Source organism: Serratia sp. 22278 (genome assembly GCF_052045405.1).
GTDB lineage: Bacteria > Pseudomonadota > Gammaproteobacteria > Enterobacterales > Enterobacteriaceae > Serratia > Serratia marcescens.
The window spans coordinates 112,798-153,246 of sequence record NZ_JBQEOW010000011.1; the positions used below are offsets into that span (position 1 = coordinate 112,798).

The following is a 40,449-nucleotide window of genomic DNA, read 5'->3' on the forward strand; positions in this document are numbered from 1 at the left end:
GGCACCTACATCACGCCGGAAACCAGCGCGCCCGAGCAAGCGGTGTCCGATCTGGCGTGGAAAAACCACCAGATGCCGGCCTATCACCTGATCTCGCGCACCGGCCAGGGCATCACGCTGATCAACATCGGCGTCGGCCCGTCCAACGCCAAAACCATCTGCGATCACCTGGCGGTGCTGCGCCCGAGCGCCTGGCTGATGATCGGCCACTGCGGCGGCCTGCGTGAAAGCCAGAAGATCGGCGATTACGTGCTGGCCCATGCCTATCTGCGCGACGATCACGTGCTGGATGCGGTGCTGCCGCCGGATATCCCGATCCCGAGCATCGCCGAGGTGCAGCGCGCCCTGTACGACGCCACCAAGATGGTCAGCGGCATGCCCGGCGAAGAGGTTAAACAGCGTTTGCGCACCGGCACCGTGGTCACCACCGACGACCGCAACTGGGAGCTGCGCTACTCCGCTTCGGCGCGCCGCTTCAATCTCAGCCGCGCGGTGGCGGTCGACATGGAGAGCGCCACCATCGCCGCTCAGGGTTATCGCTTCCGGGTGCCGTACGGCACGCTGCTGTGCGTCTCCGACAAACCGCTGCACGGCGAGATCAAACTGCCGGGCCAGGCCAACCGCTTCTACGAAGGGGCGATCTCCGAACACCTGCAGATCGGCATCTGCGCCATCGATTTGTTGCGCGCCGAGGGCGATCGTCTGCACTCGCGCAAGCTGCGCACCTTCAACGAACCGCCGTTCCGGTAACGGTGCTCAGGCCCGCTGCGGCGGGCCGTTTTTTCCTCAACGCACCAGCGCCAACGCGCGCTTCTCCTGGCTGCGGCCGCCGGCGATCGACAGCAACAGGTCTTTCACCAGCAGAGCCGGGGCGGACAGCGCCTGTTGGCTCGACATGCACAGTGACAGCGGCACCGACATCGTCGGCGCATTGATGCGCGCCATCCAGGCCTTGGCCGGGCCGATCATCGCGCGCGCTACCGATTCCGGCAGCACGGTCGCCCCTAACCCGCTGGCGATCGCGGCGCTCAGCGCGCCCGAGGATTCGATCTCCCCCACCACGTTGGCAGCCAGCTTGCGCAGCGCCATCGCCTCCTCCAGCTGGTTGCGCACCGCATCGCCCTCGCGCGGCAGGAACAGGTTCAGCCGCGCCACGTCCAGCAGCTCGACGCTGTTGCCGGGATGCGGCACCGCGCGCGTCGCCACCAGATAAAGATCTTCCCGCATCAATGCGATGGCGTGCAGCCCGGCGGGCATTTTGGCGCCGTAGACCATCGCCATGTCCAGCGTCTGGTTAGCCACCTGCCCGGCCAACGCCGCGCCGCCGTTTTCATGCAGGCTGAGCAGGATGCCCGGCTGCTGATCGCGCAGGGTCTGCAACAGCGGCAGCGCCAGCTGCGCCGCGGTGCTGCCCGACGCCAGCCCGAGCGACACCTGACCGCTCATCGCCTGTCCGGCGCTGTTGACCGCGCTCTGCGCCTGCTCGCACTGGCGCAGAATGGTCTGCGCGTGGGCATACAGAATGTTGCCGGCCTCGGTCGGCTGCACCCCGCGCTTGGTGCGGATCAGCAGCTGTTGCTTCAGCTCTCCTTCCAGCGTCGCCAACTGCTGGCTGAGCGCCGGTTGGGCGATGTGCAACACCTCCGCCGCCTGGGTCAGGCTGCCGATATCGACGATTTTCACGAAGTACTTCAGACGTCTGAAATTCATAGTGCCTCCAGCGAGCCGCTAAATTGAGAATGCCGAAATCCGGTCATGCAATCACAGCAAGATCCAGGCCAGAGTCGGTAAACGGCCGTGGAAGCGGGGTACAAGGCGGTAAATGGCCGTTCGCCGGGCGGCGCGCGCCACCGCGCAGGGCAACCGTTGCACCATCGGCAGGCAACGGCGCCGATCAACGGGCAATTCGGCGACGCTGCGCGCGGGATAAGCGACAAAAGCGAGAAAAAGCAGCAGGTTGGGCAATCTTGCAGCAAACGAACGCATCGGACGTCTTCACGCTTTACAAGCCGCAACCGCCCCGCTATTATTCGCCCCGTTCACACGATTCCTCTGTAGTTCAGTCGGTAGAACGGCGGACTGTTAATCCGTATGTCACTGGTTCGAGTCCAGTCAGAGGAGCCATATTTAGAGAAGCCCGCTCAGGGAAACCCGAGCGGGCTTTTTGCTATTCGGCACGGCGCGAGTCAGATATTTTCGGCGTTGCCGCCGTGCAAGTGGTGCCGAGTGCAGAACCCCAGGGCAAAGCAGAGAATAAAGACCAAAAAATACAGCACATCCGCCATAACCAGCGCCGCATGTACGCCTAAGTGGTCACAAATGGCCCGGTGACCACAAAGGTCAACATGGTGCCGACTGTTCCACAGGTCAGAATGAAATTCACCAGCTTGGGTGAGGAAACCCTCGTTTCGCACTGGGATATCACTCCCCGAGAGAATACCGGCGCCTGCGGGCATTGTTAACTTAAGATACAAAAGCTGTTTGGAGATAGCGGGTCAAGATCACCTTCTGTATTAATGCCCAGAGCGAGGAATACGGCTCTGTTAATCACGCTGCCAGCCTGACGAACCCTCACCACGATACAGCCAAGATAAACCATGAGATACAGTGCTTCAAGAGGCCCGTTTTACCACTTTGTCACCTGTTCTTTAACTGCATCGGTGACTTTAGATATCAGCGTGGGAGACACGTCCGTATCGTACATTTCCTTGAACGTGGCGACGATTTCGCGGGTGGTCATGCCTTTGGCATAGAGGGACCAAATCTGGATGTCCATCTGCTTAATACGCGTCTGGTGACTGAGGTTCAAAGGTATTTTCACAGTCACGCGGGGTGTTCAACTCGCTCTCGCCGTCATCACTCAGCAGCGTTTTTAACGAGTAGCCATTGCGGGTATTTGAGCTTTTTGGGGCGCGTTTTTCTCGTGTCCGAGGTGCTCGCTCAGTTCTGCATTGAGCGCCGTTTCGACGGTAAGCTTCGTCAGCATCCGGAAAAACTGGTTGAGGTCGGCTTCGGTTTTAAGGCCTTTGGCCAGTTCAGCAGCCAGTGCTTTGAGTTTATTTTCATCCATAATTTGCCTGTCTCCGTTGTGGGAATGAACATATCAAAAACAGGTAGATACACAATTTAAATTACAGCCTCTATTCGTACGACTTTGGCCGAGAAATTCTACGGCGACCGAGTGGCATTATATTTCACCCTCTTGCCTCACGCTTATATCCATATAGTTTACATGGTTATATTATCGTATAGCACATATAAACCTCCTCCCTTTAATACTATATCCTTTAAGCATTCAAATATAGCCAATAAATGGATGAACTCGCTTTTGTCTGACGGGATGAACATAGCTTAAATATGAATTACCCGGTGTAGCCTCCACCGTTAAAGATGTACATAACCCTTTAACTGTCTCAAGCGTAATTTGCCATAGAAATATTGATCTCATATTAGATATCCGAGTAATTTCCATTGATGCAACGACAAAGGGGTCTTTCGATTTTTTTTGGTATGTAGACACCCAGCGATTAAGCCTTGTGTTTTTCAACTCGTCACTCAAAAGATCGTAGTCGAACGTAACATAGTATTCAGTTGGATAAGCATCCGAAAGCCCGTCACACATAAACATCTGAACAATATTATATGCATAGCCATTGATCCGACTCGTTGCGTGTTTTCTCCATATTGGAATTTGCCTGCTAAGACTCCAGTCTTTTTCAATAAAACTAGCTAAATAAATAATCTTATTAGCAGACTGGAAATCAAGAATACCTTTATTGTTGTTCGTGATCCACGACTTAAGGCCATAAGGTCGTGGATAGGGGCAGCCGTTTTCCTGTAAAAATTCGTGACCTGATTCAGGGTGTAAAAGAGGTGGAATTGGTGATTGCCACATTGAGCGCCAGAGCAGCGTAGAAAAATTCAGAGGTGTCAGCTCAGCACGAGCAATGACTCTGCCAGCAACAGCACGGAGATGTTGTGCACTATATACTGCTAGAAGTTGATAACGTGGGTCAGATGTCAGCATAGCATAAATATCCATCACTACAGTCGTATAGTTAGATAATAGTACATGCTCTAAAATTACAATACCATAGTATATATTGTGTAACGTAACGACAGGCACAGATTTATAAACGCTCTGGCCTGTTTTCCGTTATCTTTGCAAAAACAGATGGCCTGTTGGCCAGGCTGACAAAAGTTGCGACATATGGCAATACGTAGATATAATCATACCACATCAATGTGCTATGACATGGAGTGTTCACTTTGAAAAAGTCAATGTTGTTCTGTTTGCCACTTATTTATTCATGCAATGTATATGCAAATAAAAACCTCTGCTCTGAAAAAACCTCAGCCAACAACGCCTTTAACAATGCCATCTTGGCTCAAGAGTGGTCAGCTAAGAAAACGCCTAAAAAAATCAGCATGCGTATAACCAGCAAGGATGACTATATCTCGGCTGATTCCCAGTTAGAATTTGATGACTGCGGTACCCTGCTGCATTCACGCGCTAAAAAAACCGTCAGGTCACAAATTAACAAGAGTACTTTAGTGATCCAGTTCAGCAGCACGCTTGATAAAAACCATAACAACTGGGATTACAGCTCAACATTTAACATGTTTATGATTGAGAATGGCAATGCCCGCCATGAGCTGATGGCGCAAGAAATCAGCGGCACCGTGCTCACCGATGAAGGTGGCCGAATCGTCCGATCGGAAGAGGCATCCGACCTGCTTATCAAGCAAAAGCACCAGTCAAGCAAGGCGGTAACAATATTTTTAGCCGATGACGCCGGGAGGTTGTCCGAGGCAAAACGCATTAGTACGCTGGGCAATGACAGTGGCAACACCGTTTATAGTCATGACGCTAAAAACCGTTTAATAAGAACACTATCAGGTACAACCACCGGAGATTTTACTTATGATAACGACGATAGAGAGTTAACCAGCAAAGAAGTGATGAAGTCCTTCACCACAGAAACGACCACAACTACCTGTAAAAGCTGGGATAAGTTTGGAAGATGCATTAATGCTCAGCAAAACATTTCAATTTTAATTAAAGACATGAAGAAAAACCGGGATAACGTCTACAACCACGTTGCAGAAATAAAGTATGACTATGTTTACTAGATTGTTATAGGGGGAATAGTTTCCCCCTATAACATGCGGCGTAGCTCAAGACGCAGAAACTTACCGGCGATAGAAAGCCGTTCCCTCAAAAGCTGCGTTTCGCCACCAGATAGGCGCCCGCCACCAGCAGCAGAGCGCCGAACAGCGCCGGCAGATTCTCGCGCAGCGCCGCCGGGCCGGCGCGGTAGACGTCCGCCAACAGCCCCATGCACAGCTGGCTGGCGACCAGGATCGAGATGGTGGCCGCCGCGCCCAGTTTTTGGTAGCCCAGGATGCCGGCGAACACGAACAGCGATCCCAGCAGCCCCGGCAACAGCATCCACCACCTGGCGGCGCCGGTCACTTCCGCCACCGCGCCGAGGCCGTTTTTGGCCAGCAGCAACCCCACCAGCAACAACAAACCGACGCTGGAGTTGATCACCAGCGTAATGAGGATGGTCGAAACGCTTTCGGTAATGCGCACCATCAGCAGATTCTGCACCACCAGCCCCATCCCGGCCGCGATCAGCAGTAACAGCATATTCATCGCCCTGTCTCCCGGGATCAGCGCGCGGGCGGCGTCGCCCGTTCGTCGAGTGTCAGCTGCAGGAACGTCAGATCCAGCCATTGGCCGAATTTGGCGCCCACCTGTTCCATGCGCCCCACCTCGCGGAACCCCAGCGCCAGATGCAGCTCAATCGAGGCCTGATTGCCGGATTCGATGCCGGCCACCATCACGTGCTTGCCGATTTCCCGCGCCCGTGCGATCAGCGCCAGCAGCAACGTCTTGCCAATCCCTGCGCCGCGATGCGCCTGATGAACATACACCGAATGTTCCACGGTATGGCGATAGCCATCCCAGGCGCGCCAGTCGCCGAACGACGCATAGCCGATCGCCTCGTCCGCGGCGTTCACCGCCACCAGCACCGGGTAGCCCGCCGCCTGGCGTTCGCCGATCCACGCCGCACGGTTGGCCGTATCCACGGTTTGTTCATTCCAGATGGCGGTGCTGTTCAACACCGCGTCGTTATAGATAGCGGCAATCGCCGCGCTATCGTTGAGCGTCGCATTTCGTATAATCATGGTTTACCCCGGCCAATTGTCCACTATAATACTACGATATGAATATTAAATTAGACAATCTAAATCAGCTGATCGGCGCGCGCATTCGCATTGAACGCGAGGCACGCCACTGGTCGCTGTCCGATCTGGCCGAACGGGCGGGCGTCTCACGGGCGATGGTGCATAAGATCGAGCGCGGCGAGAGCAGCCCGACGGCGATGCTGTTGGGCAGACTGGCGGGGGCGTTCGGCCTCAGCATGTCCAAACTGATCGCCCGGGCGGAAACGCAAGAAGGCCGGCTGCTGCGCCGGGAAGATCAACCGGTGTGGGTCGATCCTGAGAGCGGCTACGTGCGGCGCCACGTGTCGCCGCGCACCGATCTGCCGCTCGATCTGGTGCGCATCGAACTGCCGGCCGGCGCAGCGATCCCAATGCCGGCGTCGGTGTATGCCTTCAAGCGTCAGCTGATCTGGGTTTTATCCGGCGAACTGGTCTTTCTTGAGGGCGACGCGCGCCATGAAATGGCCGAAGGAGACTGCCTGGAGCTCGGCCCACCGGCGGACTGCCGCTTTGAAAACCAAAGCGATGAGGCATGCGTGTATATGGTGGCGGTGCTGAGCGCCGCCTGACGGCTCACCGGCGCTACCCCTGCGTCGGCTGGTTATAGCCGGCGTGGAAAAACTTCTCCGCCAACCGGCTGTCGCCGCCGGAGAAGAACTCGCTCATCGGCTCGCTGCCGAGGCCATAGGCGCGGCTGAGCTGCCCGGCCTCGAACGCCGCCCGGTTCTCGTCGCCGCAGCGCTGCGCCAAATGGTGGGCATAGCCGAGCACGAAACCGCGCTTGTAGTCGGAGCAAAAACGCGACAGCTCCGCCTCCGGCTTCAGGTTCTCCGCCTTTAACCCCGCCAACAGCCCTTTGCCAAAATGATCTCCCACGGGTTCCTCCTCACCACGCAATCGCTATATAACAAAATATATATCGAATGAGCGAACGAGAACATACTCCCTAAGTTTTACTCGCCGCATAAAAAAGGCCCGCCAAGCGGGCCTGCGAGAAAGCGGGCAATCACAGCGTGAAATTCAGCCCTTCGCTGACGGTCTTGCCGAGCGGCAGACGGCCCGACGGCGCTTCTTTCTCCTGCAGGAAATCCGGCAGGCGGGCTTTGTCGCCCGGTTTGCCGATCGCCACCATAGCGTGCACCGCATAGTCGTCCGGCAGCTGCAACGCCGCTTTGATCTTGTCGTGGTGAATGCCGCTCATGCAGTGGGTCAGCCAGCCTTTCAGATGCGCCTGATGCGCCAGGTTGGCCCAGGCCGCGCCGGTGTCGAACGCATGGGTCGGGTTGTCCACCAGCCGCTCGCCGTTCAGGCTGGTGGTTTTGGAGACGATCACCACCAGCGCCGAGGCGTGTTGCGCCCAGCCGCGGTTGAAGTCGATCAGGAACTCCAGGTAGTTCTCCCAGCTGTCGGAGCCGTGCTTGCTGTAGGCAAAGCGCCACGGCTGAATGTTGTAGGCCGAAGGCGACCAGCGCGCTGCTTCAAAGAAGCTCAGCAGCGTTTGATCGTCGATGGCGTCGTTGGTCATCGCGCGCGGCGACCAACGCTCGATAAATTGCGCGTCAATCGGGTAATCGGAGATTCTTGGCTGGCTCATGATAGGTTCTCGCAGTGAAGTAAAAACAAAAGTTCGCTGATATTCCCACAGCTTAGGACGGTAAAACTTTTATTTCGTGCCATTGTCCTGCGGCAATTCCTGCCGCAGCCAGGCCAGAAACGCCCTGACCGGCGGATGCCGCTCGCGCCCCGGGGCGCACAGCACGCTGTATGCGGCGCCCGGTACGCGCACCTCCGGCCGGTACGCCACCAACAGACCGTTGTCCACCATCTCGGACACCATCACCGAGCTGGCGAGCACCCATCCCTGCCCGGCCACCGCCGCCTGCAGGGCGTAATGCTCCTCGTGATAGCTGCGCATCGCCGCATGGCGCTGCCACCAGTCCACGCCGGCGGCCCGGCACCAGTCATGCCAGCCGCTGTCGTACAGCGCCGAATCCCCCCACTTGACGGTGATCAGCACCGGGTTTTCCGGTTCGGCGGCGGCCAGCCCCGGCGCGGCGTAGACGCCAAAGCTTTCCTCCAGCCGCGCCGCCTGATGCAGCGCGGGATAATGCGCGCGGCTGTAGCGCACCGCCACATCCACGCTGGCGTCCTGCTGCAGGTCGATCACCTCGGCGCAGGCCTCCAGGCGCACCAGATAGTGCGGATGCGCCTGGTAGAAACGCCCCAGGCGCGGCACCAGCCACAGCGCCGCGAACGAGTGCGTGACCGAGACGCACAGCGAGCCGCTGCTGGGCTGCGGCCGCAGACCCTCAAGCGTGGCGGCGACGTCCAGCAGCGCGCCATGCACTCCGGTAAACAGCGTTTCGCCCTTCGCCGTCAGCCGCACGCCGCGCGGCACCCGCTCGAACAGCGCAAAACCCAGCTGCTGTTCCAGCGCCTTGATCTGGTGCGAAATCGCCGTCGGCGTCACCGCCAGCTCGGCCGCCGCCAGCTTGAAGCTGCGCAGGCGAGCGGCGGATTCAAAGGTGCGTAACGCGTTGACGGGCAGCGTGGCGAACATGGCGAAGCCTCTTGGGATGAGTTGAGTTCATCCTGGCAGAAAAACCGTCATTTGTCGCCTGCGGACGCTTGCCTCTAAATTAAGGCTGAGTTCACTTCACACCAAGGAACATGACATGAATACAACTCATCAATCCAAACGCCTGGTGGTGCTGGTCGGCAGCCCGCGCCGCGACGGCAACAGCGCCACGCTGGCGCAGGCGATCATGGCGGGCGCCGCCGAAGCCGGCACTTCCGCCAGCCTGCATTTTCTCGACGATTACCTGAGCGGTTTCCTGAGCGATGAACGCCATACGCCGCCGCCGACCGATCGCTACGCCGAGCTGTTCCTGGAGCACTTCCTGCCGGCCGACGGCGCGGTATTTTGCACGCCGATTTACTGGTACGGCATGTCGGCACAAACCAAGGCCTTTTTCGATCGCTCGTTCAGCTTTTATTCCAACGTCTACCCTCAGGCGGAACAGGTGCACCAACGCATGAGCGGCAAACGCATCGGGCTGGCGGTGGCGTCGGAAGAAACTTATCCCGGCGCGGCGCTGGGCATCGTGCATCAGATCCAGGAGTTCAGCCGCTACACCCATTCCGCCTTCGTCGGGCTGGTGCACGGCGCCGGCAACCAGCGCGGCGAGATCGCCCGCGATCCGCGCAACCCGCTGCGGGCCGCCCGCGAGTTGGGGCGCGAGTTCTTCACCCGCCCCTACTCGGATTATCAGATGGACAGCCCGCGCAGCACGCAGGTTTGGACGGAATAGCCTCGGCCTCAACCGCCACTGCCGATTTGCCAGATAAAGGTCGGCGTATGGCGGTTAATTTCCCAGTCACCGATATTGCGCGCCTTGTAGATCACCGGATTATGTGAAGAGAGCGTGCGCGCATTGCGCCAGTGGCGATCCAACGCCTTGCCGGTACGGGTATCTGAAGCGCCGAGCGCATTGAACAATTCACCGGCGGCGCGCTGCACCCACTCCCCGGCGATGACCTGCGCCCTGGCGGCGTCCAGCTCCGCCGTCACGTTAAGCGCCTGCAGCAGCGCTTCATCGCCGGATCGATGCGCCTCGTAAGCCTGCTGCAGCGAGGAAGTCGCTTTTAGCACCGTCGCCTCAACCGCATAGGCCCAGGCGCTGATTTGCCCCACCACCTGCTGGATCTGCACGTCGTCCTTCACCCAACCGGCGTTGCCGTGGCTATAGATCCTTTTACGTTGCCTCACGCCCTCGCCGACGTCTCGCAGCACCGCGCGGCCGATCCCCGCCAGCGTCGCCAGCAACACATGCTGATAGAACGCAGTTTGGTAGCGGAAGCGCTCGGCAAAATCATAGACGTGCGCCTGCTCGACCCGCGCATCAATAAAACGCGTGGTGCCGCTGCCGGTAGTGCGTTGGCCAAATCCGTCCCAGTCGTCGTCACGCTCTACGCCCGGCTGGGCGACGTTCACCAAAGCGATCACCGGGCCGCCGCTGTCGCTGCGCTCGGCATACACGTCGATCCAATCGGCAAACAGACTGCCGGTGCTGTAAAATTTCTCGCCGTTGAGCGACCAGCCGTCGGCCTGCGGCGTTATCCGGGTATTGACCTGCCCCAGCTTCACGCCGCCGATCTCGGTCCAACCGCTGCCGACCAGCTCGCCGTCGAGAAAGCGTTCGAACCAGCGATCGCGCTCCGGGCCGTCCGGCGCGTTCAGCCGATCTTCCACGAAGGCGAAATGCGCCCGCAGCGCCTGCGGCAGGTTAGAGTCCGCCTCCGCCAGTTCGGCCAGCAGTTCGAACAGCTGCGGCAACGAAGCGCCGTCGCCGCCCTTTTCACGCGGGAGGCGCACCCTGCCGAACCCCGCCTCTTTCAGCCAACGGATCGGTTCATGCGGCAGCGTGCGCGACAGCTCGCGCTCCACCGCCCCGGCGGCGATTTCGGCGAAGATCGGCCGAAAACGCGCGGCCAGCTGTGCGTAGTCTGCTCCGGTGGATAACAGGTGTTGCGTCATGTCAGTGTCCTCTGTGGTTAAGCGCGATCGGCCAGATCGTCGATATCGCGCGCCGTCGGTTCAAAGCGAATGATCAGCAGGAAGACGATGGGGATCGCCGCCGCCAGTGAAACAATCCAAAACATGTCGGTGCCGAAGCGCGCCTGCAAAATCGGCAGAATAAACAGCGCCAGCGCGCTGCCGATACCGGACAGCGAACGGCCGAAACCGACGCCGGTGGCGCGGATCGGCGTCGGGTAAGAGAGCGCCGGGTAAATCATCATCTGCGCGCCGGGGCCGAATCCTTCGGCGAACAGCCATAGGCCCAACATCAGGATCGCCAGCCCAACGCCGAACGCCGCCTGCGGATGTCCGATCAACGCCAGGGCAATCAGCGCGATAAACTGCAGCGCGAATCCGGCGATCGCCACGTGGCGCGACGGATACTTCCATGCCAGACGCATGCCGAGCAGGCCACCGGTAAAAGCGAACAGCACGTTCAGCCCAAGCGAAGCGGAGATAGTTTCAAACACCCCGGCGCCGAGAAACTGCGCCAGAATCGACGGCAGAAAGAAGGCGATGGCGGTGTATTCAAAGGAAATGCAAACGTTCATCACGCTGGCGACCAGAGTGCGCTCGCGGTACGGCTTGCGGAACAGCACGCGGAAGCTGACCTTCGGCGGCGCCGCCGGTTGGGCGGCGTCAGGTTCCGCCTCATGGGCGGCAATGCCGTATGACTCGCGCAGGATGCGCGCCGCCTCTTTCAGATCGCCCTGGTTAGCGGCCCACAGCGGCGACTCGTTCATAAACTTGCTGCGCACCATGATGATCAGCAACGCCGGCACGGCGCCGAAAATCAACGAGGCGCGCCACAGCCAGTTCGCATATTCGGCCGGCAATAGAAAATAGAGCGCAAAGATGATCAGAAAACACACCGACGAAGCGGCGTACCACATCGGGCACCAGGCCGCCAGGCGCGACGCCTTGTTGGCCTTGCCGGTGAATTTGGAGAATTCGGCCAGATAGGCCATCGCCACCGGCAAATCAATGCCGACGCCGATACCCATCAAAAAGCGCGCGCCGATCAGCACCCAGACGTTGGGCGCCAGCCCGGCGGCGATGGCGGAAACCACAAAAAACAGCATATCGGCCATAAACACCTGATAGCGGCCGTACTTATCGGTCAACCAGCCGCCGACCAGGTTGCCGAGAATGGTCCCAACCATGATCGAAGAAGTTACCACCCCGGTCAGCAGCGGGCTGAGGCTGAATTCACGCACCACGTCATCGATGCCGTAAGACAGCGTGGTCAGGTCATAGGCATCGAGAAAAACACCGCCCAGCGCCAACAGCACGATCATGCGCGCATGGGTATTTTTCTCGCTGCGCTGGTTAATCAAACGCGCCACATCGCTGGCCGAGCCGATGGGCGCAGATAACGGCGGCGCGGTATCGATATTTAAGGTACTCATAGCTTCCTCGTTGTAATTGGCAGGTGACACCTCGTTTATAGGGTGAAAAAATTACGCCGACAAACAACAATTTCTTCTATAAATATCATTAATATCAATAAATTAAACACCGTTACGGCGTAACAAAAACGCCGGATTAACGCGCGTTAATCCGGTCTTTATCACGGTCATTTCGGGCGGGGATTATTCTGCCGAGACCGGCACCAGCACGCCTTTCACCCGCGGGTCGTCGGTGCTTTTCAGCCACGCCTGCAACCTGGGATCGGCAAACGCCCGCTGCAGCTTGCGAATATTTTCGTCCTGCAGATAGGGCGTGCCAATCACCAGCTGCGAAGCGAAGGTTTTCGGCGCCGGTGGGAACAAGATGCCCTTCTCACGCGGCACCTTGCCGGCGTCGAACTGCGACACATAGCCAATGGCCGCATCTACCGAATTCAGCGCGCGCGGCATGGTCAGCAAATCCAACTCCGTGAAGTTAAAATGGCGCTTGTTCTCGCGAATGTCTTTCAGCCTGGCGGTGCGCGCCTCGATCGCCGGATCCAGCCCGATCAGTCCAATGCGCTGCAGCAGCCACAACGCCTGCCCCTGATTGGCGCCGTCGTTGGGCACCACGATCTCCGCGCCGTCCGGCAACTCGGCGATCGACGTATAGCGGTCGGAATAAATGCCAAACGCCCACTGAAACACCGGCAGCGTCGGGGTCAGCTTAAAACCGTTGGCATCCACCACCTGCTTTAGCCACCACTGGTGCTGGTAGATCGTGGCGGCGTACTGCCCCTGCGCCACCGCACGATCGGCCTGCACCGGATCCTGCAGGCCAACCGCCTCCAGCCTGAGGCCGTAATCCGGCGCGATATGTTCGCCGACGTACTCGATCACCCGCTGCTCTCCGGCCATCGCCGGCTCAAAGTGCACTTTCAGCGTGCTGCCGAACTGCACCGTCTGCTGCTGGCGGGCGCTGAAGTGCCAAACCGCGGCGGCGATAATCGCCACCGCCGCGATACCCACCGGCCACGGCCAGCGTTTCTTCTTCACTATCTCAAAATCGTGATTAGGCATGATTAAAAGGTTTCCTGATGATGACGCAACGCGGCGACCAAGCGGTCACCAATAAACTGAATCAGTTGAATCGTGGCGATCAGCACCACAATGGTGGCGATCATGATGTGATTGTCGAAACGCTGGTAGCCGTACACCACCGCCAGATAGCCGATGCCGCCCGCGCCAATGGTGCCGGCGATGGCCGAATACTCGATCATCGAGATGACGTTCAGCGTGATGGCGGCGACGATCGCCGGCAGCGCCTCGCTGAGCTGCGCGCGGGTGACTATCTGCCAGATCGAACCGCCGGACACCAGCCCCACCGCCGTCACCTCCGGCGGCAGTTCACGCAGCGCGTTCTCCACCAGCCGGCCGAAGAACGGAATGCCGGCGACGATCATCGGGATCACCGCCGCCGGAATGCCGATGGTGGTGCCGGTCAACCAGAAGGTGAACGGAATAATCGCCGCCATCAGCACCAGAAACGGCAGCGAACGGCCCATATTCACCAACCAGCTCAGCGCGCGATTCAGCGCCGGGCGCGGAAACAAGCCGCGCGATGAGGTGTTGAACAACACCACGCCGACGGCGCCGCCGATCGCCACCACAAACAGCATCACGATGCCGACCATCAGCCAGGTTTCGCCGTAGGCCGGCAGCATCAACCGATGGATCTCGCGCCAGGGTGTGTCCTGGCTCATCACGCTGTCAGACAGATTTTTCATACCGCCTCCCGCAAGGCCGCCGGCTGTTCCAGCACCTCGGCAAGAATGCCCAACCGCCGCAGCTCGCCCTGCAGTTCAGCCGCCGAACGCGAAACGCCGCCAAAACGCACCGCAATCTCCAACCGCCCGGCCAGGCTGCCGCCCACCACTTCAACGTGGCCGCCCAGCAGATCGATCTGCAGGTCGAGTTGGCGGCTGATGCGGCTGATCCAGTCGGAGGCCGCCGGCTGACGGGCGGAATAGGTTACCTGCAGCCGCAGCGCGGCGTCGGACGCCAGCGTCTTCAGCGGGAACAACCGGCGGCCCAGCGAGGAATCGGGCGCCGCCAACAGCTCGCGCACCGGCCCTTGCTGCACAATCACGCCGTCGCGGATCTCGGCCACCGCGTCGGCGGCGTCGCGCACCGCATCCATCTCGTGGGTGATCAGGATGATCGACAGGCCATACCGATCGCGCAGCTGTTTAAGCAGGCTGAGAATGGCCCCGGTGGCGTCCGGATCCAGCCCGGAGGTGGCCTCATCCGCCAGCAGCACCGACGGATTCAGCGCCAGCGCGCGGGCGATGCCGACCCTTTGGCGCTGGCCGCCGGACAGCTGCGCCGGGTAAAACGCCGCCTTGTCCGCCAACCCCACCGCCGCCAGCAGGCTCTTTACCCGCTTGTCGATATCGCGCGGCACCACGCCCAGATAGGTCAACGGCAGCGCCACATTCTGCCAGGCGGTTTTGCGCTGCAGCAGCGCGGAAGACTGGAACACCGTGCCTATCGCCCGCCGCTCCCTGCGCAGCGCCTCGCCCGCAAGCCGCGACAAGTCCTGGCCGTTCACCCGGATACTGCCGCTGCTCGGCCGTTCCAGCAGGCTGATGCATTTCGCCAGCGTCGATTTGCCCGCCCCGCTGGGGCCGACCACGGCGGTAATCGATCCGGCCGGCACCTGCAGCGAAACGCCCTTCAGCACCTCAATCCGTCGCCCATCCGGCGCGCGGTAAGCCTTGTGCAATCCTTCAATCTCTATCATCGCATCCTCACTTGACGCTCAGTGCATCGGCCAAGGGCGCGCCGGCCGGCCAGCGGTAGCCCACCGCCGGGTGCGGCTCCGCCAGGCGCGGCCCCTGATTGAACAATTTTTCTCGCAGAGTGCCCGCCGTGTAGTCGCGCTTGTACGCTCCGCGTTTTTGCAGCTCGGGGACAAGCAGTTCCACCACGTCGGTGAAGGTTTCATGGGTAACGGCGTAGGCCAAATTGAAACCGTCAACATCCGTTTCCTCCACCCACGCCTGCAGTTCGTCGGCCACGGTTTGCGGGCCGCCCACCAACAGCGGGCCGAAACCGCCGATGCCGACCCATTCGGCGATGCCCTGTACGGTCCATTCACGGCTGGGATCGGCGCTGGAGAAAGTTTCCACCGCCGACTGAATGGCATTGGTGTGCAGATGCTTCAGCACCTGATCCGGCTGATACTGACCGAAATCGATGCCGGTCCAGCCAGACACCAGCGCCAGCGCGCCTTCGTAGCTGGTATAGGATTTGTATTCCCGCCATTTTTCCTGCGCCTGTCGGTCAGTTTCACCGACGATCACCGTCTGCAGGTTGAAGATCAGAATGCTGCGCGGGTCGCGCCCGGCCTCGGCGGCGCGGCGGCGGATATCGGCCACGGTTTTTTTCAGCAATGTTTTCGAAGGAGAAGCGACAAACACGCATTCGGCGTGCTCCGCGGCAAACTGCTTGCCGCGGCTGGAAGCGCCGGCCTGATACAGCACCGGCGTGCGCTGCGGCGAAGGCTCGCTCAGGTGAATGCCCGGCACCTGGAAGAACTCGCCTTTGTGGTTGATCGGATGAATTTTCGCCGGATCGCTGAAGATGCGCCGCTGACGATCGCGCAAAATCGCGCCGTCTTCCCAACTGCCCTCCAGCAGCTTGTAAACCACCTGCAGGTATTCATCGGCGTAGTCGTAGCGCGCATCGTGATCGGTCTGCGCCCGGTGGCCAATATTGCGCGCGCCGCTCTCCAGGTAAGAGGTGACGATATTCCAACCGATGCGCCCCTTGGTCAGGTGATCAAGCGTCGACAATCTGCGGGCGAAAGGATAAGGGTGCTCGAATGACAGCGAGGCGGTCAGCCCGAAGCCGAGATGTTCGGTAACCAGCGCCATCGGCGTCACCAGCGCCAGCGGATCGTTAACCGGCACCTGCGTCGCCTGGCGGATCGCCGCGTCGCCGCTGCCGTTAAGCACGTCGTAAATCCCCAGCACGTCGGCGATAAACAATCCATCGAACTTGCCGCGTTCCAGCAGGCGCGCCAGATCGGTCCAATATTCGAGATCCTTATACTGCCAGGAACGGTCGCGCGGGTGCGCCCACAGCCCCGGCGACTGATGGCCGACGCAGTTCATATCAAAAGCGTTAAGACGAATTTCACGTTGCGATGACATAGCGAGCTCCACAATTATCTGCCGGCCGCGGGCGAAGCCGGGCCGGATGGGGGGTCTTAGGGTGTTAAAAACGGGAATGGACGATCAGTTTGCAGCCGGACATCGCGCCAACAGGTATTGCGCGACGCTTTGGGCGTGTTCCGCCACCTGCGGCAGCCCCATCAGTTCGCCGAAGCGGCCGCGCGCCGCCGGGCCGGCCACCAGCAGGCGCGGGTTGGCAAGGCCGTCGCCGCCGATCGCCTGGCTGTCGGCATTGACCCACAGCCCCAATCCCAGCGGATCGGCGCGCAGCGCCCCCTGCTCAGCCAGCGAGCTGAGCAACGGGCTGGCGGCGATCAGGCCGGCATGAGCCGGACCCGTAGCGATCAGCAGCCGCTGCGCCTGCAGCGCCCGCTCTGCGCCCTGGCGCGGCAGAATCGTCAAGCGCACGCCCTGCGGCGAGGGTTCCGCCCGCCGCAGACGAGCGGCCAATACCTGCAGCGTGCCCGCCGCCTGTTGCTCCGTCAGCAGCGTGCTCACCTGCGGCGCAATGCGATAGCGGTGCACGTCCCAATAGGCGCGCAGATGCCGCAGAAAGCGCTGCTGTTCGGTCAGCGTCAATGCTTGCCACAGATGCTGCCCCTGGGCGCGCACCCCGTCCAACACCGCCTGCCACGGCACCCGTTGCCCAGCGGCGCGCGCCACCTCAAGGCGCACCTGCCGCACCCCGTCACGCAGTCCGGATGGCGGGGTAAACGACCACGTCGGGTACTCCCCTTCGGCATTGGCACGCGGCAACAGGCCGTGACGAGAGAACGCGGTAATCGGCCCGCGATGCCCGCGGCGGTGCAACGCCGCCACCGCATCGGCCATCGTCAGCCCGCTGCCGACGATCGCCAACGATTCATCGGGTTCAATCTCATCCAGCGCCCCCTCCGCCCAGGGATTGGCGATCAAACGCGCGTCACGCGTCAGTTCCGGGGCAATCTGCCGCGGCAGCGCGGGCGGCGGATGGCTGGTCGCCAACACCACATAGTCGCCCCACAGCCGTTCGCCGCCGGCGGTGATGACGGATGCGCCCTGCGCCTGCGGCTGCAGGTGCTGCGCCCGATCGCGCAGGTGCCGCAAGCGGGCCTGGCCCGACTGCGCCGCCTGATGAAAACGTTCCTCGACATAGCGGCCGAAGGCGCCGCGCTGCGGATAGGCTTTACCGTCGCGCCACAACGCCTGCGGATCGGCCGCCAGCCCGCCGCCCTCGCGGAACCAGCGGTCAAAATCCCCCGCCGGTTCATCCGCCAGCTGCATCCTATCGGCCGGGACGTTGATGCGGTGAGTCGGCTCGGTGGTCGAATACGCCACGCCATAGCCCGGCGCGGCGCGCGGTTCGATCACCGTGATATCCACCGCTCCGCGCGCCAGCTGGATCGCCAGCGCCGCGCCGGTGAAACCGCCGCCGATAACGATAATATGGGCACGCTTCGCCATCAGCCCTCCCGCTGCGCCGGGGCGGGACGACGATCGCCGCCGATGGTTTCGCCAAACGGGCCGGTATTGATCGTGCGAGCCGTCTGATGAGCCGACTGCGCCAGCGGCAGCAGCGGCATCACCAGCTCGGCGAAGCGGTGAGCCTCTTCCAGATGCGGATAGCCGGAAAGGATGAAATTGTCGATGCCCAGCGCCTGATACTCGCGTATGCGCGCCGCCACCTGCTGCGGGTTGCCCACCAATGCGGTGCCGGCGCCGCCGCGCACCAGGCCGACGCCGGCCCACAGGTTGGGGCCGATGCGCAGACTCTCGCGCGAGCCGCCGTGCAGCTCGCTCATGCGGCGCTGGCCGGTGGAGTCCATGCGAGCAAAGATCTGCTGCGCCGCCGCGATGGTGTCGTCATCCAGATGCGCGATCAGTCGCTCGGCCGCCGCCCAGGCTTCGTCTTCAGTTTCGCGCACGATAACGTGCAGGCGAATGCCATAGCTGAGTTTACGCCCCTGCCGCTCGGCGCGCTGGCGCACCGCCGCCAGCTTTTCCGCCACCTGAGCCAGCGGCTCACCCCAGGTCAGGTAGGTGTCGATCTGCCCGGCGGCGATATCGATCGCTTCCGGCGATGAGCCGCCGAAATAGAGCGGCGGGCCGTTTTCCTGCACCGGCGGGAACAGCAATTCGGCGCCTTCGACGCGAATATGCTTACCGCTGAAGTCCACCTTCTCTCCTTTCAACAGCCGTTGATACACCGTGAGAAATTCCTGAGTCACCTCGTAGCGTTCGGCATGGCTGAGGAAGATGCCATCCCCTTTGTTTTCCACCGGATCGCCGCCGGTTACCACATTGATCAGCAGCCGTCCGTCCGACAGCCGATCCAGCGTCGCCGCCATGCGCGCCGCCAGGCTCGGCGGCTGCAGACCGGGGCGCACCGCCACCAGGTAGCGCAACCGGCGGGTGATCGGCGCCAGCGCCGCCGCCACCAGCCAGGAATCCTCGCAGCTTTTACCGGTTGGGATCAGCACGCCGTAATAGCCGAGGTTGTCGGCGGCCAGCGCTACCTGCTGCAAATAAGGCAGGTCCACCGGGCGCCCGCCCTGCGCCGTGCCCAGATAGCGGCCGTCGCCGTGGGTCGGCAGAAACCAGAAAACGTTGATGCGATCTTTCACTGACTCAGTCATTTATGCCTTTCCTATATAACTATTTTCAGTATTTATCGATAGAAAAACTTTGCTTGGTTATAAAAAGAAAAGCAGGATGCATGCCACATTGCAGATTTTAAAAAACCAATACATATCAATAGATTGATGAGATATCGACGTAAAAACACTGCTGCATTGGCAGCAGGCGGCGGCGGAAGGCTGTTGCCAATGCAGCACCGTGCGCCTTTTATCCTCTCGCGGCTGCTCATTGGCTGGGATAAGATTTTTTCCCCATCGTCGTCAGACAGGAGACGCCCATGTACGATCCTCAACCGTTCGCCGCCGACAAGCCGGTGCTGATCGATCCGGCGTCGCTCGCTCTGCAAAGCGTGCTCGATCGGCTGGCTCCCACCGACGCCACCGTGCTGATCGTCGGTGAAACCGGCACCGGCAAAGAAGTGGTGGCGCGCTATCTGCACCACCACAGCGCGCGCCGCCATCAACCTTTCCTGGCGGTCAACTGCGGCGCGCTGACGGAAAGCCTGGCGGAAGCCGAACTGTTCGGCCATGAGAAAGGCGCCTTCACCGGTGCCGTCGGCACTCATCAGGGCTGGTTCGAAGCGGCGGAAGGCGGCACCCTGCTGCTGGACGAGATCGGCGAGCTGAACCCGTCGCTGCAGGTCAAGCTGCTGCGCGTGCTGCAGGAGCGGGAGATCACCCGCGTCGGTTCGCGCAAACCGCTGAAGATCGATGTGCGGGTCATCGCCGCCACCCACGTCGATCTGGCCGGCGCGATTCGCCAACGGCGGTTCCGTGAAGATCTCTATTACCGCCTGAACGTGGCGGCGGTGACGTTACCGCCCTTGCGCCAGCGGCCGGACGATATCCCGGTGCTGGCCAGACATTTTCTTGCGCTGTACGCCCACCGTCTGGAACGGCCACTGCCGCGGTTGACGGAGGAAGCGCAGCAGGCGCTGCTGGACTACCCTTGGCCTGGCAACGTGCGCGAGCTGGAGAACACGCTGCATAATGCGGTCTTGCTGAGCCAGGAGGGGGCGATCGCACCGCAGCAACTGCAGCTCACCCATCGCCTGACGGATAACGACGGCGGCGACGACGCCATCGACCGCTTTGTGCAGCGGCAGTTGCAAGGCGACAGCGCACAGCTTTACCAACGGGTGCTGGATGCGCTGGTGCGCAACGCCTTCGAACGCAGCGGCGGCAACCAGTTGCAAGCGGCGTCGTTGCTCGGCGTCAGCCGCAATACCCTGCGCACCCATTTGGCACATCTTGGTCTGATCAAACCGCGCCGTCGCAGCGCCGGCGCACCCGCACATTCACCGGCCATCGCCGCAGCGTCTCTGCCCGAACGCGAACTGCGCATCGGCTATCAAAAGTTCGGCAACCTCGGGGTGCTCAAGGCGCGGCAAAGCCTGGAACAGCTCTTCGCCACACAGCGCATCAGCGTGTTGTGGAGCGAGTTTCCCGCCGGGCCGCAGCTGCTGCACGCGCTCGACGGCGATGAGATAGACTTCGGCACCACCGGCGAAGTGCCGCCGATCTTCGCCCAGGCACAGGGCAATGCGCTGGTGTACGTCGGTTTTGAGCCGCCGGCGCCGCAGAGCGTGGCGATGGTGGTGCCGCAAGACAGCCCGATACGCAGCGCCGCCGATCTGCGCGGCAAACGCATCGCGCTTAACAAAGGCTCCAACGTGCACTATTTATTGCTGCAGATGCTGGACGAACAGGGATTGACGTTGAACGACGTGCGTATCGTCTACGCGCCGCCGAAGTATCCGCTGTCGGCGACCGACCTGCAGGCGGTGGACGCCTGGATGATGTGGGATCCGCTGCTCAGCGACGCGCAGCGCAACGGGGAACTGCGCGTGATCGCCGACGGCACCCAGCGGGTGCTCAATCAGCAATTCTACCTGGCGCGCCGCGGCTTCGCCGAGCGTTCGGACGATCTGTTGCGGCCGCTGATGCAGGCGCTGCAGCACACCGGCCGTTACATCGCCGCGCAGCCGAGAGAAGCCGCTCGTCACCTTTCCAACGAACTGGGGCTGGCGAGCGCCTCACTGGAACTCGCGCTGTCGCGCCGCAGCCATGATGTTCGCGCCATGGATTTACAGGTGATCCGTCAGCAGCAAAGCATCGCCGACCGCTTCTACGCCCTCGGGCTGCTGCCCAGAGCGATCGCCGTGCGCGAGGCGGTCTGGCCGCGGGGATCTTAGCCTGGCTTCGAGGGGGAGCAGCATCGGTCGCCCTTTCGCCTCTCCACGCAACCCCATACCGCCGCCGGAACCGAGCGGTAAGGCCAATGCCGCAAAGACATTTTTAGGTAAAATATACCGCCGATGTCAGTGCTAGGATTAATTCGCTATCATTTTATGTGCACTTTCAATTAACGTTACCCTGTTATTTTCGCATTCGCCGGTCGTCATGACCGGCTTTTTTATTTCTCCGTCTCACCGGCCAAAAAATATCGCTTTTTGGTAAAAAAAAACGCGCCAGGTAGGGTTACATAGGAACTGCATGACCTTATTTCCCGTATAGGGGTCGTGCATCTCAGAGAGATTGTCGATGTTTCATTGGCCGGCGTTAATCGCCGGCTTTTTTTATCTTCATTTTATGACGCCCGCGTTGCGCAGGCCCCCCGTCTTATTGCCAGAGAGGATGCGCGCACGCCGGGTCTATTGTTCCGTGAGATAACACTTTTCGGTAAATAACCCCCCCCAACGCGCGCTATTATTTAATTGTAGTGTTGTCATACCTATTGAATACCCCATGCTTACCGACCCTCGCGGTCGGTTTTTTTTCTTCCTCGCCAACCGTTCCGTTGGTTGAAGCAGGCTTATGGGGCGTTGACAGGTGGACGCCATCAAAATATCGATGACATAACCAAAGCTTTCCGTTGTAATCAGGCAACCCTCTGCCGCGTGCGATAAAAAAAGCTCATTTTATCGGGATGAAATACCACATGCTGACGTTTTCCTTTTCACCTGGACAGTGATCGTGGATTTTAAAGATTACGCTTTGCGTGATGAAGATATCCAGAGAAGCCAACACCCCCTCATAGAGCGATAGGATGAACTCGTTTTCACTCATCTTTTTTTCTTTGCGCCTGATCGCAATGTACTTTGCCGATGCGTTGTACAGGCTACAGGTTATTGGATTCTTTACGTTTACCTTCATCTGCCCCCGGCTGATTACTGGCGAAAGCAGTTGCACGATCCTTTTTTTCTCGTAATACTCATGCAAATTCAAGTACACGATGCTGCTGGGGAAAGGCTCTTTATCGAAGCCAATAATCGGTTGGTAATTGAGAAAAGGCCAATCGCGCAGGGTTCTGAATGTTCTCGGCGGGCAACCGAACTGATTTGAAAACGCACGGCTAAATGATTGCTGAGAACTAAATCCAGAGAGCAACGCGATTTCATAGATCTTCATATCGGTACATTTCAGCAATAACGTCGAGCGGCTTAGTCTGCGCTTTCTGATATAGGTCCCTATCTTCATCCCTTCATACAAATAGAACATCCGTTGTAAATGCCCGATGGAATACCCTGACTTAATGGATAACGCCCTTATTGATACATGGCTTTGTGTATCAATGGCTTTTTCAATGATAGCGATTATCTCATCTAAAATATTGCGTCTGAACTTGTTAGAACAATCCATAGTAAAGCCTGTCATCTTGCTATTTTTATTATTGAATGCATCCCTCTTCTTGCAGAACCAAAATCTGCCCGACTTGCTTTCTTTCGAAGAATGGCATTCCCATACCCGTTCAAATATATCCACGTATCACGTTGCACAAAAATCATTTCCAGGGTGAAAGATGCCGATTCACCTCTCGCACAAGATGAGATTCGCAAAGAAGTCGTGTGGAAAAACGCTGATAAACCACGAGCGCCAAGACAGAAAAACGCAGGCCACAGCCAGAAGATAAATAGCAATCACTATTTTTCGCGAAAATACCCCCCCATATTCCTCCCTGAATGTCATTAGCCTTGATGCCCCCTTGAATTAACCATTATTTAATTTCACAATCCCCTGCCGGGCCTATTTTCCGCTTCCCCCTACTCTTAAACATAGAATAGTTAATTATTTCGATTCGAAAAGATGTTACTGTCAATAAATTGGCAGCCATATAGTGTTTTTATCTATCAATGAGCAAAAATTGTGCTCCCATCAGCTTGGTTCATTCATATAAATTAATAAAAATCAACAAATTAATATACTTAAAATGTATCCATACACTTTCTACTTCTTCGCCATACGCTGCTATTTGATAAATGACACTTTTAAGTACATTTTTTTTAATTTACCGCGTTAATATTGCACGCGTTCTATACTCAGGATATTGCCTAAAAGATCGGATGAATTGGGGCTTATCGCTGAATACCGATATCGCGTTATTTTCCCCAACGCAACCATTAGGCAGATAACTAAAAGGGAGCTCCTGCATGTTTATAACCAAAGTCATTGAGGAGCTGCTCGCCTGGGTGGAAGAAAGTGGGTTCAATGAGAAGCTTACCGTTGAGATGCTGTCAGAAAAAAGCGGATATTCACGCGGGCATATCCAAAAAGCGTTTAAAGATGAAACAGGGATGACTTTCGGAAGCTATGTGAGGGGCAGAAAACTCATTCGCGCCGCATTTATGTTGAAAGCGACGAACCTCTCTATTTCCGATATCGTTAAAGCGCTGAACTTTCAGTCATATCAATCCTTTGAACGGGCCTTTCGCAAGCAATTCAGAACCTCGCCGATGCAGTATCGAAAAAGTAAATCGTGGGACGTGTCCTCCGCCATCCCATTGCTGTTTCTCGACGGCATTCCCGAGCATCGCTATGTGCACCTGCCAAAATTTTTCGACGATTCAGGGGATGGCGTTGATGCAGAGATATATCACTTCCATCCTGCGGTTTCCGCGCTGCGATTGGCGGCAATTGATAACATGAAAAAAACGGATAGCGGCGTGATTAATTTTTTCAATTTTGGCGCGAGCATCAGGAAAGAGAATTACGTCAGCATCTATTTGAAGACCCTCTATATTTCTGAAGAAGACTGTCTTGGCAACGTGCTTGCCTCCCTGGCCGACGCCCAGGGAAAAAAAGACATGCAACTTTTTGCAGAGTTCAGTTTTGATGGCGCAAGCGATGAGGCGCAAAAATTCACGCAAAGCATCTACACCAAATCATTCCCGATAAATAAAGTTGGCATGATCGATCGCTTTCTCATTGAAATTATCACCCCCAAAGGCGGCGATAGAATAGAGATGAAGACCTATATCCCCATTGTCTTCCCGATCAAACACAGAGAGAAAGAGGTAGCGCCAGGGCCAGAGCGGTAACCCTGTCACGATCGGCGTTGCTATTTATTAAAAATGGTAATGATTTATAATTATGATGAGTTTAGGCTCAAAACCACGCATTATCCACTCGCCAAAAAGCACCAACTTTAAGACTTATCTAATTGGAAAACACATTAACATCTCCCTGAAAATCGCGCCAAGATGGGATCTTCTCGCCCCCACAAGGAATAGCCGCTTATCCGTCAAGCGTTCTCTCCGATATGACTTACGTACCAAAACCTTAAATATCAATACGTTACCCATATTTACTTTTTGTGCGGTCGATTGGATAACCTATTGTTTTTATTTCATTTTTTCTAAATATCTCGCCTGAGCGCAGCCGACATTTTTCGCTTTATCCCGCCCGCACGCTTGTAGACATCCCCAGATAGTGACGATATTTTATTTCCACGAGACTTATTTTTACGGGTGCTATCAATATGCCTTAAACAAGAATAAACCGCGTCAGGAAAATAGAGTTATGAGTATTCAATTATGGTCTAAAAACCTAAAAAAACACTATCCTAATGTTAATGTTGAAAAAGTCACCGTCGGCGAACGCGGGAAAGGTTATATTGTCTATGTCGATGGAGAAAGAATGGCATTAAATCATTTTTTTCGCCGCTTCTACCGACACCGGCTTGATAAAGAATGACGATTCACTCTGAACTCAACGCAGGGTAAACCTCTACGCAACCTCGTGATTAAAAGCGATTCCGCATTCATCATCACTCTAAATAATTAGTCCAGAGAGGCTCTTTCATTCAATGCGTTTATCACTGCAATAGAATATCGGATTGCCCAGCACACCCAAAACCGTATCTCTGCGAAACGGTTACAACCCGGTATTAAATAAAAACATTGATGGTTATTTTTATCGCGCGCGTTCTGTCATCGCCCAATAAAATCCCCTTATCTTGGTCCGGCGACTGATCCAAACCGCAATGGCCACTGTTGAAATGGATATCAAAACGACAACTCAATGCCCCTAAAGCGTTAAAGAATAAAAAGTCTCAAGGCGGGAAATGCCTTGCCTTTCGCGCCGGCATTTTCACGCGTTGGCAGCGATGGGATGGTGATCCAATGTGGATTAAAAAGTCAAAGGAAAACATATGATTAGAACATCGTTTGGTAAGAGAGCCGCAATAATCACGTTCTTTTGCTTGCTGGTTTTTTCTGGCGTCGCGTTAACCGTGGGGGGAGTTTGGCTTATCGCCCTCGGCGGATCGTTCTACTATGCCATTACCGGGATAGGCTACATCGCCGCCGCAGTGCTGGTCCTCAAGCGCAGCAAATCAGCTTGTTACTTAACCGGCCTGCTGTTTTTGATGACGGTGCCGTGGGCGCTTTGGGAGTCGGGGCTTAACTACTGGGCATTGTTCCCTCGCCTGCTGGTGCCCGCCGGCCTCTCTATTATCGCCGCGTTTTTACTTCCCTCGTACCTGCACAGCGCCAAGAGTCAAAAGCAGGCTTACATCGCCGGTTCGGTATTATCCGTGGCATTTGTCGCTTTCTTTATCGGCGCCTTCTTTCCCCATGGCGAAATTACCCCTTCTGGCGACGTGACGTTTATCGAGAGCAAAACCGACAATGCGCCAGCCGATTGGAGCGCCTATGGCCGCACGACGGAAGGAACGCGCTACGCGCCGTTCAATCAGGTGAACCGTTCAACCGTCAAAGACCTGAAACTCGCCTGGGTTTATCGCACCGGCGATTTCCGGCCGGGCGTGGACCAAAATACCCCGCTCGCGATCGATGATTTGGTGTATAGCTGTACGCCCAACGGTCTTATCACCGCTATCGATGCCGATACGGGTAAAGCGCGCTGGAAATTTGACTCGCATTCCACCTCCCCCGTTTGGCAACGCTGCCGCGGGCTTGGCTACTACAAAAATGAGGATGTTGCGCCAGGCGCTCTGTGCGAGAAAGCGATCGTTCACACCACGATCGATGCCCGCCTCATTGCGCTGGATGCCAAAACGGGCCAGAAATGCCCCGCCTTCGGTCAAAACGGTGAGGTGAATCTCGGTCAGCATATGGGGGAAGTGAAACCGGGCTATTACTTCCAAACCTCGGCGCCGACCATCGCCAGAGGGAAGATTATCGTCGGTGGCTGGGTTATCGATAACGTGATGAAAGGCGAGCCTTCCGGCGTCATCAGGGCGTTCGACGCCAAAACCGGCGAGTTGGACTGGGCGTGGGACTTAGGCAACCCGGGCATCACCAAGGCTCCGCCGGCCGGAAGCACCTATACGCGCGGTACGCCGAATATGTGGACCACCGCCGCCTATGACGACAAATTAGGCTTGTTGTATGCGCCGCTTGGCAATGCAACGCCCGACTATTACGGCATGAATCGCCCGGAAAATTCGGATGAGTACAACTCTGCCCTGGTCGCCATTGATATTGAAACAGGCCGTGAGCGCTGGAAGTTCCAAACCACGCATCACGACATTTGGGATTATGACCTCGCATCCCAACCCGCGCTGGTGGACGGTTTTGATGAGCAACATCGCCCGGTGCCCGCCCTTTTGCTCGGCACCAAACGCGGGCAGATTTTCTACCTGAACCGGGAGACCGGCAAACCGCTGGCGCAGGTTGAAGAGAAAGCCGTGCCGACCCAAGGCGCCGCAGAGGAAGAGCGCCTCTCGCCAACCCAGCCGTTCTCCGTCGGCATGCCGACCATTGGCGCCGAACGCCTGACCGAAGAAAAAATGTGGGGCACCACCCTGTTTGACCAGATGGCCTGCCGCATCCTGTTCAAACAGATGAATTACCAGGGCGACATGACCCCGATCGGCACCCGCCCAACGCTCGAGCAGCCCGGCAATTTAGGCGGACTCAACTGGGGGAGCATGTCGATTGATCCTGTGAACCATATGGCTTACATGAACGATGTGCGCATTCCGAACGTGTTTTGGTTAGTGGCGCGCGACAGCTATGAACGCGTCGCGAAACAGTACCCGCAAAAAGTGATCGATGGCCACGGGCCTTCCCCCATGATCGGCACGCCATACGGCATGATCACGTTGATGTGGATGTCGCCGCTCGAAGTGCCTTGCAACCAACCCCCTTACGGCACGATCACCGCCGTCGATTACAAAAACAAAAAGATCGCCTGGCAGATACCGGCCGGCACCGCCGAAAAAATGGGGCCGCTGGGCATCAGATCGCACCTGCCGATGCCGGTTGGCATGCCCACCTACGCGGGCACTATGACGACCGCCGGCGGCCTGGTCTTCTTCGCCGGCTTCCAGGACTATTATCTGCGCGCCTACGACAGCAGCACCGGCAAAGAAGTCTGGAAATATGCGCTGCCGGTCGGCGCGAGCGCGACGCCAATGAGCTACATTTCGCCTAAAACCGGCAAGCAATACATCGTTATTGTGGTCGGCGGCGCCGCGCATTCGACAGAAACCGGCGATTACGTGATGGCGTTTGCGCTGCCTTAACCCGTTGCCCCGTTTGACTGCGCCATCCCACAGGCAAACGGGGCGAAGACCGGCCTTGCTCAACTGCGCTTTCTTTATCGACAGCGGCCGCCGTGGCCGCTGTTCAGCCTTGGCCGACGAGCCCGCCTGAGGGGCGGCATGCAGAAAAACCGTTTGATAACGGCGAGAAAAATTAAATCCACAAAAGGTTCACGATGGAAACATTCTTCACCATATTGATCTTATTGCTCACCGTCTCGTTGTCCGGCGTCGTGACGCGCATCTTGCCCTTCCAGATCCCGCTTCCGCTGATGCAAATCATCGTTGGCGCCGTGTTGGCCTGGCCGCAGTTTGGGTTGCATATCGACTTCAATCCCGAGCTTTTCTTGATGCTGTTTATTCCCCCGCTGCTGTTCGCCGACGGTTGGAAAACGCCGGCGCAAGAGTTCATCCATTACGGCAGAGAAATCCTTTGTCTGGCCCTGGTGCTGGTGATCATCACGGTCGTCGGGGTGGGTTATCTGATTCACTTCCTGCTCCCGTCAATCCCCCTCGCCGCCGCGTTCGCCCTGGCCGCCGTTCTGTCGCCAACGGACGCCGTGGCGCTGTCCGGCATCGTCGGTAAAGGACGCATGCCCAAACCCGTGATGAGCGTGATCGAAGGGGAGGCGTTGATGAACGACGCCTCCGGGTTGGTTTCCCTCAACTTCTCCATCGCTGTCGCGCTCGGCGCGATGGCGTTTACCCTGGAGAGTGCCTTTCTGACCTTTCTGCAGGTATCGATTGGTGGGGTGCTGTGCGGCATCATTATTGTTTTTCTCTATAATCAAATGGTTAAGTTCATCCATAAATGGATGTATAACGATTCCGCCACTCAGATTATTTTCTCGCTGTTACTGCCCTTTTCCTGCTATCTGATTGCGGAAAGAATCGGCGTATCCGGCATCCTGGCCGCCGTCAGCGCCGGCATGATGATTGGCCAATCCAAAGTGAATCGCAGCATGCCGCTGGTGCGTTTACGCACCAATAATATTTGGGAAATGCTCGAGTTCGTGTTTAACGGCATGGTGTTTATTCTGCTTGGGCTGCAGCTGCCGGGCATCTTGAACTTCACCGTGGCGCAAACCGGTATCGATCATTCCATCAGCCTGGAGACGCTGCTGGCTTACGTGGTGATCATCTATTTTAGTTTGATCGCCGTGCGTTTGATTTGGCTGTGGCTGATGAAGGTCGGCAGCGCGACCCTGATGCGCAAAGATCCGTTGTTATTTTCGAAATTCAGCACGCGCGATCTGTTCGTCGCCGCCTTTGCCGGGGTGCGAGGGGCGGTGACCCTGGCGGGCGTGCTGTCAATTCCGCTGTTTTTATTGGATGGTTCGCCATTCCCGGGCCGGTATCAACTGGTGTTTATCGCCTCGGGGGTCATCCTGCTGTCGATCGTCGTCGGCATCGTCACGCTGCCCTTCCTGTTGCGCGGCAATCTGCCGCCGGAAGAAGATCAGGAAGAGGCTTTCTCCGTTTCAGAAGCCTTGGCGAGCGCGGCGACCAAGGCCGTCAACGAAACCAAAGAAAAGCTGCTCGTCGCCCCGCCGGACGACGCCACGCCGGAGCTGATTGAAGAAACGACGCGGCGGATGCTGGACGTGCTGCAACGTAAAATTCTGACCAAAGAAGACGTTAAGAATATCGTGGCGCTGAAGCGGCTGGAAAAGCAGCTGTACTTAGCCTCGTTGCACGCGGAAAGAGAAGAGCTGTACCGGCTGCGCCGCATGAAGAAAATCAGCCATGAGAAACAGAGAAAGCTGCTGCATCGCATTGATATCACTGAGGTGCTGATCGCTGAAGACAGCGTTTAAACAAGGAGATGAAGGCGGTTCGCCCCCCGCCTTCGGCTATCTGTGGTACCACGCCTTGAAATACTTCAAAAAGCTGTAGGACACCGCGTAAACGCCGGTCACGGCCCCGACCCGGCCCGCTTTCCAGGCGCCGCTGAAAATGTACCACTTGAAAAATGCGCCGATGGCGCTAATCACCCCTCGGAGAATCGATGGCCTTATCGCCTTGTATTTCACCACGCGCGCCGTATAGCTGTTCAGCTTGGCAAACACTTCCTCGATTGAGAAAAAAGTGTCGTGTTTAACGTGCCCGGCCAGTATCAAGGTGGATGCGCCCCCTTCCGCCGCATCATCTACCGGCGCATCATTGAACTTCACCACCTGGCGATGAAAAAAGCGAATGGGGTAATCCGGTGACGAGACGGGATAAAGCGTTCTGACCGCCTGTCCCAACACAAACCAATCGCGACGAATGCGATAGGCGTTGTTTTTGTCAGGGCCTGGGGTGCGCTTGAAAAGCCGCATCGCGTCGACCGCTTCATCATCCATGATCTCATCGCTGTCCAGGCACAAAACCCAGTCATGCCGCGCGCAGGATATGGCGTAATTCATTTGCCGGCCATGGGTTTCAAACGGGTGATAAAGAGGCTTGATATTGAAGTCGTCGCAAATGGCCAACGTGCCGTCAGTACTGCCCGAATCCACCACGATGATTTCATCGGCGAACGCCGCCACAGGTTGCAACACGTCACGCAGCAAGCGCGATGAATTAAACGTCAATAAACACACGGAAATCCGGTTACAAAAATCCATTTTACATTCCACGACACTGAAAAAATGCAGTCCATGCCAAAACGGCGGGCGCGCCGTGCAAAAGCGCGATCCCAAAGCGCTTCTCCTGCCCCGAGCGCCTCTTCGATTAAGTATTTAGAATATTGGCTGCCCTGTCATGCCCCGGATGATGGCATCTGACTATTTCATCAATTTCAATGAAATCAAATAGAAAGGCGGATTAAACGCGGGCGTTCACCGCACCGGCTCACGCGCTGGCGGGCGCCGAGCGCGAGCGCGGCGCTTGGCGGCGCCTTGGTTTTGTTATAACGTATCAAAAAACAAGTAAAGGGAAGACGACGATGAAAATCCAGCTGTCGCTGTTGTTTCTCAGCCTGCTGGCCGGCAAGGCCGCAGCGTTTCAGTCGAAAGTGCCCGAACCGCGCCCGGAGCAGGCGCGGGCGGCGGAACAAAACATCGAGAATCTGTTTTACGGCTTTCACGCCATGGACGCCCAGCCGGTGAGCATCGGCAGTTGCGCGGCGGTGCCGGTAGCGGGATGCCAATGCGCGTTCTGCACCCAGCTGCGGCAGGCCGGGCGCTGAGCCGCCCCCTTATTCAACCCAGCTCATATTGCACGTTCAATTGCCCTTTCTTCATCTTTAGGCCGGTAATCGCGATCGCGCCCACCTCGCCCAGCGCGGCGACATGGGTGCCGCCACAGCCGTAGGCGGGCAGCTCGCCGAAGCCGACCTGGCGCAGGCCGTCCACCGCCTGCTGGCGGCGCGGCAGATCGGCGGCGATCAAACGCATCAGCTCCTCCTGCAAAAAGTCCGCTTCTATCGTCTGCGCATCCGGTCCCGGCGCGAAAGTGATGCGCCCTTCCCCCGGCCAATGATGCGCCTTGACCGGCCGCCAGCCCCGGGTTTCGCCCAACCAACCGATCAGATGCCCAGCGGAGTGCCAGCGGGCGTGCAGCCGGCGCTGCGCTTCATCGATTTGCATCGTAACCGGCCCGTTCGGCAGCGGCGCGGCGGTAAAGTGCACCACGGTATCCCCCTGCTGCTGCACCCGCAGCACGGTGACGCCGCCTAACGACCCCACATCGGACGGCTGGCCGCCGCCCTGCGGGTGGAACAGCGTGGCATCCAGCTCCACGGCGTAAGCGCCCGCCTCGGCCGGCGCACAGCTCAACACCTGCGCCTGGCCCTGTAAATCGTCGCTGTAGTAATAACGTCGTTCGGTCATCATTTTTCTCCTCGGTTCGAAGAGCCATTATATTCATGTCATAATCGGAGCATAATCCGCCGCCATCACAATGGACCTTTGCGTCATGAGCACAAATCTTTCTTACGCGCTGTTGGCCGAAATGGCCGTTTTCGTTCAGGTGGTAGAGAGCGGCAGTTTTTCCGCCGCCGCCCGCAAGCTGGGCGCTTCGCCTTCCGCCGTCAGCCGCAGCGTGGCGAAGCTCGAGCAGGCGCTGGCGCTGCAGCTGCTGCACCGCACCACCCGCAAACTGCGGCTGAGCGAAAGCGGCGAAGAGGCGTTTGCGCACTGCCGCACCCTGCTGGCGGCGGCCGACGCGGTCATGGCGATCGGCGGGCGCGGCGCCGCGGAGCCCGAAGGGCTGGTCAGCGTCAGCGTACCCAAAGCGGTGGGCCGCTTCGTGCTGCATCCGCACATGCCGGAGTTCCTGCGCCGCTACCCGAAGGTGGACGTGAGGCTGCGGCTGGAAGATCGTTACATGGATTTGATCGACGATCGGGTCGATCTGGCGCTGCGCATTACCGATCGCCCGTCGCCCGGGTTGGTCGGCCGCCAGTTGATGAGAATAGACCATCTGCTGTGCGCCACGCCGCACTACCTGGCGCAACACGGCACGCCGCTGCACCCGCACGATCTGGCGGCGCACAGCTGCATCTATCTGGGAGAAACGCCGAGCGACGCGCAATGGAAATTCCGCCGCAGCGGCAAAACGGTGACGGTCAGCGTGCGCGGCCGCTACGCCGCCAACCACACCGGCGTGCGGCTGGACGCGGTGAAACGGCATATCGGCATCGGCAGCCTGCCGTACTTTACCGCCCGCCAAGCGCTCGACGAGGGCGAGATCGTGCAGGTGTTGCCGGAATGGGATTTCCTCAGCAGCTATCACGGCGGCCTGTGGCTGCTCTATGCGCCCAACCAGTATCTGCCGCCCAAACTGCGGGTGTTTATCGACTATCTCGTCGCCTGCCTGGCGCAGGAGCCGCAGTTAAAGCGCCTTGCGTAGCGTGATGTTGATGCGGTGCGGCCCCACCAGCGAGTGGTAGCCTTCCTTGACCGGCAGGATGCCGTGAAAACAGAGCCGCGATGGGCCGCCCCACACCACCACATCGCCGTGCGCCAGCGGAATGCGCCGCGCCCGGTCGCTGCGTTGCAGGCCGCCGAACTGAAACACCGCCGGCAGCCCGAGCGACACCGAGACGATCGGCGCGCCGAAGTCGTGTTCGTCTTTATCCTGATGCAGCGACAGCTTGCTGCCCGGATCGTAACGGTTCATCAGACAGGAATCCGGCACGAAGGGGCCGAAGCCCGCCTGCTGCGCAGCTTCGTCCGCCAGCGCCATCAGGATCGGCGGAATGGCCGGCCAGCGTTTGCCGCTGCGCGCGTCGCGTTCCGAATAGCGGTAGCCCCGGCTGTCGCTGGTCCAGCCGTTGCCGCACCAGCTCATCGCCACCGACATCACGTGCCCGCCGGGGGTGGTCAAATGCCGCCACGGCACCTGGGCCACCACGCCCTGCACCGCCGCCAGCAGTGCCGGCCCGTGATCGCGCACAAAGCCGTGCATCACCACCGCGCCGGGGGCGATCTCTTCGCGCCACGGCGGCGGCAGCGCGTCTTCAAAAAGATCGATTGTCATCGCCAAAGCCTGTATGAATACACAGTATCCATTGTAACCCGCTGCCGCCGATTGTCCAGCGCCCGGCGGCGCCATTGTCGTTGGCGGCAAATTTCTCTACAGTAGCCGCCATAAAATCAATCACTCACCAGGAATGCGTGTGATTAAGGGCATCACTCTTTCGGTCGTCGCCTCCATCTTGTTCGGCGCGATGTATTACTTCACCTCTACCCTCACCCCGCTGAACGGCGAACAGGTCTACGGCTGGCGCACGCTGCTGACGCTGCCGTTCCTGACTCTGTTCATGGCGCTGTCCGGCGATTGGCGCAAGGTGAGCGACACGCTGGTCGGGATCGGCCAACGGCCGCGGCGCCTGCTGGGCCTGCTGCTCACCTCGGCGCTGCTGGGGGTGCAGCTGTGGCTGTTCCTGTGGGCGCCGCTGCACGGCAAGGCGCTCGACGTATCGCTCGGTTATTTTCTGCTGCCGCTGACCATGGTGCTGGCGGGCCGTTTGATCTACCGCGATCGGCTGTCGCTGCTGCAAAAACTGGCGGTGGCGTGCGCCGTGGCGGGGGTGGGCAATGAGCTGTATCAGGCGGGCGGCGTATCGTGGCCGACGCTGGTGGTAGCGCTGGGGTATCCGCTCTACTTTATTTTGCGGCGGCGTTTCGGCACCGACAATCTCGGCGGGCTGTGGTGCGAGCTGGCGCTGATGCTGCCGGCGGCGGCCTGGTTCGCCTTCGGCGACGGCGGCGCGGCGGCGCTGCCGATCAATGCCGAGCTGTATTGGCGCATTCCGCTGCTCGGCGTCATCAGCGCCGTGGCATTGGTGTGTTACATCCTCGCCAGCCGCCTGCTGCCGTTCAGCCTGTTCGGCCTGCTGAGCTATGTGGAACCGGTGCTGCTGGTGATCGTCGCGCTGCTGCTCGGCGAAAGCATCGGCCAAAGCGAATGGCCGACCTATCTGGCGATCTGGCTGGCGGTGCTGCTGCTGGCGGCGGAAGGCGCGCGGCACCTGCTGCGCCACCAGCGGGTCTGACTCAGGCGGCCAGCGTCGCGCCGCCGTCGATCACGATGTCCTGCATGGTGATGTGGCTGGCCAAGTCGGAGGCCAGGAACAACACCGCGTTGGCGATCTCGTCCGGGCGAGCGATTTTGCCCAGCGGGATCCCCAACTTGAACATCTCGGGGAAGCCGGCGATGGTGCGTTGCTGCGCATCATCGGTCTGCCACATGCCGCGCTGCATCGGCGTGTCGGTCGAGCCCGGCGACACCAGATTGCACCGCACGCCGAACGGCGCCATCTCCAACCCCACGCAGTGGTTCAGGCTGGTCAGCGCCGCCTTGGAGGCGCAGTAGGCCGCCATCTGCGCGCGCGGTACGTGCGCGGCGTTGGAACCGATGCTGACGATCGCCCCGCTGCGCTGCGCCTTGAAGTGCGGCAGCACGGCGCGGAACAGGTAAAACGCCCCCGAGGCGTTGACGTTGATGCACTGGTGCCAGTCATCCACGCTCAGATCTTCGGTATTGCCCATGCGCAGAATGCCGGCGGCGTTGACCAACACGTCCAGTTGCGGGTTTTCCGCCAGCTGTTGGCGGCACACCGCCTCCACCTGCTCCGGCCGGCTGATGTCCAGCGTCACGCAAGGGTAAGGCAAATCCGGGTTGGCGAACTCGCGGTCAAACCCCACCACCTCGGCGCCCTGCGTCAAAAAATGCCGGGCGATCTGCTCGCCGATGCCGCGCGCCGCGCCGGTCACCCACACGCGTTTGCCAGTGAAATCCATCTGAATGCTCATGCGCGCACCGCCATCCGGGCGCACAGCCGGGTCATGTTGTTGTTCATCGTTGTCTCCTGCGAAAAGGATAGGATGCGGCGCGCGCTGCGCCGCAAAGTGGCCCTACAGCGCACCGCTGTTCAGGCCGAAAGCATTGAGCATGGTGCCCAGTTTGGCGGCGGTTTCCAGCCACTCGGACTGCGGCGTCGAGGCGGCGACGATCCCCGCGCCGGCGAACAGCCGCACCCGGTTGCCGCGCAGCAGGCCGCTGCGGATGACGATCGCCCACTCGCCGTCGCCGTTGGCGTCGCACCAGCCGACGATGCCGCTGAACAGGCCGCGATCGTGCGGCTCCAGATCGGCGATCAGCTGGCGGGCGCTCTCGGTCGGGAAACCGCACAGCGCCGGCGTCGGATGCAGCAGGCAGGCCAGCTGCATCACGTTGAGATTCGGGTTCAGCAGCTCGCCGCGAATGCGGGTGGACAAATGCCACATGGTGCCGGTACTGAGCAGCGACGGGCCGCTGGGCACGCTCAGGCTGGCGCACAGCGGCGCCAGGTGCCGACGGATGTCGTCGATCACCAGCTTGTGTTCGTATTTGTCTTTGGTCGAGCGCATCAGGCGCTCGCTGCCGAGGCGATCCTGCTGCGGATCGTCCTGACGGCGCGCCGAGCCCGCCAGCGGGTTGGTGTGGATCTCGCCGCCCTGCTTGCGGATCAGCAGTTCCGGGCTGGCGCCGATCAACACGCCGCCATCGGCCAGCGGCAGGGAAAAGTGGTAACCGGTCGGATTTTGCACCATCAGGTTATTGAGGATCTGGTGGCCCGCCACCGGCTGCTCCAGCTCGATGTCGAGGATGCGCGACAGCACCGCCTTGTCCAGCTTGCCTTGTTTAAAGCGGCTGACCGCTTCCGCCACCGCGTGCTTGAAGCGCGGCTCGTCCGGAATGCTGGTGCAGGCGGCCAGGCGATGCGGCTGTTGCAGCATCGGGCGCGCGGCGCGGGTAAAGCTGTCGTTGGCGACAAACTCGTAACTTTCAGGCACATACAGGCAGGAAGGCCGGCGCGTGTCGAACGGAATGGCGCCCACCACCACCGGCGTCTCCTGGCCGGCGGCGTTGGCTCGCGCCAGCGCCTGGCGAATATGCTGCGCCAGCGCGCTGCCTTCCTGCTCGCCGCCGAACGCCGGCGTCTCAATCCGTTCGAACACGCCGCTGGCGGAGAGGGAACGGAATTCGGACCGGTACAAAAAGGTCGATTGTTCGGCGTACGCAAACCCGGGGAAGGTTTGGTTTTCTGTCGTCAGTGTCGCCACAGACCACTCCTTTGTTGCGCCTCACCAATGATAATGTTTATGCGAATAATTATCATTAGCTGTAAAAGGAGGATAAATTACACCGATTCCCCACCGAGGGTCAATCTCCGATGAATGAATCTTTCCGCTCGCTGCGGCAAATCCACGTTACGGCGCAGCAAGAAATAACACACTGTTATTATTGTGTTTTAGCAAAAAATAAAGGTCGTGACGTCGTCACCTTCACGCCAAAAATGCCCGCTGAACCGGCGGCCGGCGGGGCAATTTGGCGTCAAGGTCTTAAGCAACGCTAATACGAACGTCTGCCGCTGCGTATCCACGGCGACCATGCGCGCATCGAGAAAATCGAAGTAACAACGCACCTGCGGATAAAGCGCCTTGAACAGGCTCTCTTTGGCGGAAAACGTCAGCGTCAGCAGCTCGTTGAACGGCAGCGTTTCGCGCAGCAACGCCTCGCGCTCCCCCGCCGAAACGATCGCCCCCCACAGCTCCTCCGCCCGCACGTCGGAGAGCAGCGTCTCCACATCCAACCCAACGCCGCCCAGCCCGCTCTCGCGGTGTACGGCGCACAGCGCGGTATCCGAATTATGGCTCAGCGCCCCGGCGATGCCCGGCGGCCACTGCGGCGCGCGATCTTCGCCGCGCGCCAGGGTGAAGTCGGCGAAACCGAGCGGCGCCAGCAGCTGTCGCGCCAGCACACGCCCGGCCAGATACTCCGCACGGCGTTTCGGTACCGCGCGCGCTAGGTGGTCCGGCAGCGCAAAGCCCGCCTCGGGAAAACTCTCGTCGCGATACTCTGCCAGCGCAAAATGGCAGCGCGCCACCTGGCCCGGATAGCCGTCCGGCGTGAAAAATTCGATATTGCGGATAAAAGTGGGCAACGGCGGTATCCATGATAAGCAGGCAGGCTGATGATGTTAGCCCCCGAAACCGCCTGCAACAATGACCTTGGGCAAAATAAATGACGTTAAGGCTCGTACGGCGGCACGTTAGCCGGGATGGGGAGAGGCCTCTCCCCCGCGGTCGGGAGAGAGGCTGGGCATTACAAGATGCCTTTCATGGTCTTTTCGAAATCGCTCCAGGCGCAGAAACCGTCTTTGTCGATCGGGCAACCTTTCAGCGCCAGCGTCACGCGCTGCGGCGGGGTTTGCAGCGTCAGCGGCGTCGCCTTGCGCAGCTGTTCGGTGGACTGATAGACGTACTCAATCTTCAGCAATTCACGGCTGTTCTGCGCGTCGCGCCAGCGCTGGAACACCAGTTTGCCGCCTATCGGCGTTTTCTCGTACTGCTGCGGCAGCTGATACGGCTGGAACTGCATGGCCGACAGCAGCGAGGCGATATTGGAGTCGTGGCCGACCAGCACCGTCAGCTTCGGCGCGTCCGGTTTGCGCTCGCCGAGCAGCGCGTTGTTGATGTAGGTCAGCAGCGGTTTGGCGACGTTCTGCGCCACCACCGGCGAGGTGAACAGCGAATCCTGATAGCCGTCTTTCAACTGCGCCAGCTGCTTCCACTGCTGCGGGGTGACGATTTTGCCCCAGGCCACCTCTTTCATCGGGAAACCTTCGTAATACTGCAGCATAAAGGCGTCCACCAGCGAGTTGCCCACCCGCAGCGGGCCGGAGACGCCCGGCTCTTTGCCCGGCACCGCGCTCATCACGCTGGCTTCTTTGGTCAGGTCGCAGTGTTTGTCGGTCTTGCAGGCGGCGGAATCCTTGTAGTCGATGATCTTCGCCAGCTGTTGGTAAGAGGCGTCCAGCTTCAGCGAGCCCAGCGCGGCGTTCATCGCCGCCAGCGCCTGCTGGTTGAAGGCTTCGCTGGTGTCGGTGATGATCGGGTTGAAAGTCGGATCCATCTCGCCCATCTTGTCCTGATGGTGCACGCTGACGTCGCAGCCCGGGAACGCGCCGTTGCTGAAGAACTGCGCGGTGGCCACCGTGCGCTGCAGGCTGTTGGCGTAGACGTACACGCTGCCGGCGGTCGGGCAGCCCTCTTGCGGCAACAGGCCGGTCTGCTTCAGCCAGGCGTTGAAATAGTGCCCCATATACACTTCCAGCACCCCGCCCTTGGTGGTCAGCTGGCCGCCCGGCGTTTCCCAGGCCGGCCAGGCCTTCGGCGTGGACTGCGCCAGCACGCTGCCGTTGTTGGCCAGCGGCGCGCGCAGGTTATGGCGGCTCATCACCAGCACCTGTTCCAGTTGATAACCGCCGGCGTCCGCCAGCGCGTTCCCGGTGAATAACAAGGGCAGGCACAGCAATAACGTTTTTTTTCTCATCCGCAGAGGCTCCCGGAAAATGATTATTTTTAAGGTGTTAGCGTTTGCCTGCGTATGATGGCGGGGTTAGTGTGACAAGTGTGTGACAGGGTTCACGGGAAAAGATCGTACCAGCGGCCACCGAGCGGCGGCCGCTGTGCGTCAACTCAGTACCACAGGCTCATGATCGGCCAGCCGATCAGCAGCAGCGCGGCGATGTACACCACGCCGAGAATGCCGCCCAGGCGCCAGTAGTCTTTCGATTTCACATAGCCGCAGCCGTAGATGATCACCCCCGGCCCGGTGGCGTACGGCGTCAGCACGCCCATGATGCCGATCGACAGCACCAGCAGCATCGACAGCTGTTCCATCGGCACGCCCGGCAACCCTTTGCCAACCGCCAGGATCACCGGCAGCATGGTGGCGGTGTGCGCCGACAGGCTGGCGAACAGGTAGTGGGCGAAGTAGAACACCAGCACCAGCGCCACCACCGTCATGTTCGGCGAGAAGCCGTCCAGGTGGGTGCTCATGGTCTGGGCGAACCAGTCGATAAAGCCGGAGCGCGTCAGGCCGTTGGCCATCACCACCAGCGTCGCCAGGTTAACCAGCGTATTCCAGGCGCTGGAGTATTTGGTGATCTCTTTCCACGACACCACGTGCAGCGCCAGCATCAGCGACACCGCCAACAGGCACACCGCGGTGGCGTCCAGCACCTTGCCGCCGAACACCCACAGGCACAGGCTGAGCAGCACCAGGCCGATCAGGGTGTACTCCTTGCGCGTCAGCTTGCCCATTTCCCCCAGCGCGGTATTCGCCCAGGCGGCCACTTCGCTGCTGTGGGTCACGCCCGGTTTGTACAGATAGTAGGAGATCAGCGGCGCGATGATCAGCAGCAGCAGGCCGACCGGCAGGAACGCCAGGAACCACTGCATCCAGCTGATGTGCACCCCGGCTATCTTGCCGACGAACTCGATGCCCAGCACGTTCGGCGCGGCGCCGGTGACGAACATCGAGGAGCTGATGCTGGTGCCGACCACCATCATCCACATCAGGTAGCCGCCGATGCGGCGCGAAGAGGGATCGTTAGGGAAGGAATCGAACAGCGGCGGCAGGTTTTTCACCACCGGGAACACCGTGCCGCCGGTGCGCGCGGTGTTGGACGGCGTGAATGGCGCCAGCAGAATATCGATGATCACCACCGCATAGCCCAGCGTCAGCGTGCGCTTGCCCATGAACTTCACCAGGAACAGCGCGATGCGCCGCCCCAGCCCGGTGGCCTCGTAGCCCAGCGCGAAGATAAAGGCGCCGAACACCAGCCAGACGGTGGTGCTGGAGAAGCCCGCCAGCCCCCATTTCAGCGCCTCTTTACCGGCCTTGAAGCCCGGCTCCGCCAGTTCCTGCGCGCCGAACAGCACCCAGTTGGCGCTGAGCACGCTGACGGTCACCGCGATAAAGCTGATGGCGGTGGCCGGGATCGGCTCCAGAATCATGCCGACGATCATCGCCACGAAGATGGCGAAATAGTGCCACGCCTGCGGCGGCATGCCGTCGGGCACCGGTATCAATAACAGGATCGCGAGCACCGCCAGCGGCGCTATCGCTTTCCAGATCTTTTCCTGGGTTTGGGACATAGGGACTCTCCTGAAGGCTTGGTTATTATTCTTGGGCACCCAGCTGCGCCAGCAGCCAGGTCACTATCAACAAGTCGGCGCTGCCGCCGGGGCTGAGGTTGCGGGCAATGCAGTCGGCATCGAAGCGCCGCAGGCGCGCCAGGCCCGTTTCCCCCGCCGAGCCGCCCTGCGCCAGCAGCCAGGCCGCC

38 protein-coding genes, 1 tRNA gene and 2 pseudogenes (1 of these 41 only partly in view) are annotated in these 40,449 nt (G+C 59.3%); 13 read left to right on the forward strand and 28 right to left on the reverse strand.

All coding sequences use genetic code 11. The annotated features are described in order from the left end of the window. Positions 1 to 750, forward strand: partial view of an AMP nucleosidase gene (locus ACTJJ6_RS18855; protein ID WP_015378406.1) — the 3' portion only. 714 nt of this gene lie to the left of the window's left edge; only the last 750 of its 1,464 coding nucleotides appear in the window; its start codon lies off the left edge, out of view; its stop codon occupies positions 748 to 750. Between the two features lie 36 nt (positions 751 to 786). On the opposite strand, the gene nac is transcribed toward ACTJJ6_RS18855, so the two are convergent. After that, a complete protein-coding gene (gene nac, locus ACTJJ6_RS18860) occupies positions 787 to 1,710 on the reverse strand; it encodes a nitrogen assimilation transcriptional regulator NAC (RefSeq protein ID WP_016927119.1) in 924 nt (307 codons plus the stop codon). A gap of 51 nt (positions 1,711 to 1,761) precedes the next feature. Beyond that, a complete protein-coding gene (locus tag ACTJJ6_RS18865; RefSeq protein ID WP_126186879.1) occupies positions 1,762 to 1,986 on the reverse strand; it encodes a hypothetical protein in 225 nt (74 codons plus the stop codon). A gap of 62 nt (positions 1,987 to 2,048) precedes the next feature. Between ACTJJ6_RS18865 and ACTJJ6_RS18870 the strand changes: the two genes are divergently transcribed. After that, a tRNA-Asn gene (locus ACTJJ6_RS18870) sits at positions 2,049 to 2,124 on the forward strand. Between the two features lie 62 nt (positions 2,125 to 2,186). Here ACTJJ6_RS18870 and ACTJJ6_RS18875 read toward each other — a convergent pair. The 3 genes and pseudogenes from ACTJJ6_RS18875 to ACTJJ6_RS18885 all read right to left on the reverse strand — a co-directional run. Beyond that, positions 2,187 to 2,407, reverse strand: a pseudogene (locus ACTJJ6_RS18875) (MFS transporter TsgA); the annotation flags it as partial. 81 nt (positions 2,408 to 2,488) lie between these two features. Next, positions 2,489 to 3,070 (reverse strand): annotated as a pseudogene (locus ACTJJ6_RS18880) (transposase); the annotation flags it as partial. A 225-nt stretch (positions 3,071 to 3,295) separates the two neighbouring features. Beyond that, the gene (locus ACTJJ6_RS18885; protein ID WP_143778281.1) at positions 3,296 to 4,027 is read right to left on the reverse strand and encodes a hypothetical protein; all 732 of its coding nucleotides are present in this window, start codon (positions 4,025 to 4,027) and stop codon (positions 3,296 to 3,298) included. 242 nt (positions 4,028 to 4,269) lie between these two features. Between ACTJJ6_RS18885 and ACTJJ6_RS18890 the strand changes: the two genes are divergently transcribed. Then, the gene (locus tag ACTJJ6_RS18890) at positions 4,270 to 5,133 is read left to right on the forward strand and encodes a hypothetical protein (protein ID WP_228009718.1); all 864 of its coding nucleotides are present in this window, start codon (positions 4,270 to 4,272) and stop codon (positions 5,131 to 5,133) included. Positions 5,134 to 5,218: 85 nt separating this feature from the next. Here ACTJJ6_RS18890 and ACTJJ6_RS18895 read toward each other — a convergent pair whose 3' ends face one another. Together ACTJJ6_RS18895 and ACTJJ6_RS18900 are read right to left on the reverse strand one after the other, a co-directional pair. After that, positions 5,219 to 5,659, reverse strand: coding sequence for a DMT family transporter (locus ACTJJ6_RS18895; protein ID WP_044030891.1), 441 nt, complete (start codon positions 5,657 to 5,659; stop codon positions 5,219 to 5,221). 17 nt (positions 5,660 to 5,676) lie between these two features. After that, positions 5,677 to 6,195 carry a GNAT family N-acetyltransferase gene (locus ACTJJ6_RS18900; RefSeq protein ID WP_151254650.1) on the reverse strand — a complete coding sequence of 173 codons (519 nt, stop codon included), beginning with the start codon at positions 6,193 to 6,195 and terminating at the stop codon, positions 5,677 to 5,679. A 38-nt stretch (positions 6,196 to 6,233) separates the two neighbouring features. Here ACTJJ6_RS18900 and ACTJJ6_RS18905 point away from each other — a divergent pair, with 38 nt between their 5' ends. Continuing rightward, positions 6,234 to 6,803: a helix-turn-helix domain-containing protein gene (locus tag ACTJJ6_RS18905; protein ID WP_015378410.1), complete on the forward strand. Its 570-nt coding sequence runs from the start codon at positions 6,234 to 6,236 to the stop codon at positions 6,801 to 6,803. Positions 6,804 to 6,816: 13 nt separating this feature from the next. On the opposite strand, the gene ACTJJ6_RS18910 is transcribed toward ACTJJ6_RS18905, so the two are convergent. The 3 genes from ACTJJ6_RS18910 to ACTJJ6_RS18920 all read right to left on the reverse strand — a co-directional run bounded on the left by ACTJJ6_RS18910 (position 6,817) and on the right by ACTJJ6_RS18920 (position 8,794). Further along, positions 6,817 to 7,110 carry a DUF2623 family protein gene (locus ACTJJ6_RS18910; RefSeq protein ID WP_016927116.1) on the reverse strand — a complete coding sequence of 98 codons (294 nt, stop codon included), beginning with the start codon at positions 7,108 to 7,110 and terminating at the stop codon, positions 6,817 to 6,819. A 130-nt stretch (positions 7,111 to 7,240) separates the two neighbouring features. Continuing rightward, positions 7,241 to 7,828 (reverse strand): nitroreductase family protein, encoded by a 588-nt coding sequence (locus tag ACTJJ6_RS18915; protein WP_015378412.1) that lies wholly within the window; start codon positions 7,826 to 7,828, stop codon positions 7,241 to 7,243. Between the two features lie 69 nt (positions 7,829 to 7,897). After that, complete coding sequence (locus tag ACTJJ6_RS18920) at positions 7,898 to 8,794, reverse strand: LysR substrate-binding domain-containing protein (protein ID WP_110147157.1); 897 nt, start codon at positions 8,792 to 8,794, stop codon at positions 7,898 to 7,900. A gap of 115 nt (positions 8,795 to 8,909) precedes the next feature. On the opposite strand from ACTJJ6_RS18920, the gene ACTJJ6_RS18925 reads away from it, so the two are divergent. Continuing rightward, positions 8,910 to 9,545 (forward strand): flavodoxin family protein, encoded by a 636-nt coding sequence (locus ACTJJ6_RS18925; protein ID WP_143778283.1) that lies wholly within the window; start codon positions 8,910 to 8,912, stop codon positions 9,543 to 9,545. 8 nt (positions 9,546 to 9,553) lie between these two features. On the opposite strand, the gene ACTJJ6_RS18930 is transcribed toward ACTJJ6_RS18925, so the two are convergent. The 8 genes from ACTJJ6_RS18930 to ssuD all read right to left on the reverse strand — a co-directional run bounded on the left by ACTJJ6_RS18930 (position 9,554) and on the right by ssuD (position 19,054). Next, positions 9,554 to 10,771 (reverse strand): acyl-CoA dehydrogenase family protein, encoded by a 1,218-nt coding sequence (locus ACTJJ6_RS18930; RefSeq protein ID WP_197817572.1) that lies wholly within the window; start codon positions 10,769 to 10,771, stop codon positions 9,554 to 9,556. Between the two features lie 17 nt (positions 10,772 to 10,788). Then, complete coding sequence (locus ACTJJ6_RS18935; RefSeq protein ID WP_143778284.1) at positions 10,789 to 12,222, reverse strand: MFS transporter; 1,434 nt, start codon at positions 12,220 to 12,222, stop codon at positions 10,789 to 10,791. Positions 12,223 to 12,405: 183 nt separating this feature from the next. Beyond that, positions 12,406 to 13,281 carry a MetQ/NlpA family ABC transporter substrate-binding protein gene (locus ACTJJ6_RS18940; protein WP_016927111.1) on the reverse strand — a complete coding sequence of 292 codons (876 nt, stop codon included), beginning with the start codon at positions 13,279 to 13,281 and terminating at the stop codon, positions 12,406 to 12,408. Between the two features lie 2 nt (positions 13,282 to 13,283). After that, positions 13,284 to 13,988, reverse strand: a complete 705-nt coding sequence (locus ACTJJ6_RS18945) for a methionine ABC transporter permease (protein WP_016927110.1) — start codon at positions 13,986 to 13,988, stop codon at positions 13,284 to 13,286. After that, the gene (locus ACTJJ6_RS18950; RefSeq protein WP_079449907.1) at positions 13,985 to 15,004 is read right to left on the reverse strand and encodes a methionine ABC transporter ATP-binding protein; all 1,020 of its coding nucleotides are present in this window, start codon (positions 15,002 to 15,004) and stop codon (positions 13,985 to 13,987) included. The genes ACTJJ6_RS18945 and ACTJJ6_RS18950 overlap by 4 nt, the downstream gene beginning before the upstream one ends. Before the next feature lie 7 nt (positions 15,005 to 15,011). Then, a complete protein-coding gene (locus ACTJJ6_RS18955) occupies positions 15,012 to 16,418 on the reverse strand; it encodes an LLM class flavin-dependent oxidoreductase (RefSeq protein ID WP_049300268.1) in 1,407 nt (468 codons plus the stop codon). Between the two features lie 84 nt (positions 16,419 to 16,502). Beyond that, positions 16,503 to 17,882 carry an FAD/NAD(P)-binding protein gene (locus ACTJJ6_RS18960; RefSeq protein ID WP_440803332.1) on the reverse strand — a complete coding sequence of 460 codons (1,380 nt, stop codon included), beginning with the start codon at positions 17,880 to 17,882 and terminating at the stop codon, positions 16,503 to 16,505. Further along, on the reverse strand, positions 17,882 to 19,054 hold the full coding sequence (ssuD, locus tag ACTJJ6_RS18965) for an FMNH2-dependent alkanesulfonate monooxygenase (protein ID WP_197829818.1): 1,173 nt from the start codon (positions 19,052 to 19,054) through the stop codon (positions 17,882 to 17,884). The genes ACTJJ6_RS18960 and ssuD overlap by 1 nt, the downstream gene beginning before the upstream one ends. A gap of 278 nt (positions 19,055 to 19,332) precedes the next feature. Between ssuD and ACTJJ6_RS18970 the strand changes: the two genes are divergently transcribed. Continuing rightward, positions 19,333 to 21,249: an aliphatic sulfonate ABC transporter substrate-binding protein gene (locus tag ACTJJ6_RS18970; protein ID WP_440803335.1), complete on the forward strand. Its 1,917-nt coding sequence runs from the start codon at positions 19,333 to 19,335 to the stop codon at positions 21,247 to 21,249. Positions 21,250 to 21,970: 721 nt separating this feature from the next. Here ACTJJ6_RS18970 and ACTJJ6_RS18975 read toward each other — a convergent pair. Beyond that, positions 21,971 to 22,711, reverse strand: coding sequence for a helix-turn-helix domain-containing protein (locus ACTJJ6_RS18975; RefSeq protein ID WP_233504947.1), 741 nt, complete (start codon positions 22,709 to 22,711; stop codon positions 21,971 to 21,973). Between the two features lie 773 nt (positions 22,712 to 23,484). On the opposite strand from ACTJJ6_RS18975, the gene ACTJJ6_RS18980 reads away from it, so the two are divergent. From ACTJJ6_RS18980 to ACTJJ6_RS18995, 4 genes are all read left to right on the forward strand, one after another. Next, positions 23,485 to 24,372 (forward strand): helix-turn-helix domain-containing protein, encoded by an 888-nt coding sequence (locus ACTJJ6_RS18980; protein ID WP_079449911.1) that lies wholly within the window; start codon positions 23,485 to 23,487, stop codon positions 24,370 to 24,372. Positions 24,373 to 24,853: 481 nt separating this feature from the next. Beyond that, entirely contained in the window at positions 24,854 to 25,027 is a 174-nt protein-coding gene (locus ACTJJ6_RS18985) for a hypothetical protein (protein ID WP_153297017.1), read from the forward strand. 457 nt (positions 25,028 to 25,484) lie between these two features. Next, the gene (locus ACTJJ6_RS18990) at positions 25,485 to 27,824 is read left to right on the forward strand and encodes a membrane-bound PQQ-dependent dehydrogenase, glucose/quinate/shikimate family (protein WP_440803338.1); all 2,340 of its coding nucleotides are present in this window, start codon (positions 25,485 to 25,487) and stop codon (positions 27,822 to 27,824) included. A 194-nt stretch (positions 27,825 to 28,018) separates the two neighbouring features. Continuing rightward, the gene (locus tag ACTJJ6_RS18995) at positions 28,019 to 29,659 is read left to right on the forward strand and encodes a Na+/H+ antiporter (protein WP_016927100.1); all 1,641 of its coding nucleotides are present in this window, start codon (positions 28,019 to 28,021) and stop codon (positions 29,657 to 29,659) included. A 36-nt stretch (positions 29,660 to 29,695) separates the two neighbouring features. Here ACTJJ6_RS18995 and ACTJJ6_RS19000 read toward each other — a convergent pair whose 3' ends face one another. Further along, positions 29,696 to 30,451: a glycosyltransferase family 2 protein gene (locus ACTJJ6_RS19000; protein WP_016927099.1), complete on the reverse strand. Its 756-nt coding sequence runs from the start codon at positions 30,449 to 30,451 to the stop codon at positions 29,696 to 29,698. 320 nt (positions 30,452 to 30,771) lie between these two features. Between ACTJJ6_RS19000 and ACTJJ6_RS19005 the strand changes: the two genes are divergently transcribed. Next, positions 30,772 to 31,014 (forward strand): hypothetical protein, encoded by a 243-nt coding sequence (locus tag ACTJJ6_RS19005; protein WP_016927098.1) that lies wholly within the window; start codon positions 30,772 to 30,774, stop codon positions 31,012 to 31,014. Positions 31,015 to 31,027: 13 nt separating this feature from the next. Here ACTJJ6_RS19005 and ACTJJ6_RS19010 read toward each other — a convergent pair whose 3' ends face one another. Beyond that, a complete protein-coding gene (locus ACTJJ6_RS19010) occupies positions 31,028 to 31,657 on the reverse strand; it encodes an alanyl-tRNA editing protein (RefSeq protein WP_420277440.1) in 630 nt (209 codons plus the stop codon). An 85-nt stretch (positions 31,658 to 31,742) separates the two neighbouring features. On the opposite strand from ACTJJ6_RS19010, the gene ACTJJ6_RS19015 reads away from it, so the two are divergent. After that, positions 31,743 to 32,678, forward strand: coding sequence for a LysR family transcriptional regulator (locus ACTJJ6_RS19015; protein ID WP_016927096.1), 936 nt, complete (start codon positions 31,743 to 31,745; stop codon positions 32,676 to 32,678). Here ACTJJ6_RS19015 and alkB read toward each other — a convergent pair. After that, entirely contained in the window at positions 32,661 to 33,308 is a 648-nt protein-coding gene (gene alkB / locus ACTJJ6_RS19020; protein ID WP_016927095.1) for a DNA oxidative demethylase AlkB, read from the reverse strand. The two genes, ACTJJ6_RS19015 and alkB, sit on opposite strands and share 18 nt — an antisense overlap. 139 nt (positions 33,309 to 33,447) lie before the next feature. Between alkB and rarD the strand changes: the two genes are divergently transcribed. After that, positions 33,448 to 34,326, forward strand: a complete 879-nt coding sequence (gene rarD, locus ACTJJ6_RS19025; RefSeq protein ID WP_440803341.1) for an EamA family transporter RarD — start codon at positions 33,448 to 33,450, stop codon at positions 34,324 to 34,326. 1 nt (position 34,327) lies between these two features. Here the strand turns inward: rarD and dhbA are convergent, their stop codons facing one another. From dhbA to ACTJJ6_RS19055, 6 genes are all read right to left on the reverse strand, one after another. Further along, on the reverse strand, positions 34,328 to 35,086 hold the full coding sequence (gene dhbA / locus ACTJJ6_RS19030; protein WP_025303452.1) for a 2,3-dihydro-2,3-dihydroxybenzoate dehydrogenase: 759 nt from the start codon (positions 35,084 to 35,086) through the stop codon (positions 34,328 to 34,330). 102 nt (positions 35,087 to 35,188) lie between these two features. Next, entirely contained in the window at positions 35,189 to 36,379 is a 1,191-nt protein-coding gene (locus ACTJJ6_RS19035) for an isochorismate synthase (RefSeq protein WP_048796519.1), read from the reverse strand. A gap of 188 nt (positions 36,380 to 36,567) precedes the next feature. After that, entirely contained in the window at positions 36,568 to 37,260 is a 693-nt protein-coding gene (locus ACTJJ6_RS19040) for a 4'-phosphopantetheinyl transferase family protein (protein ID WP_080353573.1), read from the reverse strand. A gap of 161 nt (positions 37,261 to 37,421) precedes the next feature. Continuing rightward, a complete protein-coding gene (gene agp, locus ACTJJ6_RS19045; RefSeq protein WP_016927090.1) occupies positions 37,422 to 38,651 on the reverse strand; it encodes a bifunctional glucose-1-phosphatase/inositol phosphatase in 1,230 nt (409 codons plus the stop codon). A 146-nt stretch (positions 38,652 to 38,797) separates the two neighbouring features. Beyond that, positions 38,798 to 40,261, reverse strand: a complete 1,464-nt coding sequence (locus ACTJJ6_RS19050; RefSeq protein WP_016927089.1) for an anion permease — start codon at positions 40,259 to 40,261, stop codon at positions 38,798 to 38,800. 25 nt (positions 40,262 to 40,286) lie between these two features. Then, positions 40,287 to 40,449 (reverse strand): triphosphoribosyl-dephospho-CoA synthase (locus ACTJJ6_RS19055; protein WP_440827422.1); only part of this gene is annotated, 163 nt, incomplete at its 5' end.

Excerpts from the sequence above, each read along its gene's own strand:
- ACTJJ6_RS18955 (WP_049300268.1), bottom strand. The coding sequence starts at position 16,418 with ATGTCATCGCAACGTGAAATTCGTCTTAACGCTTTTGATATGAACTGC.
- alkB (WP_016927095.1), bottom strand. The coding sequence starts at position 33,308 with ATGACAATCGATCTTTTTGAAGACGCGCTGCCGCCGCCGTGGCGCGAA.
- ACTJJ6_RS18960 (WP_440803332.1), bottom strand. The coding sequence starts at position 17,882 with ATGGCGAAGCGTGCCCATATTATCGTTATCGGCGGCGGTTTCACCGGC.
- ACTJJ6_RS19000 (WP_016927099.1), bottom strand. The coding sequence starts at position 30,451 with ATGGATTTTTGTAACCGGATTTCCGTGTGTTTATTGACGTTTAATTCA.
- ACTJJ6_RS18975 (WP_233504947.1), bottom strand. The coding sequence starts at position 22,711 with ATGACAGGCTTTACTATGGATTGTTCTAACAAGTTCAGACGCAATATT.
- ACTJJ6_RS18905 (WP_015378410.1), top strand. The coding sequence starts at position 6,234 with ATGAATATTAAATTAGACAATCTAAATCAGCTGATCGGCGCGCGCATT.
- ACTJJ6_RS18900 (WP_151254650.1), bottom strand. The coding sequence starts at position 6,195 with ATGATTATACGAAATGCGACGCTCAACGATAGCGCGGCGATTGCCGCT.
- ACTJJ6_RS18950 (WP_079449907.1), bottom strand. The coding sequence starts at position 15,004 with ATGATAGAGATTGAAGGATTGCACAAGGCTTACCGCGCGCCGGATGGG.
- ssuD (WP_197829818.1), bottom strand. The coding sequence starts at position 19,054 with ATGACTGAGTCAGTGAAAGATCGCATCAACGTTTTCTGGTTTCTGCCG.
- ACTJJ6_RS18930 (WP_197817572.1), bottom strand. The coding sequence starts at position 10,771 with ATGACGCAACACCTGTTATCCACCGGAGCAGACTACGCACAGCTGGCC.
- ACTJJ6_RS18990 (WP_440803338.1), top strand. The coding sequence starts at position 25,485 with ATGATTAGAACATCGTTTGGTAAGAGAGCCGCAATAATCACGTTCTTT.
- ACTJJ6_RS18895 (WP_044030891.1), bottom strand. The coding sequence starts at position 5,659 with ATGAATATGCTGTTACTGCTGATCGCGGCCGGGATGGGGCTGGTGGTG.
- ACTJJ6_RS18935 (WP_143778284.1), bottom strand. The coding sequence starts at position 12,222 with ATGAGTACCTTAAATATCGATACCGCGCCGCCGTTATCTGCGCCCATC.
- ACTJJ6_RS19050 (WP_016927089.1), bottom strand. The coding sequence starts at position 40,261 with ATGTCCCAAACCCAGGAAAAGATCTGGAAAGCGATAGCGCCGCTGGCG.
- ACTJJ6_RS18925 (WP_143778283.1), top strand. The coding sequence starts at position 8,910 with ATGAATACAACTCATCAATCCAAACGCCTGGTGGTGCTGGTCGGCAGC.
- ACTJJ6_RS18865 (WP_126186879.1), bottom strand. The coding sequence starts at position 1,986 with ATGCGTTCGTTTGCTGCAAGATTGCCCAACCTGCTGCTTTTTCTCGCT.
- ACTJJ6_RS18940 (WP_016927111.1), bottom strand. The coding sequence starts at position 13,281 with ATGCCTAATCACGATTTTGAGATAGTGAAGAAGAAACGCTGGCCGTGG.
- ACTJJ6_RS18970 (WP_440803335.1), top strand. The coding sequence starts at position 19,333 with ATGTACGATCCTCAACCGTTCGCCGCCGACAAGCCGGTGCTGATCGAT.
- ACTJJ6_RS18995 (WP_016927100.1), top strand. The coding sequence starts at position 28,019 with ATGGAAACATTCTTCACCATATTGATCTTATTGCTCACCGTCTCGTTG.
- ACTJJ6_RS18885 (WP_143778281.1), bottom strand. The coding sequence starts at position 4,027 with ATGCTGACATCTGACCCACGTTATCAACTTCTAGCAGTATATAGTGCA.
- ACTJJ6_RS18985 (WP_153297017.1), top strand. The coding sequence starts at position 24,854 with ATGAGTATTCAATTATGGTCTAAAAACCTAAAAAAACACTATCCTAAT.
- ACTJJ6_RS19010 (WP_420277440.1), bottom strand. The coding sequence starts at position 31,657 with ATGACCGAACGACGTTATTACTACAGCGACGATTTACAGGGCCAGGCG.
- dhbA (WP_025303452.1), bottom strand. The coding sequence starts at position 35,086 with ATGAGCATTCAGATGGATTTCACTGGCAAACGCGTGTGGGTGACCGGC.
- agp (WP_016927090.1), bottom strand. The coding sequence starts at position 38,651 with ATGAGAAAAAAAACGTTATTGCTGTGCCTGCCCTTGTTATTCACCGGG.
- ACTJJ6_RS18915 (WP_015378412.1), bottom strand. The coding sequence starts at position 7,828 with ATGAGCCAGCCAAGAATCTCCGATTACCCGATTGACGCGCAATTTATC.
- ACTJJ6_RS18920 (WP_110147157.1), bottom strand. The coding sequence starts at position 8,794 with ATGTTCGCCACGCTGCCCGTCAACGCGTTACGCACCTTTGAATCCGCC.
- ACTJJ6_RS19015 (WP_016927096.1), top strand. The coding sequence starts at position 31,743 with ATGAGCACAAATCTTTCTTACGCGCTGTTGGCCGAAATGGCCGTTTTC.
- nac (WP_016927119.1), bottom strand. The coding sequence starts at position 1,710 with ATGAATTTCAGACGTCTGAAGTACTTCGTGAAAATCGTCGATATCGGC.
- ACTJJ6_RS18980 (WP_079449911.1), top strand. The coding sequence starts at position 23,485 with ATGTTTATAACCAAAGTCATTGAGGAGCTGCTCGCCTGGGTGGAAGAA.
- ACTJJ6_RS19005 (WP_016927098.1), top strand. The coding sequence starts at position 30,772 with ATGAAAATCCAGCTGTCGCTGTTGTTTCTCAGCCTGCTGGCCGGCAAG.
- ACTJJ6_RS18945 (WP_016927110.1), bottom strand. The coding sequence starts at position 13,988 with ATGAAAAATCTGTCTGACAGCGTGATGAGCCAGGACACACCCTGGCGC.